At 64.1% G+C, this 54,014-nt stretch carries 40 protein-coding genes (1 of these 40 running past the window's edge); 26 read left to right on the plus strand and 14 right to left on the minus strand.

Annotated elements, in window-relative coordinates; all coding sequences use genetic code 11:
• Both aguA and ACIPZC_RS06635 read right to left on the minus strand, forming a co-directional pair.
• Positions 1-689, minus strand: partial view of an agmatine deiminase gene (aguA, locus tag ACIPZC_RS06630; RefSeq protein ID WP_400625710.1) — the 5' portion only. Its footprint begins 421 nt before the window's first position; the window shows 689 of its 1,110 coding nt (coding positions 1-689); the start codon lies at positions 687-689; its stop codon lies off the left edge, out of view.
• 93 nt (positions 690-782) lie between these two features.
• Positions 783-1,670, minus strand: a complete 888-nt coding sequence (locus ACIPZC_RS06635) for a LysR substrate-binding domain-containing protein (protein ID WP_241803323.1) — start codon at positions 1,668-1,670, stop codon at positions 783-785.
• A gap of 134 nt (positions 1,671-1,804) precedes the next feature.
• On the opposite strand from ACIPZC_RS06635, the gene ACIPZC_RS06640 reads away from it, so the two are divergent.
• The 6 genes from ACIPZC_RS06640 (at position 1,805) to ACIPZC_RS06665 (ending at position 7,812) form a co-directional block, all read left to right on the plus strand.
• Positions 1,805-3,094 (plus strand): NAD(P)/FAD-dependent oxidoreductase, encoded by a 1,290-nt coding sequence (locus ACIPZC_RS06640; RefSeq protein ID WP_400625712.1) that lies wholly within the window; start codon positions 1,805-1,807, stop codon positions 3,092-3,094.
• On the plus strand, positions 3,087-3,638 hold the full coding sequence (locus ACIPZC_RS06645; RefSeq protein ID WP_400625714.1) for a helix-turn-helix domain-containing protein: 552 nt from the start codon (positions 3,087-3,089) through the stop codon (positions 3,636-3,638). Before ACIPZC_RS06640 ends, ACIPZC_RS06645 begins: the two co-directional genes overlap by 8 nt.
• A gap of 9 nt (positions 3,639-3,647) precedes the next feature.
• Entirely contained in the window at positions 3,648-5,009 is a 1,362-nt protein-coding gene (locus tag ACIPZC_RS06650) for a glutamine synthetase family protein (protein WP_400625716.1), read from the plus strand.
• Positions 5,010-5,180: 171 nt separating this feature from the next.
• Complete coding sequence (locus tag ACIPZC_RS06655) at positions 5,181-6,011, plus strand: alpha/beta fold hydrolase (protein WP_241803319.1); 831 nt, start codon at positions 5,181-5,183, stop codon at positions 6,009-6,011.
• Positions 6,012-6,207: 196 nt separating this feature from the next.
• The gene (locus ACIPZC_RS06660) at positions 6,208-6,987 is read left to right on the plus strand and encodes a TSUP family transporter (RefSeq protein ID WP_400625718.1); all 780 of its coding nucleotides are present in this window, start codon (positions 6,208-6,210) and stop codon (positions 6,985-6,987) included.
• 342 nt (positions 6,988-7,329) lie between these two features.
• A complete protein-coding gene (locus tag ACIPZC_RS06665) occupies positions 7,330-7,812 on the plus strand; it encodes a hypothetical protein (protein ID WP_400625720.1) in 483 nt (160 codons plus the stop codon).
• Positions 7,813-7,885: 73 nt separating this feature from the next.
• Here ACIPZC_RS06665 and nudC read toward each other — a convergent pair whose 3' ends face one another.
• Together nudC and ACIPZC_RS06675 are read right to left on the minus strand one after the other, a co-directional pair.
• Positions 7,886-8,716 (minus strand): NAD(+) diphosphatase, encoded by an 831-nt coding sequence (gene nudC, locus ACIPZC_RS06670; protein WP_400625722.1) that lies wholly within the window; start codon positions 8,714-8,716, stop codon positions 7,886-7,888.
• Positions 8,717-8,749: 33 nt separating this feature from the next.
• Positions 8,750-9,562, minus strand: coding sequence for a crotonase/enoyl-CoA hydratase family protein (locus ACIPZC_RS06675; RefSeq protein WP_400625724.1), 813 nt, complete (start codon positions 9,560-9,562; stop codon positions 8,750-8,752).
• Positions 9,563-9,769: 207 nt separating this feature from the next.
• Here ACIPZC_RS06675 and ACIPZC_RS06680 point away from each other — a divergent pair, with 207 nt between their 5' ends.
• Both ACIPZC_RS06680 and ACIPZC_RS06685 read left to right on the plus strand, forming a co-directional pair.
• A complete protein-coding gene (locus tag ACIPZC_RS06680; RefSeq protein WP_400625726.1) occupies positions 9,770-10,336 on the plus strand; it encodes a lipocalin family protein in 567 nt (188 codons plus the stop codon).
• A 62-nt stretch (positions 10,337-10,398) separates the two neighbouring features.
• Entirely contained in the window at positions 10,399-11,364 is a 966-nt protein-coding gene (locus ACIPZC_RS06685) for an MBL fold metallo-hydrolase (RefSeq protein ID WP_400625728.1), read from the plus strand.
• Positions 11,365-11,577: 213 nt separating this feature from the next.
• Here the strand turns inward: ACIPZC_RS06685 and ACIPZC_RS06690 are convergent, their stop codons facing one another.
• Both ACIPZC_RS06690 and ACIPZC_RS06695 read right to left on the minus strand, forming a co-directional pair.
• On the minus strand, positions 11,578-12,861 hold the full coding sequence (locus tag ACIPZC_RS06690) for a Zn-dependent hydrolase (RefSeq protein WP_400625730.1): 1,284 nt from the start codon (positions 12,859-12,861) through the stop codon (positions 11,578-11,580).
• 13 nt (positions 12,862-12,874) lie between these two features.
• Positions 12,875-14,377, minus strand: coding sequence for an NCS1 family nucleobase:cation symporter-1 (locus tag ACIPZC_RS06695; protein WP_241803312.1), 1,503 nt, complete (start codon positions 14,375-14,377; stop codon positions 12,875-12,877).
• Positions 14,378-14,993: 616 nt separating this feature from the next.
• Between ACIPZC_RS06695 and hydA the strand changes: the two genes are divergently transcribed.
• The 3 genes from hydA (at position 14,994) to preA (ending at position 19,225) form a co-directional block, all read left to right on the plus strand.
• Complete coding sequence (hydA, locus tag ACIPZC_RS06700) at positions 14,994-16,433, plus strand: dihydropyrimidinase (RefSeq protein ID WP_400625732.1); 1,440 nt, start codon at positions 14,994-14,996, stop codon at positions 16,431-16,433.
• 149 nt (positions 16,434-16,582) lie between these two features.
• Complete coding sequence (locus ACIPZC_RS06705) at positions 16,583-17,950, plus strand: NAD(P)-dependent oxidoreductase (RefSeq protein WP_400625734.1); 1,368 nt, start codon at positions 16,583-16,585, stop codon at positions 17,948-17,950.
• Entirely contained in the window at positions 17,951-19,225 is a 1,275-nt protein-coding gene (preA, locus tag ACIPZC_RS06710; protein WP_400625736.1) for an NAD-dependent dihydropyrimidine dehydrogenase subunit PreA, read from the plus strand.
• Positions 19,226-19,336: 111 nt separating this feature from the next.
• Here preA and ACIPZC_RS06715 read toward each other — a convergent pair whose 3' ends face one another.
• The 4 genes from ACIPZC_RS06715 to gnd all read right to left on the minus strand — a co-directional run bounded on the left by ACIPZC_RS06715 (position 19,337) and on the right by gnd (position 24,423).
• Positions 19,337-19,957 carry a TetR/AcrR family transcriptional regulator gene (locus ACIPZC_RS06715; RefSeq protein ID WP_241803308.1) on the minus strand — a complete coding sequence of 207 codons (621 nt, stop codon included), beginning with the start codon at positions 19,955-19,957 and terminating at the stop codon, positions 19,337-19,339.
• Between the two features lie 135 nt (positions 19,958-20,092).
• Positions 20,093-21,889, minus strand: a complete 1,797-nt coding sequence (locus tag ACIPZC_RS06720; RefSeq protein ID WP_400625738.1) for a glycoside hydrolase family 15 protein — start codon at positions 21,887-21,889, stop codon at positions 20,093-20,095.
• A gap of 45 nt (positions 21,890-21,934) precedes the next feature.
• Positions 21,935-23,443: a glucose-6-phosphate dehydrogenase gene (gene zwf / locus ACIPZC_RS06725; RefSeq protein WP_400625740.1), complete on the minus strand. Its 1,509-nt coding sequence runs from the start codon at positions 23,441-23,443 to the stop codon at positions 21,935-21,937.
• Positions 23,440-24,423, minus strand: coding sequence for a phosphogluconate dehydrogenase (NAD(+)-dependent, decarboxylating) (gene gnd, locus ACIPZC_RS06730; protein WP_400625742.1), 984 nt, complete (start codon positions 24,421-24,423; stop codon positions 23,440-23,442). Before gnd ends, zwf begins: the two co-directional genes overlap by 4 nt.
• A 204-nt stretch (positions 24,424-24,627) precedes the next feature.
• On the opposite strand from gnd, the gene ACIPZC_RS06735 reads away from it, so the two are divergent.
• The 9 genes from ACIPZC_RS06735 (at position 24,628) to ACIPZC_RS06775 (ending at position 38,286) form a co-directional block, all read left to right on the plus strand.
• Positions 24,628-24,798, plus strand: a complete 171-nt coding sequence (locus ACIPZC_RS06735) for a DUF6026 family protein (protein WP_241803304.1) — start codon at positions 24,628-24,630, stop codon at positions 24,796-24,798.
• A 178-nt stretch (positions 24,799-24,976) separates the two neighbouring features.
• Complete coding sequence (locus tag ACIPZC_RS06740) at positions 24,977-25,447, plus strand: DUF4440 domain-containing protein (RefSeq protein ID WP_400625744.1); 471 nt, start codon at positions 24,977-24,979, stop codon at positions 25,445-25,447.
• Between the two features lie 598 nt (positions 25,448-26,045).
• Complete coding sequence (gene glgA, locus ACIPZC_RS06745) at positions 26,046-27,605, plus strand: glycogen synthase GlgA (RefSeq protein ID WP_400625746.1); 1,560 nt, start codon at positions 26,046-26,048, stop codon at positions 27,603-27,605.
• A gap of 14 nt (positions 27,606-27,619) precedes the next feature.
• A complete protein-coding gene (gene treZ, locus ACIPZC_RS06750; protein WP_400625748.1) occupies positions 27,620-29,362 on the plus strand; it encodes a malto-oligosyltrehalose trehalohydrolase in 1,743 nt (580 codons plus the stop codon).
• Positions 29,359-31,428, plus strand: coding sequence for a 4-alpha-glucanotransferase (gene malQ / locus ACIPZC_RS06755; protein WP_400625750.1), 2,070 nt, complete (start codon positions 29,359-29,361; stop codon positions 31,426-31,428). The genes treZ and malQ overlap by 4 nt, the downstream gene beginning before the upstream one ends.
• Positions 31,425-34,199, plus strand: coding sequence for a malto-oligosyltrehalose synthase (locus tag ACIPZC_RS06760; protein ID WP_400625752.1), 2,775 nt, complete (start codon positions 31,425-31,427; stop codon positions 34,197-34,199). The genes malQ and ACIPZC_RS06760 overlap by 4 nt, the downstream gene beginning before the upstream one ends.
• A gap of 14 nt (positions 34,200-34,213) precedes the next feature.
• A complete protein-coding gene (locus tag ACIPZC_RS06765) occupies positions 34,214-34,498 on the plus strand; it encodes a DUF2934 domain-containing protein (RefSeq protein WP_241803298.1) in 285 nt (94 codons plus the stop codon).
• A gap of 143 nt (positions 34,499-34,641) precedes the next feature.
• A complete protein-coding gene (gene glgX / locus ACIPZC_RS06770) occupies positions 34,642-36,795 on the plus strand; it encodes a glycogen debranching protein GlgX (RefSeq protein ID WP_400625754.1) in 2,154 nt (717 codons plus the stop codon).
• 414 nt (positions 36,796-37,209) lie between these two features.
• Entirely contained in the window at positions 37,210-38,286 is a 1,077-nt protein-coding gene (locus ACIPZC_RS06775; RefSeq protein WP_400625756.1) for an autotransporter domain-containing protein, read from the plus strand.
• A 55-nt stretch (positions 38,287-38,341) separates the two neighbouring features.
• On the opposite strand, the gene glgB is transcribed toward ACIPZC_RS06775, so the two are convergent.
• The 3 genes from glgB to ACIPZC_RS06790 are packed head-to-tail and all read right to left on the minus strand — an operon-like array spanning position 38,342 to position 45,932.
• Positions 38,342-40,552, minus strand: coding sequence for a 1,4-alpha-glucan branching protein GlgB (gene glgB / locus ACIPZC_RS06780; RefSeq protein ID WP_400625758.1), 2,211 nt, complete (start codon positions 40,550-40,552; stop codon positions 38,342-38,344).
• Positions 40,553-43,870, minus strand: a complete 3,318-nt coding sequence (gene treS / locus ACIPZC_RS06785; protein ID WP_400625760.1) for a maltose alpha-D-glucosyltransferase — start codon at positions 43,868-43,870, stop codon at positions 40,553-40,555.
• Between the two features lie 43 nt (positions 43,871-43,913).
• Positions 43,914-45,932: an alpha-1,4-glucan--maltose-1-phosphate maltosyltransferase gene (locus tag ACIPZC_RS06790; protein WP_400625762.1), complete on the minus strand. Its 2,019-nt coding sequence runs from the start codon at positions 45,930-45,932 to the stop codon at positions 43,914-43,916.
• 71 nt (positions 45,933-46,003) lie between these two features.
• Between ACIPZC_RS06790 and ACIPZC_RS06795 the strand changes: the two genes are divergently transcribed.
• Positions 46,004-46,234, plus strand: a complete 231-nt coding sequence (locus ACIPZC_RS06795; protein ID WP_400625797.1) for a hypothetical protein — start codon at positions 46,004-46,006, stop codon at positions 46,232-46,234.
• A 78-nt stretch (positions 46,235-46,312) separates the two neighbouring features.
• On the opposite strand, the gene ACIPZC_RS06800 is transcribed toward ACIPZC_RS06795, so the two are convergent.
• The gene (locus tag ACIPZC_RS06800) at positions 46,313-47,995 is read right to left on the minus strand and encodes an AMP-binding protein (RefSeq protein WP_400625764.1); all 1,683 of its coding nucleotides are present in this window, start codon (positions 47,993-47,995) and stop codon (positions 46,313-46,315) included.
• 215 nt (positions 47,996-48,210) lie between these two features.
• Between ACIPZC_RS06800 and ACIPZC_RS06805 the strand changes: the two genes are divergently transcribed.
• The 5 genes from ACIPZC_RS06805 to ACIPZC_RS06825 form a co-directional block, all read left to right on the plus strand.
• The gene (locus tag ACIPZC_RS06805) at positions 48,211-49,374 is read left to right on the plus strand and encodes an isovaleryl-CoA dehydrogenase (RefSeq protein WP_267822576.1); all 1,164 of its coding nucleotides are present in this window, start codon (positions 48,211-48,213) and stop codon (positions 49,372-49,374) included.
• 19 nt (positions 49,375-49,393) lie between these two features.
• Positions 49,394-51,001: a carboxyl transferase domain-containing protein gene (locus ACIPZC_RS06810; RefSeq protein WP_400625766.1), complete on the plus strand. Its 1,608-nt coding sequence runs from the start codon at positions 49,394-49,396 to the stop codon at positions 50,999-51,001.
• Between the two features lie 3 nt (positions 51,002-51,004).
• Entirely contained in the window at positions 51,005-51,820 is an 816-nt protein-coding gene (locus ACIPZC_RS06815; protein ID WP_400625768.1) for a gamma-carboxygeranoyl-CoA hydratase, read from the plus strand.
• Positions 51,817-53,769, plus strand: a complete 1,953-nt coding sequence (locus ACIPZC_RS06820) for an acetyl/propionyl/methylcrotonyl-CoA carboxylase subunit alpha (RefSeq protein ID WP_400625770.1) — start codon at positions 51,817-51,819, stop codon at positions 53,767-53,769. Before ACIPZC_RS06815 ends, ACIPZC_RS06820 begins: the two co-directional genes overlap by 4 nt.
• 102 nt (positions 53,770-53,871) lie before the next feature.
• Positions 53,872-54,014, plus strand: a 143-nt coding sequence (locus tag ACIPZC_RS06825; protein ID WP_400625795.1) for a transposase, incomplete at its 3' end; no start/stop codon positions are given.

Raw genomic sequence — 54,014 nt, forward strand, 5'->3', positions numbered from 1 at the left:
ACTTCACCCGGCCGCACGAAACACGCCAGGTCGTCGACATGGCCATCGGTTTCGTCGAACTTGCAACCGCGCGGCAACCAGATCACCTGGTCGGCGCCCAGGTAGTCCTCAAGCCGGCGCGTGACCTCCTCCTTGCCCAGGTGGGCATTGCGGTTACGGTTGAGCAGGCACTGCTCAGTGGTCAGCAGGCTGCCCTGGCCGTCGCTCTGAATTCCGCCAAGTTCGGCAATCAACGGCGCGCGATAGCGGTCCAAACCTTCGATTTCGAGCATTTTCTGGGCGATCTGGTCGTCCTTGTCCCACGGGTAATAAAGACCGCCGTCCAAGCCACCGTACGCATTGAATTCAAAGTCCACGCCGCGCACTTGGCCGCTGTTGTCGTTGACCACGAAGCACGCGCCACTGTCTCGGAACCAGGTGTCGTTGCAAGTCATCTCCACCACCCGCACCTGCGCCGGCAGCAGGCGCCGCGCATTGGCGTACTGGGCAGCGGACGCGCAAACCGTGACCGGTTCACTGGACGCAATGGCGCTGACGATTTCGACCCAGACCTTCTGTGCCGGCTTGGCGCCATTGCGCCACACATCTGGCCGCTCGGGCCAACCGAGCCAGCAGCCTGCCTTGGGCTCGAATTCGCCAGGCAAGCGGAAACCATCGGCCTTGGGCGTGGTGGTGAGCGAACGTGCCATGGGTCAACCTCGTGTCGGTGAGTGATGACTGCACGCTACGCTGGCTGGCCTGACGCTTCCAACGATGAAAACTCAGCGATAGCTGAATTCAATTCAGCTATCACCCAACTGTTCGATGAACCATTCGATGAAGTGCGCCACTGCAGCCCGTTCCAGGCGCAAGCGCTCGCACACCAGTGCGTATTGCCCTTGCGCGGTGACGCTGGCACTGAAAGGCCGCACCAACCTGCCGCTCTGCAGGTCGGCCTGGCAGGTCAGGTTGTCCCCCATGGCCACGCCCTGCCCCAGCAGCGCCGCCTCCAGTGCCAGCGCCGCATGCGGGAAGTAGAGCTGGCGCGTGGGCAGGGCATCGTCGGCATGGGTAGCCAGCCAGGTGGTCCAGGTCCGGCCGTCCTGGTCGTCGTGCAACAGGCAATGGCGCACCAAGTCGCGTGGGCGTTTGAGGCCGCCCTGGTTGAACAGGCCAGGGCTGCACACCGGAAAGAACTGCAACAGCGGCAAGGGCCTGACGAAGTGGGTACTGGCGTCGAGTGTGCTGGTGCCATAGGTGATGGCCAGGTCGACATCCAAGGCCGGGGCCCCTGCGGCGATCGGCTGCTCGAGCAGGTGCAGGGTGATGTGCGGGTAACGGCCGCTGAAGTCGGCGAGCCGCGCCACCAGCCATTTCTGTGCAAGCTCGGCAGTCACCGCCACCCGTAGCACCGCCTGCGATGCCGGGTCGCGCAGCTCGTCACAGGCCTTGCCGATCAGCTCGAAGGCCTGCTGCAGGTGATGCAACAGCCGCTCGGCCTCGGCGCTGGGCCGCACCTGGCGGCCAACGCGTTCGAACAAAGTGACCCCAAGCTGTTCCTCGAGCTGGCGGATCTGGTGGCTGACCGCACTGTCAGTCACACACAGTTCGGCGGCGGCGCGGCCGAAGTGGCCGTGGCGGGCAGCGCACTCGAAGGTACGCAGGGCAGTCAGGGAAGGCAGGCGGCGCATAGGTAGTCCTGGCAGGTGCGTGGGCTTCTGTAGGGCCACCCGATCATAGCGCCAACGTGACTCGACTGGCGCGATGAAAATCAACTGCTAAATTTTCATGAAAATAATCATAAAAAATTTCACGAGGCCAAGGCATGTTCAAGCAATCCGCCCAGCACGTCGCCAGTTACTACGCACGCACCTACCCCGCCAGCATCCCCTTGCGCCCTACCTTACAAGGCCGGCACGACACCGATGTGATCCTCATCGGTGCCGGCTTCAGCGGCCTGCACACGGCCCTGCGCCTGGCTTTGGCCGGCAAGCGTGTGACGCTGCTGGAAGCCAGCAGGGTGGCCTGGGCCGCCTCCGGGCGCAACGGTGGCCAGGCGCTGCTGGGCTGGTCATGCGACATGCCGCCGATCGAGAAAGCCTTGGGTGTGGAACGCAGCCAACGCCTGTGGGCCAGCATGTGCTGGGCTGCCGACGAACTGCGTGAACTGCCGCAGCGTCACGGCTTCGATATCGATTACCGGGCCGGCAGCCTCTGGACATCGGTGCTGCCACGCCGGGTGAAACGGCTGGAACAGGCCCTGCTCGATGCCGAACAGAAATGGGGCTACGACGCCCTGCGCCTGATCGGTCGTGACGAGTTGCCCGAGTGGATCGATAGCCCGCGCTACCAGGCTGCGCTGTATGACGCCCGGGGCGCGCACCTCAACCCGCTGAAACTGGCCCAAGGCCTGGCCAGCGCGATCGAGGCTGCCGGCGGGCAGATTTTCGAGCAAAGCCAGGTACTCGACTACCAGCGCAACGCCAATGGCTATATCGCCCGCACTGGCCACGGCCACGTGCACGGCGATGTGCTGGTGCTGGCCTGCAACGCCTACATCGACCGCCTTGACCGCAACCTGTCGCGCCGGCTTCTACCGGTCGGCTCCTATCAAGTGGCCACCGCGCCACTGGAGGCGGATTTCGCCCGGTCGCTGTTGCCACGCAACAGTTGCGTGATCGACAACCAGTTCGTACCCGACTACTTCCGGCTCACGCCTGACCACCGTTTGCTGTTCGGCGGCGGCTGCACCTACCTGGGCGGTATTCCCAAGGACGTGGCCAGCGCCACCCGCCCCTACCTTGAGCGTGTGTTCCCACAACTGGCGGGCGTTGCCATCGACTATGCCTGGGGCGGGCATATCGACTGCAGCATCCAGCGCACCCCGGACATCGGCCGTGACGGCCAGCGCTACTGGCTGCAGGGCTTTTCCGGCCATGGCGTGCTGCCGACCCTGGCCGCGGCGCGCGCGGTCAGCGACGCGATCCTGGGCGACGACGACCTGCTGGCGTTGTACCAAGGCATCGACAATGGCCGCTTCCCGGGCGGCGACCTGTTGGCTGCCCCGCTGGAGGCTGCAGCCAAGGCCTGGTACCGGATGCGCGACCATGTCTGAAGACGCCCAGGGCCTGGCCCTGCTGATTCGTGGCCTGCGCAAGCACCGCGGGCTGACCCTTGGCGAGCTGGCGATCAAGGTCAAGCGCTCGCTGGGCTTTCTGTCCCAGGTCGAGCGCGGCCTGTCGCAGCCGACCGTGGCCGACCTCACGGCGATCAGCGAAGCGCTGCACGTACCCACCACCTATTTCTACCAGGCCAGCCAGCCGCGCGAACTCGACTGGGTCACCCGCCCCGGCGAACGGCGCACGATCTACTACGCCGAGGGCATCAGCGACGTGCTGGTCTCGCCAACCCTCAACGGCCGCTTTGCCATGCTTGAAAGCCACCTGGCGCCCGGTGCCAGCAGTGGTGAGGGGCACCTGGACGACAGCGCCGAGCAAGGCGGGTTCGTTCTCGAAGGCGCGCTGACCCTGTGGCTGGATGGCCACCCGGACGCCGTCACACTCGGCCCCAACGACAGCTTTCAGCTCCCCCCGCACAGCCACTTCCGCTACGCCAACCTGACCGACCAGGCGACCCGCGTCCTCTGGGTATTCCGATGAGAGCACAGCATGACAACGACAACGACAACGACAGGCTTTGCCGATCTGCTCAGTGAAGTACGTGCCTTCCGCACCCGTTACCCCGAGGTGCGCCATGTCGACCTGCTGAGCCTGGACATCCCCGGGCATTTCTACGGCAAGCGCTACCCCATCGACATGCTCGAAAAGGTTGCCGCTGGCAGCCCGTTGAAACTGCCGCAGAACTGCGTGCTGTTGGGCGTGCAAGGCGGGCTGTTCCCCATTGGCGACTATTGCTTCAGCGACGGCGACCCGGACGCCCCGCGGCGCCTGGTGCCCGGCACACTCAAACCGGTGAGCTGGGAGCGCGAACCGCTGGGCCAGCTGCTGATCAGCTCCGACGGCACCGCCGCGCCAATCGAGTTCGAGCCCAGGGAGGTGCTCGCCCGGGTACTGCAGCGCCTGGAGCGGCGCGGCATTCGCCCGGTCGTGGCATTCGAGCTGGAATTTTACCTGTTCGACCGGGCACTCAAGCAGGGGCTACCGCAGTTCCCGCGGGACCCGTTCAGCGATGACGCGGACGACCAGCCCAACATGCACATCGAACGGCTGTCGCGGTTCAGCGACGTGCTGCGCGACATGGTCGCAACCGCCAACGCGCAAGGGATCGACGCCAACGTCATCACCGCCGAACTCGGCCCCGGCCAGTTCGAAATCAACTTCGGCCATTGCGATGACGGCCTGCGTGCCGCCGACTGGGCCGCCCTGTTCTGCCGCAGTACCCGCGGCGTGGCGCTCAAGCACGGGCTACGTGCCTCGTTCATGAGCAAGCCCTACCTGCAGGCGCCCGGCAGCGGCATGCACGTGCATGTCAGCCTGTACGACAAGGCCGGCAACAACCTGCTGGCGGCTGACCAGCAGCGCCCGCTGCGCCATGCAGTGGCCGGATGCCTGGCCTTGCTGCCGCACTGCATGCCGATATTCGCCGCCAACCACAATGCGTTTCGCCGTTATGGGGCCATGGTCAATGCCGCCAGCCGTGCCAGCTGGGGCTTTGAAGACCGTGACGCATGCATCCGCATCCCCGAGTCGGATGCGTGCAATGTGCGTATCGAGCACCGCCTGGCGGGGGCGGATGCCAACCCGTACCTGGTGCTGGCGGCCATCTTGTGCGGCATGGAGCATGGGCTGAATGCCGCGCAGGAGCCGATTGCGCCGCTCAATGACGATCGCGCCAGCGGGGTCGACTTCCCCAAGGACATGCTCGGCGCCGTCGCAGCCATGCGTGGGCACCCGGCTGTGAATGAAGGGTTGGGGGAAGCGTTCGTGATGGTGTATTGCGAGAACAAGCGCCAGGACCACCTGGCGTTCATGCAGGAGGTGAGTGCCCGGGAGTACCGGTGGTTTCTTTGAGGCAGATACTGGCCACATCGTCGGCAAGCCGGCTCACGTAAGGTGAGCCCGCTGAATTCGCGGTGCCTGGCACCGGCTGCGCCGGCGATGAGGCCGGTACTGACAAGACAGAAAACTCTCCTATTCTGAATAGCTCACTTGGCAATCCCCCTGCACTGAGGAGACTCGACCATGAGCTACGTGACCACGAAGGATGGCGTTCAGATCTTCTACAAGGACTGGGGCCCGCGCGATGCGCAGGTCATCCACTTCCACCACGGCTGGCCGCTCAGTGCGGACGACTGGGACGCGCAGCTGTTGTTCTTCCTTGGCCAAGGCTTCCGTGTCGTCGCCCACGACCGCCGCGGCCACGGCCGCTCCAGCCAGGTATGGGACGGCCATGACATGGACCACTACGCCGATGACGTGGCCGCCGTGGTCGAGCATCTGGGGATCCAGGGTGCGGTGCATGTCGGCCACTCCACCGGAGGCGGCGAAGTGGTACGGTACATGGCCCGCCACCCAGGCGACAAGGTGGCCAAAGCGGTGCTGATCGCCGCCGTGCCGCCGTTGATGGTGCAAACCCCGGACAACCCAGGAGGCTTGCCCAAATCAGTGTTCGACGGGTTCCAGGCACAGGTGGCAGGTAACCGAGCCCAGTTCTACCGCGATGTGCCGAGCGGACCGTTCTACGGTTACAACCGGCCAGGCGCCGAGCCTGCCGAAGGGGTCATTGCCAATTGGTGGCGCCAAGGCATGATCGGCAGCGCCAAAGCGCACTACGACGGGATCGTAGCGTTTTCCCAGACTGACTTCACCGAAGACCTGAAGAAGATCCAGCAGCCAGTGCTGGTGATGCATGGTGACGATGACCAGATCGTTCCCTATGAAAACTCAGGCCCACTGTCGGCCAAGCTGCTGCCCAATGGCACGTTGAAAACCTACAAGGGCTTCCCGCATGGCATGCCGACGACCCACGCCGATGTGATCAATGCGGATTTGCTGGCCTTCATCCGAAGCTGACGCCATCGTCCGCGCTGGCCTCATCGCTGGCAAGGCGGCTTTCACAGGACCATCGCCGGCCTTGGCCACTGTGCAGAACCTATGAGGGCGGGCTTGCCAAGTGAATGAGGCCGGCACTGGCAACCCACCCCGCCCGGGATTACCATGTTGCCCCCTCTAGCGCGGCATTTTGCCGCCCCCTGCCTGCCAGACACCCATGCCCTTCGAACTCACCGTAGAACCGCTCACCTTACTGATCCTCGCCCTGGTCGCCTTCGTCGCCGGTTTCATCGACGCCATCGCCGGCGGAGGTGGCCTGCTCACCACCCCGGCACTGCTCACCGCTGGCATGCCGCCGCACCTGGTGCTGGGCACCAACAAGCTGAGCTCGACGTTCGGCTCGGCTACCGCGGGTTTCACCTACTACAAACGCAAGCTCTTCCACCCGGCGCAATGGCGCCCGGCCTTGCTCGCCACCCTGGTCGGCGCGCTGATCGGCGCGGTCATTGCCCACTATATGCCGGCCGAATGGCTGAACAAGATGCTGCCGGTAGTCGTCTTCGCCTGCGGCCTCTACCTGCTGTTCGGGGGTACGCCCAAAGCGCCGCTGGATGCCGATGCGCCGATCAAGAAGAAGTGGCAATTCCCGCAGGGCTTCACCCTGGGCTTCTACGATGGTGTGGCCGGCCCCGGCACCGGTGCTTTCTGGACCGTGAGCACCCTGCTGCTCTACCCCATTGACCTGGTCCGTGCCAGCGGCGTGGCGCGCAGCATGAACTTCGTCAGCAACATCGCGGCGTTGACGGTGTTCGTCATTTCCGGGCAGGTGGATTACATCGTCGGCCTGTGCATGGGCCTGTCGGTGATGGTCGGCGCGTTCTTCGGCGCACGCACGGCGATCAGCGGCGGCAGCAAGTTCATCCGCCCGGTATTCATCACCGTGGTCCTGGCGCTGACCGCACGCCTGGCCTGGCAGCACTGGTTCGGCCAGGCCTGACGCAGGGCCTGGGTCGGCGCCTTGCTGGCCCCATTCGAGCGCAGCGACAGCGCTTGCATAGCGGGCCAGCCCCTGCAGCAACTGCGCGAACCGGTGAGCCATCATGCCCCCCTCCGAGGGCCGCAACCAGGTGCTGCTGATTTCCAGCTGAATGGTGGGCACACCCCGGGTGCAAGCAAATCGGGTAATGGTCTGATGCGTCTGGGCGCTGAAGTAGTTATCCGAAAAGTTGCCGATGCCTTCCTGCTGAAGGCTGTCGAGCAGGGCCGGCAACAATGAAGCATCACCCAGCAGAGACCTGCCATTGAGCGTGCCAATGTCGATATCGTAGGGCCTGAAGTCATGACTGCCATGAATATCCAGGACCACCATCGGCCTCTGGCGGTCAATCAGTTCAGCCAGCGTTTCCTTGAATTCATTGTCATCGTAATAGTTCGGGTCGGACGGCGAGCGGTACTGGGTGTAAAGCACCGTTGCCGAAGCGAGCCGATTGAGCATGTGTGCCAGGGCAGCCGTCCCGCCACCGTCGGAAATGCGAAACCGGCCTTCACGAAAGGACTCGGTGGCATGGGCGGCAGTCACGATGACATGCCCGCTGCCTTGGAGCGTGACGATGGGCGACTCACCCTGAGGCGCCTCGACACTTGCCTGTGCGCTGATGCGCTTTTCGATACCGATAGCCTCATGGACCATCGCCGTATCTACCAGGGCGCGCCCGATCGAACTATTACGCAACGTCTCCTGTTCATGCTCGCGGACGGTGGGTTTCATAAGGCTTCCTGCGCCAACAGTGGCATCGATCCGTCAAGTACCACTGAATGCTAAGCGGGCGCAGTGAAGTCTGAAACTGACAAAAATACCAGGTCAGGCATACCCCCTGGCACTACCCCAAGCGCCCTCAACGAGGCAGGACGGGCTCAGGCAAGCCCAATCGCCGGGCCACATACAGATCGATCAGGTACCGGGCGATGGAGCGCCCGGCCGGCAGTGGTGGCAGGTCGTGCACGTTGAACCACCTGGCGTCTTCGATCTCGTCCGGCTGCATGACGATCTCGCCACCGGCATACTCGGCGTGGAAGCCGAGCATCATCGAGTGCGGAAACGGCCAGCACTGGCTGCCGACGTACTGGATGTTGCTGACCTCGACCGCCACCTCTTCACGCACTTCCCGCACCAGGCAATCCTCGGCCGATTCGCCCGGTTCGGCAAAGCCTGCGAGGGTGCTGTAGACGCCGGTGACGAAGCGCGGCGACCGGGCCAGCAGGATCTCGTCGCCACGGGTCACCAGCACGATCATGCTCGGCGAGATGCGTGGATAGCTGCGCAGGTCGCAAGGCTGGCAGTACATCGCCCGCTCCCAGCGGATCTGCGTCATCGGTTGGCCGCAACTGCCACAGAACCGGTGTTCGCGCGCCCAGGTGCCGATCTGCGCGGCGTAGCCAAGCACCTTGTAAAGATCGAAATCGCCTTCGAGCATGAACGCCCGCAGGCCGCGCCAGCCGCAACCGGGCACCTCGGCAGCGCTGCGCAGTTCCAGCAAGAATACCGGCTCGCCGTCGAAATGGCCGATACCGTGCTCGGCCAGCACATCCAGGTCCTGCCGCTTGAGCCAGTCGCGGGGGAACAGCGCGCCATTGGCGTCCACCAGAAACCCTTCCGGGCTGCGGGCGACAGCCCAGCCACCGGTGATCTGCGGGTCGAGTACTGCGCTAGTCCAGCGTGCTGACATGTCGGGGTTCCTTTACTGCGTCCCCCGGCCCGGTCAGTCGGCGAACGTCGGTTTCTGTTTGCTCATATGGGCCGCCACAGCCACGCGCAAGTCTTCGGACTGCAGCATGGCAGCGTTCCAGGTGGCGATGTACTCCAGGCCATCGTCGATGCGATGGTCACGCATGTAGCTGAGCATCTCCTTGGTGCCCGCCACAGCGATCGGTGATTTTGCGGCAATCTCGCGGGCAATGGCAAAGACCCCGTCGAGCAACGCAGCCTGATCATCATAGACCCGGTTGACCAGGCCGATGCGCAGCGCCTCGTCGGCCGCAACATTACGCCCGGTGAAGGCCAGTTCACGCATGATGCCGTCGCCGATGATGCGTGGCAAACGTTGCAGGGTGCCGACATCTGCGGCCATGCCCATGTCGATCTCCTTGATCGAAAACTGCGCGTCCGCGCTGCAATAGCGCATGTCGCAGGCCGACACCAGGTCGATGGCACCGCCAATGCAGTAGCCCTGGATGGCCGCCAGCACCGGCTTGCGGCAGTTGTCCACGGCATTGAAGGAGGCCTGCAGGCGCAGGATGGTACGGCGCAGCAGGCGCGCATTACGGCCAACGTCCTTGCCCATCTGGCCGGCCAGCGAGGCCAGCATCATCAAGTCGATACCCGAAGAAAAATGCTTGCCCGCGCCGCTGATGACCACGGCGCGCACTGCATCGGTGTCGTCGATCCACTGGAAGATATCGACGATCTCTTCCCAGAAGGCAGCATTCATGGCGTTGATCTTTTCAGGGCGATTGATCTGCACATGGGCGATGTTGTCGGTCAGTTCGACCTTGAATGCGCTGTACTCGGTCACGGGCTGCTCTCCTGCGGGGGAAAAGGTTAACGGCACGGATGGTAACCCAGCCCGGTTGCCGTACTTGTGCCAAAACCGGGACTTGCCGAGGGGTTGCCCGGGCCACGCCGTCATAGCTTTGCCCGGCACGAAAAAAGCGTACAACTTTTGCCCCTCACACGCATCGAAACACAGGTAAGCTCTTCATCCCTTCCCAAGAGGTTTGCCATGGCGATGCGTACAGCCCTGATTGTTTCCTGCATGACACTGGCCCTGGCCGGCTGCGCCGGTTCGAGCGATGAGCATCGCGCGCCACCGACCACCCAGCAGGTCGACCTGCAGCGCTACCAAGGCACCTGGTACGAGCAAGCGCGCTTGCCGATGTTCTTCCAACGCAACTGCGTGCAGTCCGAAGCCAACTATGGCTTGCGCGAAGACGGTCGTATCGATGTGACCAACCGTTGCAAGGAAAAGGACGGCCAGTGGAACGAGGCCAAAGGCATCGCCGAAGCCCAGCAGCCGGGCAAGACCGACAAGCTGTGGGTCACCTTCGACAACTGGTTCAGCCGCCTGGCGCCAGGTTTGACCAAGGGCGAATACTGGGTGCTGTACCACGACAAGGACTACCGCGTAGCACTGGTCGGGCACCCCAACCGCGAGTACCTGTGGCTGTTGTCGCGTACCCCAGTGATCAACGACCAGACCCGTGAGCAGATGCTGGCCATTGCCAAGAAACAGGGCTACGACACCAGCGAGCTGATCTGGCGGCAGGGCGATGATGCAGTAACCCCCTGATTCATCGATGCCCCGATTCAATCGGGCTTTGGTGAGTGCCCACTCAGACTTGGAGTCAGTCATTGGACCTGCTGTTTCTGGGCACCTCGGCCGGGGTGCCCACCAAAGCGCGTAATGTCAGCGCCACTGCCGTGATCGAAGCCAGCGGCAGCCACTGGTACCTGGTCGATTGCGGCGAAGGTACACAGCATCAACTGCTGCACACGCCGTTGTCGGTCCGCGACCTGCGCGCCATCTTCATCACCCATGTGCACGGCGACCATTGCTTCGGCCTGCCAGGCCTGCTGGCCAGCGCGGGCATGAGCGGGCGCACGGCACCGCTGGACCTGGTGCTGCCGGCAGCCTTGCACGACTGGGTGCGCCTGAGCCTGGCCGCCAGCGATACCTTCCTGCCGTTCGAACTGCGTTTGCTCGCGGTCGAGCAACGGGATCAATGGCGCAGCGATACCCTGGCGGTCAGCAGCGTACAGCTCTCGCACCGGGTGCCCAGCGTGGCTTTCGTGTTCACCGAGTTGAACCCCGAACCGCGCCTTGACGTGCAGCGCCTGGATGCCGAAGGTATCCCCCGCGGCCCGCTGTGGGGCGAGCTTGCCAAGGGCCAGACGGTCGAGCACGCGGGGCGAGTGCTGCATGGCCGCGACTACCTGCGCGCCTCGCGCCCGGCACGGCGGGTGATCGTCTGCGGCGACAACGACACCCCCGACCTGTTGGCCGAAGCGGCGAAAGACGTTGACGTGCTGGTGCACGAAGCGACATTCACCCAACCGGTCATCGAGCGCACAGGGGTCAGCTTCGGCCACAGCAGCGCGGCCGCCGTGGCGCGCTTTGCCGAAACGGCCGGCGTGCGCAACCTGGTGCTCACACATTTCAGTGCCCGCTATCAGGCAGACCCGCGGCGCAGCCCGTGCATCGACCAGGTCAGGGAAGAGGCGCAGGCCCATTACAGCGGCAACCTGACTCTGGCCCAGGACCTGCAGCGTTACCACATCGGGCGCGATGGGTGCCTGGGTCGGGTCACGGACGTTTAGCCAATCACACCGGCACCACGCTTCACTAACCAACAATTCCAGCGAGTGAAAGCGTTATTTTTTCTTTAACGAAAATGGAATATTCGCTTTCGCCGACGCTGCGCCACACCAAGGTGGCCAGCAGCAGCCGAGAGGCGTTGGCCTGAAGGCCGCTGAGTGACCCTCCAGCGGCTGCCTCGCCGGTTAGCCGGCGAGGCAGCCCGTTTCAAGGCATCACGCCGCCAGCCGCCCGCTGGCGATCGCCTCCGACGCCGCCAGCATGGCGCGCAGCAATACCGCGCAGCCCGCTGCCAGGTCTTGCGGGGTGGCGTTCTCGATTTCGTTATGGCTGATGCCGTTTTCACACGGCACGAAGATCATCCCCGCCGGCCCCAACTCGGCCAGGAAGATCGCGTCATGCCCCGCCCCACTGACGATGTCCATGTGCGGCAAGCCCAGTGTCCGCGCCGAGTCACGCACGGCATCGACGCAACTGCGGTCGAAGTACAGGGCCGGAAAGTCGGCCGTGGGGGTCAATTCATGGCTCAGCCCATGCTTGGCACAGGTGGTCTCAATCACAGCGCGCACGTCAGCGATCATCGAGTCCAGCCGCTGGGCTTCGAGGTGACGAAAGTCCAGGGTCATGCGCACTTCGCCCGGGATCACGTTGCGAGAACCGGGGTAGGCCTGCAGGCAACCAACCGTGCCACAGGCATGCGGCTGATGGCCCAGCGCGGCCCGGTTGACCGCTTCTACCACCGCCGCAGCGCCGACCAGTGCATCCTTGCGCAGGTGCATCGGCGTAGGGCCGGCATGGGCTTCAACGCCACGCAAGGTCAGGTCGAACCACTTCTGCCCCAGCGCGCCAAGCACCACACCGATGGTCTTGCCCTGGTCCTCAAGAATAGGCCCCTGCTCGATATGGGCTTCGAAATACGCGCCGACCGGGTGGCCAAGCACTGCACGCTGGCCGGCGTAGCCGATGGCGGTCAACGCCTCGCCCATGCTCACGCCCTGGGCATCACGCTTGGCCAAGGTTTCCTCCAGGGTGAATTTGCCGGCAAACACCCCCGAGCCCATCATGCAGGGCGCAAAGCGCGAGCCTTCCTCGTTGGTCCAGACCACCACCTCCATCGTGGCTTCAGTCTCGATGCCCAGGTCATTGAGGGTACGGATCACCTCAAGACCCGCCATCACCCCAAAGCAGCCATCGAACTTGCCACCGGTGGGCTGAGTATCGATATGGCTGCCGGTCATCACCGGTGGCAGCTTGGGATTGCGCCCTGGCCGGCGGGCAAAGATATTGCCGACGGCATCGACACTGACGCTGCAACCGGCAGCCTCGCACCACTCGACGAACAGGTCGCGGGCCTGGCGGTCGAGGTCGGTCAGCGCCAGGCGGCAGACACCGCCCTTGGGTGTGGCACCGAGGCGGGCGAGGTCCATCAGCGATTGCCACAGGCGCTCACTGTTCACATGCTGTTCAGTCGATTGCAGGGCTTGTTGGGCTGGGGTCATGGGTTAGGTCTCCTCAGGCGTTTTTGTTGTCTGCATTGATCACAGGCTGCACTGGCCCGCGCACCGCCAGGCCGCCCAGGGCGTAGTACAGCACCCCGCCAAGCAGCGACCCGGTGAACCAGCCATAGTCGTAGAACCAACTGAAACTGCTGTTACCAATGGCCATCACGGTCAGAGCCACAGGCAATGCAAAGGCGGCGAAGCCTGCCCAGTTCCAGGCCGGGTAGATGTCATCACGGTACAGGCCGGCCAGATCCAGCTTCTGCCGACGGATCAGGAAGTAGTCCACCACCATGATCCCGGCAATCGGCCCCAGCAGGCTGGAGTACCCCAGCAGCCAGTTGGAATAGACGCTCTCCAGGCTGATGTCGGAAACGATCCAGCCAAGTTTTTTCAGCAACTCGTGGCTCATCAGTGCCAGGCCGATGAAGCCTGTCAGCCACACGGCGCGGCTGCGCCCGATCAGGCGCGGGGCAATGTTCTGGAAGTCGTTGGTCGGTGAGACGATGTTGGCCGCGGTGTTGGTCGACAGCGTCGCGATCACGATCAGCGCCATGGCCAGTGCCACCCAGCCCGGGCTCTGGATCTTGCCGATCAGGCTGACCGGGTCGGAGACCGTTTCACCTACCAGCGAGGCCGAGGCGGCGGTCATCACCACGCCCAGGGAGGCGAACAGGAACATGGTCAACGGCAGGCCAAAGATCTGCCCGAGAATCTGGTCTTTCTGGCTCTTGGCGTAGCGGCTGAAATCCGGAATGTTCAGCGACAACGTGGCCCAGAAGCCGACCATCGCGGTAAGCCCGGCACAGAAATAACTCACCACGCTCGCCCCTTCCGGACGCTTGGGCGGCTGGGCCAGCAGCTCGGCCATCGACATGTGCGGCAACGCCCAGAACAGCAGGCCAAAGCCGACTGCCACCAACAATGGCGCGGACAGGGTTTCGAGCCATTTGATCGATTCTGCACCGCGCAACACCACCCACAGGTTGAGGGCCCAGAACACCATGAAGCCGATCACTTCACCGGTGCCACCCAACGCTTTCCAGTCATCGAAGATCGAGCCCAGGAACAGGTGAATGGCCAAGCCGCCGAACATCGTCTGGATGCCGAACCAGCCACAGGCAACCACCGCGCGTATCAGGCAGGGTACGTTGGAGCCGAAGATACCGAACGATGAACGCAGCAACACAGGAAAGGGAATGCCGTACTGGGTGCCGGGGAAGGCGTTGAGGGTGAGCGGGATCAGCACGATGAGGTTGGCCAGCAGGATCGCCAGCAACGCCTCGCCCACGCTGAGGCCAAAGTAGGCCGTGAGCACGCCGCCCAGGGTGTAAGTGGGCACGCAGATGGACATGCCCACCCACAGTGCGGTGATGTGCCATTTGTTCCAGGTGCGCTGATGCACCTTTGTGGGCGCGATGTCGTGGTTGTAGCGCGGGCTGTCGAGCACGTCACTGCCTGCGGACAGCTCGAACAGGCCATCCTGCTCGATCACTTGCGATCTGCTCTGTTGCATGGGGCCTTCTCCAGATTTTTCTAATTGTCTGCTCATCGGGCTAACGCGATGGCCGGAGGACATACACCACCAGTACTGCTCCTGCGGTCCGGCCTGGCGGTTGTGGCCGTACTCAAAATACGTGCCGGGCCGGCTTTCGCCTGCCCGGCCGGCCGCCGCCGAGCGCAGGTAATCAACTGATCTGCAAGGCATTGATCTACGTCAGGCGACGGCGCGGTCATGTCATCGCCTTTCACGTTCAGCGCCTGGGACCGGCCCTGGCCCCTGCAACAGGTTTCAAACTGGTGCAGCCTGGTTTTTCAGTGGCGCGCCCTGCGCCTCCCAGCCAGGTTTCAAGCAGCTGATTTTGCATGGAAAATCTTGACCAATTTGGCTTGTTGTCAAGTGCGTCAAAATGGTGAAAGGCCTCACCATTTTGGTGATCTTTTTGATTAATCCTTTAAAATCAGTCACTTATGTAAGTAAAAAACCCATTAAATATTTTCTTGAACAATCCACAATCAGCATCTAAATTCCATTCTTGTCAGGTCTGACAGGATTGAAATTCATCCTCCAGCCACTGGCGCATAACAATCGAAGAACCGGCAAAGACCGGTCAGCCTGCGAGGAAGACGGCATGTCCCTGTTGATCCGTGGCGCCACCGTGGTCACCCACGAAGAGAGTTACCCCACTGATGTCCTGTGTGTCGATGGCCAGATCTGCGCCATTGGCAAAGACCTACAAGCGCCTACCGACTGCGAGATCCTCGACGGCAGCGGCCGGTACCTGATGCCCGGCGGCATCGACCCGCACACCCACATGCAGTTGCCCTTCATGGGCACAGTGGCCAGCGAGGACTTCTTCAGCGGGACTGCCGCAGGGCTGGCCGGCGGCACCACCTCGATCATCGACTTCGTCATCCCCAACCCGCAGCAATCGCTGCTGGAGGCCTTCCACACCTGGCGCGGCTGGGCGCAAAAGAGCGCGTCCGATTACGGCTTTCACGTTGCCATCACCTGGTGGAGCGAGCAGGTCGCCGAAGAAATGGGCGAGCTGGTCACCCAACATGGCGTGAACAGCTTCAAGCACTTCATGGCCTACAAGAATGCGATCATGGCCGCCGACGACACCCTGGTCGCCAGCTTCGAGCGTTGCCTGCAACTGGGCGCGGTACCCACCGTGCACGCCGAGAACGGCGAGCTGGTCTACCACCTGCAGCAAAAGCTCCTTGCCCAAGGGCTGACCGGCCCCGAGGCGCACCCGCTGTCGCGCCCTTCGCAAGTCGAAGGCGAGGCTGCCAGCCGCGCCATCCGCATCGCCGAAACCATTGGTACGCCGTTGTACGTGGTACACATCTCCAGCCGTGAAGCGCTGGACGAAATCACCTATGCCCGGGCCAAGGGCCAGCCGGTCTACGGTGAAGTACTGCCCGGGCACCTGCTGATCGACGACAGCGTCTACCGTGACCCGGACTGGGCCACCGCCGCTGGGTATGTGATGAGCCCGCCCTTCCGCCCGCGCGAGCATCAGGACGCCCTGTGGCGCGGCCTGCAGTCAGGCAACCTGCACACCACCGCCACCGACCATTGCTGCTTCTGCGCCGAGCAGAAAGCCATGGGGCGCAACGACTTCAGCCGCATCCCCAACGGCACGGCCGGCATCGAAGACCGTATGGCGGTGTTGTGGGACGCGGGCGTCAACAGTGGGCGGCTGTCGATGCATGAATTCGTCGCGCTGACCTCCACCAACACCGCGAAGATCTTCAACCTGTTCCCGCGCAAGGGCGCCATCCGCGTCGGCGCCGATGCCGACCTGGTGCTGTGGGACCCACAGGGCACGCGCACCCTCTCCGCGCAGACCCACCACCAGCGTGTCGACTTCAACATCTTCGAAGGCCGCACCGTGCGCGGTATCCCCAGCCACACCATCAGCCAGGGCCGCGTGGTCTGGGCCGATGGCGACCTGCGCGCCGAACCTGGCGCGGGTCGTTACGTGGAGCGCCCGGCGTACCCCTCGGTCTACGAGGTGCTGGGCCGCCGCGCCGAGCAGCAGCGCCCGATACCTGTGCAGCGCTGAAACTGTCGGGGCTGCTGCGCAGCCCCTGGCCGGCAAGCCAGCCCCCCCACGCTCCCAGGTACCTCACTGTACCTGTGGGAGCCGGCTGGCCGGCGATTGGGGCGCATGGCGCCCCACCCCAAGCCCTATAAAAAAGAGAGGCTACAACCGTGATCGACGCCCTGAACCACTTGCCGCGCCCCCGCGCCGGTGCCGACCAACTGGCCGAGCAATTCAGCGACCTCGCGCCGCCCCTCACCACCCGCCAGGCCGCAGTGGAAAGCGCCCGCTGCCTGTATTGCTACGACGCGCCCTGTGTCAACGCATGCCCGAGCGAAATCGACATTCCCTCGTTCATCCACCGCATCAGCGACGAGAACCTGCAAGGTGCCGCCGAGCGCATCCTGTCGGCCAACATCCTGGGCGGCAGCTGCGCCCGCGTGTGCCCCACCGAGATTCTTTGCCAGCAGGCCTGCGTGCGCAACAATGCCCAGGAATGTGCACCGGTACTGATCGGCCAACTGCAGCGTTATGCCTTGGACAACGCCGGCTTCACCGAGCACCCGTTCAAACGTTCGCCAGCCACCGGCAAGCGCATCGCCGTGGTCGGCGCAGGCCCCGCCGGGCTGTCGTGTGCACATCGCCTGGCCATGCATGGCCATGAGGTGGTGGTGTTCGAGGCCAGCGACAAGGCGGGCGGCCTGAACGAGTACGGCATCGCCCGCTACAAGCTGGTGGACGATTATGCCCAGCGCGAAGTGGAATTCCTGCTCGGCATCGGCGGCATCGAAATGCGCCACGGCCAACGCCTGGGCGGCAACCTGAGCCTGACAGAGCTGCGTGAGCAATACGATGCGGTATTCCTTGGGCTTGGTCTCGCCGCCGTACGCCAGCTCGGCCTGCCTGGTGAAGAGGCGCCCGGCATGCTCGCGGCCACCGATTACATCCGTGAGCTGCGCCAGGCGGATGATCTTTCGCAACTGCCGTTGGCAGAGCGTTGCCTGGTGATCGGCGCAGGCAACACCGCCATCGACATGGCCGTGCAAATGAGCCGCCTGGGTGCTCGCGACGTCAACCTGGTCTACCGGCGCGGTTACGCCGACATGGGCGCCACCGGCCACGAGCAGGACATCGCCAAGGCCAATCAGGTGCGCCTGCACACCTGGGCCCGCCCCGACGCCGTACTGCTGGACGACGACAACCGCGTGCGGGGCATGCGCTTCGCCCGCACCGAACTGGCCGAGGGCCGCCTGCGTGACACCGGTGAAACCTTCGAGCTGGCCGCCGACGCCATCTTCAAAGCCATCGGCCAAGGTTTCGACGAACACAGCCTCAACGACCCGCTGGCCGCGCAGCTGGCCCGCGACGGCGAGCGCATCCGCGTCGACGAGGGTATGCGCACCAGCCTGCCGGGCGTCTACGCCGGTGGCGACTGCACCGCTCTGGGCCAGGACCTCACCGTCCAGGCCGTGCAACACGGCAAGCTGGCCGCCGAAGCCATCCATGCCCAACTCATGCTCAATGTGGAGGCTGCATAAATGGCCGACTTGTCTATCGCATTCGCCGGCATCAAGGCGCCCAACCCCTTCTGGCTGGCCTCCGCGCCGCCGACCGACAAAGCCTACAACGTGGTTCGCGCCTTCGAGGCCGGCTGGGGTGGCGTGGTCTGGAAGACCCTGGGCGAGGACCCGGCAGCGGTCAACGTGTCGTCGCGCTACTCGGCGCATTACGGTGCCAACCGGCTGGTGCAGGGCATCAACAACATCGAGCTGATCACCGACCGCTCCCTGGAAATCAACCTGCGCGAAATCACCCAGGTCAAGAAGGACTGGCCCGACCGGGCGCTGATCGTCTCGCTGATGGTGCCGTGCGTCGAAGAATCCTGGAAGTTCATCCTGCCGCTGGTGGAAGCCACCGGTGCCGACGGTATCGAACTGAACTTCGGCTGCCCGCATGGCATGCCCGAACGCGGCATGGGCGCGGCGGTCGGCCAGGTGCCGGAGTATGTGGAAATGGTCACCCGCTGGTGCAAGACGCACTGCACATTGCCGGTGATCGTCAAGCTCACGCCCAACATCACCGATATCCGCCAGTCGGCGCGTGCAGCGCATCGCGGTGGCGCCGATGCGGTGTCGCTGATCAACACCATCAACTCCATCACCAGCGTCGACCTGGACCGCATGGTCGCCCACCCGATCGTTGGGGACCAGAGCACCCACGGTGGCTACTGCGGCTCGGCGGTCAAACCCATCGCCCTGAACATGGTCGCCGAGATCGCCCGCGACCCGCAAACCCGCGGGCTACCGATCTGTGGCATCGGCGGTATCGGCAACTGGCGGGATGCGGCCGAGTTCATCGCCCTGGGCAGTGGCGCGGTGCAGGTGTGCACGGCGGCGATGCTGCACGGTTTTCGTATCGTCGAAGACATGAAGGACGGTTTGGCACGCTGGATGGACCAGCACGGGCACCAGAGCCTGGAAGCCTTCCGCGGCCAGGCCGTGGCGCACACCACCGACTGGAAGTACCTGGACATCAACTACAAATCGGTGGCGCACATCGACCAGGATGCCTGCATCGGCTGCGGGCGCTGCCATATCGCTTGCGAGGACACTTCGCACCAGGCCATCGCCAGTACGCTCAAAGCTGACGGGACCCACGCCTACAGCGTGATCGAAGACGAATGCGTGGGCTGCAACCTGTGCCAGATCACCTGCCCGGTGGAACACTGCATCGACATGGTCGCGCAGGACACCGGCAAGCCGTACCTGAACTGGACCCAGGACCCGCGCAACCCCTACCGTGAAGCGAGCTGACCCGTGTGAATTGCTGGGGCCGCCTTGCTAGCCTTCGCGACGCAAGGCCGCCTCTGCAATGAACCGCGATGCACCGTAGGCGCGGCCGTAACTCAACAGCCGCCGCCGCCATCAAGGCTCCAGCCCGATACCCCGCAAAATCACACGCGTCACCGTCTGGATCGCACTCTCGAACGCCAGGTCCGACAACGGTTCACCGCCATTGAGCACCGCCACCTGGTAACCGAAGTCGGCGTAGTGTTGGGTCGAAGCCCAGATCATGTACAGCAGTGCCGAAGGCTCCACCGGCAGGATGCGCCCCTCCTCGACCCAGCGGCGAATCTTGTCGACCTTCAGCTTGGCCCAGGGCACAAGGCTGTCATCCAGGCTCACCCCAAGCAGCGGCGCGCCATGCAGCATCTCTTCGGCCCAGATCTTCGAGCCCAGCGGCCGTGAGCGAGAATGGCCCATCTTGGCGCGAATGTAACTGGTCAACACCACCCGTGGGTCGTCGAAGTTTTCGAAACACAGTGCGTCCTGCTTCCACACATCCAGCAGGTCCTGCAGCACTGCGCGGAACAGTTCGTCCTTGGTGCTGAAGTAGTAATGCAGGTTGGAGCGCGGCAGCTCGGCCTGTTCGGCGATATCACCCATGGACGTTGCGCCGTAGCCTTTCTCGGCGAACACCTTTTCTGCGGCCACGAGGATTTTATCGATGTTGCGACGGCGAATTTCGATCTTGTGGTTGGCCATCAGACTCGCGATGCCCTCAATGCCAGCTCATGGCGACGAACGCTCATGCGTATTCCTTGTCGTTTACTCTTGGCCCTAGTCTACTCCGGTCATTTCGCCGAAGACGAGCAACTTGCCCAGACCAGTACACTGCCTTCAACCGCACCGGGCCCGATCCCTTGCCGGGCACTGCGCCCGGTGCAGGTTGAGCGCAGTGTTGATGATGCCGATGTGGCTGAATGCCTGGGGGAAATTGCCCAGCATGCGCGCGCCTGCCGGGTCGTACTGCTCAGCCAGCAGGCCCACATCATTGCACAGCCCGGTCAGCTTCTCGTACAGCGCCTGCGCCTCGCTCTGGCGCCCCAACAGCACATACACATCGGCCAACCAGAACGAACAGACCAGGAATGTCCCTTCCCCCGGCGTCAGGCCGTCACTGCAGCGGTCACTGTCATAGCGCATCAGCAAACCGTTTTTCAGCAGGCGCTGCTCGATCTGTTCGAGCGTGCGCAGAAAGCGCTCATCCTGCGCCGGCAGGAACCCGGTCAGGGCGATCTGCAGCAGGCTGGCATCCATCTCGCTGGAGCCATAGGCCTGGACGAAATGCTGGCCTTTGGCATCGAGCCCCTGCTCACACACCTCACGGCGGATGTCATCGGCCACCTGCCGGTAATACTGCCCGCGCTCACTGCCCTCCTCGGTGGTCTCAGCCATCCCCGCGGCGCGGTCGAATGCGACCCAGGCCATGACCTTGGAATGCACGAAGTGCTGCCTGCCACCACGCACCTCCCAGATGCCTTCGTCCGGTTCACGCCAGATGCGCTCCAGGTAAGGCATGATCAGGCGAGAAATCGCCGCACTGCGTGGGTGCCGGGGCAAACCACCCTTGATCGCCTGGGCCATGGCGTCGGCGACCTCGCCGTAGATATCCAGCTGCCGCTGCTGAGCGGCTGCGTTGCCCACCCGCACCGGCTGTGAGTGCTCATACCCGGCCAGCCACGGCAAGGTGTATTCCTGCAGGTCTCGCTCGCCCGCCAGGCCGTACATGATCTGCATCTGCTCGGGGTTGCCGGCCACCGAACGCAGCAACCACTCACGCCAAGCCTGCGCTTCGTCGAAGTAGCCCAGGTTCATGAACGCCAGCAGGGTCATGGTGGCATCGCGCAGCCAGCAGAAGCGATAGTCCCAGTTGCGTTCACGGCCAATGCTTTCGGGCAGCGACGTGGTGACGGCTGCGACGATGCCGCCAGTAGGCGAATAGGTCATGGCCTTGAGGGTAAGCAGTGAACGGCGCACGCTCGCGCTGTAAGCGCCAACCTCGGGGCAGCGGGCGGCAAAGGCCTGCCACTGGCTGACTGTATGTTCCAGGGCGTGCTCGAGGTCGCAGTCAGGTTGCACCGGCAGGTGCGAAGGTTGATGGCGCAGGCTGAACACCTGGCGCTGGCCGGCGCTCACCCGAAAGCGCGCGACCGTGTGGTGGTCACGGGCATGCGAGGGCACCGTGCTGCACAGGATCAGCCGGTCGGGGCCGGCGACGGCGCTCAGGGTCAACGGGTCGAGCTTTTCCACCCAGGGTACGCTGCGTCCGTAGTCGAAGCGCAGCACCAGGTCCATCTCAAAGTTGATCTCGCCGGCGATGCCCTCGACGATGCGTACCACCGAGTTGACGTCCTCCAGCGGCATGAATTCGAGCACGCGGGCGCGGCCATTGGCCGTGACCCAGGTGGTTTCCAGCACCAGGGTGTCTTCCTGGTATGCCCGGCTGGTACGTTCGACCGGATCGCTGGGCGCCAGGCGCCAGCGACCGTTCTCTTCGTTGCCCAGCAGCGCGGCGAACACCGCGGGGGCATCGAAGCGCGGCAGGCACAGCCAGTCGATGGAGCCGTCACGGCTGACCAGGGCGGCGCTGCGGCAGTTGCCGAGCAGCGCATAGTCTTCGATGTGGGCGGGCATTGAATCTCCTCTATGAGCTGTCTGGCCCGCCAGGCGGGCCGCGTGTCACCCCAACCGGTGCCACTCGCGCTTGTCACGGGCCAGCAACTCGTTGCCAGCCTCTGGTCCATCCTCACCCGCCGGGTACTCATGCACCTCGCCGTCCTGCGCCCAGGCATCGAGAAATGGCTGCACCGCGCGCCAGCCGTTCTCGATGTTGTCGGCACGCTGGAACAAGGTCTGGTCACCGGTCAGGCAGTCGTAGATCAAGGTCTCGTACCCCGTGGCCGGGGTCATCTTGAAGAAGTCCTTGTAGGCGAACCCCAGCTCGACGTTCTCCATGACCAGTTCCGGCCCTGGGCGCTTGGCCTGCAGGTCGAACCACATGCCTTCGTTGGGCTGGATCTGGATCTTCAGGTAGTTGGGCTTGGGCCGCTCCAGCTCCGACTCTCGAAACTGCGCATAGGGCGCCGGCTTGAAGCAGATGGCGATTTCGGTGTCGCGCACGCTCATCCGTTTGCCGGTACGCAGGTAGAACGGCACGCCAGCCCACCGCCAGTTGTCGATCATCACCTTCAGGGCCACGTAGGTCTCGGTCTGGCTGTCGGCCGCCACCCGGTCTTCCTGGCGATACCCGGCCAGGCGCTTGCGGCCCTGCTTGCCGGCGGTGTACTGGCCGCGCACGGAGTTCTTCAGCGCCATCTTCGCCGACCAGGGACGGATAGCGCCGATCACCTTGGCTTTTTCGCCGCGCACGGCATCGGCACCGAAGGCTGCAGGCGGCTCCATGGCAACCATCGCCAGCAACTGGAACAGGTGGTTGGGGACCATGTCGCGCAAAGCACCGGTCTGGTCATAGAACGCACCGCGCGTCTCGACCCCCACCGTTTCAGCGGCGGTGATCTGCACATGGTCGATGTAGTGGTTGTTCCAGAACGACTCGAACAGGCCATTGGAAAAACGGCTGACCAGGATGTTCTGCACCGTCTCCTTGCCCAGATAATGGTCGATGCGGTAGATCTGCCGCTCGCTCATCACCTTGAGCAGGCATGCGTTGAGCGCCTCGGCACTGGCCAGGTCGGTGCCGAAGGGCTTCTCCACCACGACCCGGCGATAGCCCCCGGCAGACTCGTCAAGCAAGCCGGCCTCACCCAGGCGCTGGGCAACCTCGGGGAAAAAGCGTGGCGAGGTGGCCAGGTAGAAGATGGCGTTGCCATGGCTGGTCTTGTCGATGCGCTTGGCCAGCGCGGTATAGGTGGCAGGGTCCAGAAAATCGCCGGTCTGGTAGTCCAGGCGCTTGGCCAGGCGGGCCCAAAGCTTTTCGTCCAGGCCCTTGCCCGCGCCCTCGCCGCCTTTGTCGGCGCGCTCACGCATGAACGCGTGCAGCCGCTCGGCAAATTCATCGGCGGTGGCTGGGTTGTGGTCCACACCCACGATGCGCAGGTTGCGGTCGAGCAGGCCGTCCCGGCCCAGGTTATAAAGCGCCGGCATCAGCAGGCGCTTGACCAGGTCACCGTTGGCACCGAACAGGAACAGGGTACAAGGGCCAGCTGCAGGAATGGTCTGTCGGGTCATTGGCCTTTCTTCTCGACGTGGCCACCGAAGCCCAGGCGCATGGCCGAGAGGACCTTGTCGCCGTAGGTGCCTTGCTGCTGGCGTGAGCGGAACCGGGCGAACAATGCGCTGGACAGGACCGGCACCGGCACGGCCTGCTCCACGGCTGCATCGATCGTCCAGCGGCCCTCGCCACTGTCCGATACCGAGCCGCTGAACTGCGTCAGCTGCGGGTCGGCCACCAGGGCGTCGGCGGTGAGGTCCAGCAGCCAGGAGGTGACCACGCTGCCACGGCGCCATACCTCGGCGATTTCGGCGACGTTCAAGTCGAAGCGCTGTTCTGGCGGCAGTTCATCGCCGCCTTTGCTGCGCAGCAGGTCAAAGCCTTCAGCGTAGGCCTGCATCAACCCGTATTCGATGCCGTTGTGCACCATTTTCACATAGTGGCCAGCGCCGGGCGGGCCTGCATGGATGTAGCCATGTTCGGCGCGGCCGTGCTCCCCTTCGCGCCCCTGGGTGCGCGGAATGTCGCCAACGCCCGGTGCCAGCGCCTTGAACAGAGGCTCCAGGCGCTCGAACACGTCCTTCTCACCGCCGATCATCATGCAGTAGCCACGGTCCAGGCCCCAGACACCGCCGGAGGTGCCGACGTCCAGGTAATGCAGCCCACGCTTGGCCAGCTCGGCGGCGCGGCGCATGTCGTCCTTGTAGAAGGTGTTGCCGCCGTCGATGATCGCATCGCCCGGCTCCAGCAGCTCGGCCAGTTGTGCAATGGTCTGCTCGGTCGGTTCGCCCGCCGGCAGCATCACCCATACCGCGCGTGGCGCCTTCAGCTTCTGCACCAGCGCGCCAAGGTCGTGGGCACCTTGGGCGCCCTCGCCTTCCAGCCCGGTTACCGCCTCACGGTTACGGTCGTGCACGACCGTGCGGTGTCCGGCGCGCATCAGCCGCCTTGCAATATTGCCGCCCATGCGGCCCAGCCCGACGATTCCCAGTTGCATGAGCCGATGCTCCCCTTGAAAAAATGAATGACAACACAGTCCAGCGTTTCAGATTAGTCCAGCACACCGCCCGAGGGTTCAGCGACGAACGGCGAGACAACGTTAAACAAAAAAGTTCCAATGAGCAGTGAAAGAATTCAGAATGCCCGCCGCGTGAAGCGACTACGCTTTTATTGTCACCAGCCAAAACCGCGAGGTGTTTACATGGGTACCTTGATGCCTGCCACTCCAACCCAGACCCTCTATGTATCTGTGCGCCGTGATGAACTGCGTAAATTGAAGGACGAACGCGACCAGCTTCGCCAGCAGGTCGCCCGCTTGCACATGCAATTGGAGCAGGCCCGCTCCGGCGACGACAAGGCCATCGGCCTCTGATCGGCTATCCCTCCAGTGGGGGCCAAAGCGCTCCCACCGCCTCACCCCGCACGCCCGAAGTACGGAAACTTCCTAACACCGGCCCTGACCGCACCTGACATCCAGCCGGGTGCTGCAGCACGCATGATGCGCCTCGAGCGCCCCATTCCGGGGCCTGCTATGCACGAGGACTGATTGTATGCGCGGTTTTCCCATCTGGCTGCCGCTCGCTACGCTGGGCTTCATCGGCGCGCCGGCATTCGCCAATGCCCAAGGCGAATGTCATGTTGGTCATGTTGCCCGGCATGACGAGATACTAGGGCTGTTCGAGCAATGGAACGCGCGCCTGCAAAGTGGCGATCCGGGCCAGGTTGCAGCGCTTTACATGGACGGGGCCCTGCTTTTACCGACACTCTCGGCCAGCCCACGGCTGACTCGGCAGGCCCACATGAACTACTTCCGTGGCTTCCTTGCCGACCGCCCCGTCGGCACCTTGGATGAAACCCATGTGTTCGCCGGTTGCGGCGAAGCAACCCTGGCCGGCCTCTACACCTTCCGCTTCGCCAGCACGGGCAAGGCGGTACCGGCACGCTTCACCTTCAATTACCGGCGCATCGACGGCGAGTGGCTGATTACTCATCACCACTCCTCTGTGCTACCCACTCAATGAGCCAAGTCACCCGCCGGGACTCACCCACGGCTTGATCCATTCAAAATGGCCTCCTCGCGAGTAAATCCGCTGCACGCAGACATCGTGGCAGTGCCACGCACGGATACACTCGCTAAGGGGCCATTTTTCGCACCATAATGGTGCACTTAGAGCATTGCGCTACAAAATGGCGCCCCTCGAAAACACCCCCGCCCAACCTTGGCACGCCGTCGTTCGACGGCAGTATCACTCGCCAACGTTTGCGTCTATCTCGCGTCATAACGAAAGTGACCAGTGGGTCACCCTTTTTACTTCCGGTCTCCTACACTCAGCTTTCGGCCCGCGATTTGCTCAAGGAAGAGGCGACATCAAAAAAGTCGAACTTTTACAAAAGGCGGCGGGTCAGGAACTTTAAGCAGGCCAAGGCAATGGGACCCCCTTCGCTGCAGCCGCTCACTCCTTCCAGACCAGACGCCTTCGGCCGGAATGCCGATCGCGACGTGCGCGCGCACGACCATGGGGCAAGGATGCAGTACCTGGATACAAAGCAGAGATAACCAGCACGAAATAAAGCAAACGGGTGCCAGCACCCGGCCACACCATAGGGACGGAGAGAAGTATGATCAGTGCCGCTGTCGAACCTCACGTAGAGTCATTCAAACCGGAAAACCGCGAACCGATCACCCCGGATTTCGCCACGACAGTCAAGGCACCCGGCGCTCAGCGCCAGCACAACCCTAACAAACGCAAGATCCTGTTCGTCACCTCCGAAATTGCCGACCTGATCAAGACCGGCGGTTTGGGCGACGTTTCGGCGGCACTGCCGCGAGCATTGGCCCATCTGCACGATGTTCGTGTGCTGATCCCTGGCTACACCCAGGTGGTCGAAAGCGACAACCCCATTCATATCGTCGGCGAACTGGGCGGCCATGCTGCTCTGCCGCCGTGCAAGATCGGCCGTATGGACATGGCTGACGGCCTGGTCATCTACGTGCTGATCTGCCCCGAGCTGTACCAGCGCGACGGCACACCCTATGGTGCCAACAATGGTCGCGACTGGCCCGACAACCACATCCGCTTCGCCCGCCTTGGCCTTGCCGCGGCCGAGATCGCCGCCGGTGAAGGCAAGATCCACTGGACGCCCGAAGTGGTGCACGCCCATGACTGGCCTGCAGGGCTGGCCCCGGCCTACATGCACTGGCGCGGCCTGAGCACCCCGACCCTGTTCACCATCCACAACCTGGCTTACCAGGGCGTGTACAGCCGCGCCTGCAGCCCGGAGCTGGCGATCCCCGACCATGCCATGCAGCAGGAAGGCATGGAGTTCTACGGCAAGCTGTCCTTCCTCAAGGCCGGCCTGGCTTACTCCAGCCACATCACCACTGTCAGTGCCACCTACGCCCGCGAGATCACCACCCCAGAATTCGGCTGCGGCTTGGACGGATTCCTTGCCAGCAAGGCTCAACAAGGCCTTCTCGGCGGCATCCCCAATGGCATCGACGAAAGCTGGGACTCGGCCACCGACAAGCACCTGCAGCACAACTTCAGTATCAACGACTGGGATGGCAAGGCGCGCAATGCCGAGGAAGTCCGCCGCCTGTTCGAACTCGACCCAAGCGAAGGGCCGCTGTTCGCCGTGGTCTCGCGGCTGGTGTTCCAGAAAGGCCTGGACCTGACCCTGGGCGTGGCCGACTACATCGTCGAACAGGGCGGGCAGATTGCAATCATCGGCCGTGGCGAGCCGGAAGAAGAGCAAGCCATGCGTGAACTGGCCCTGCGTCACCCCGGCCGCATCGGTGTGCGCATCGGCTTCAACGAAACCGATGCGCGGCGCATGTTCGCCGGCAGCGACTTCCTGTTGATGCCGTCACGCTACGAGCCCTGCGGCTTGAGCCAGATGTATGCGCAGCGTTTCGGCTCATTGCCCGTGGCGCGCAACACCGGAGGGCTGGCCGACACCATCGAAAATGGCGTGACTGGTTTCCTGTTCGATGAGTCGACCGTGGAGAGTTACCGCGAAGCGCTAAGCCGCGCCTTCTATGTGTTCGACAAAAAGAACCTGCTCAACGCCATGCGCTGCCTGTCGATGACTCAACCGTTCAACTGGTGCCAGGCGGTCGAACCCTACGCCCGCCTCTACGAGGACCTGGTGAAACAGGCACAGCTGAGCCACTACTGAGCGGGGAGTCGAAGATGCACAGGCATGGCGCACAAATGCTGGACGCCACGTCGGCGCGCTTCGCCCTATGGGCGCCGGATGCGCGCAGCGTGAGCTTGGAACTGGAGCAGCAGCCGCCGATCGAGCTGCTGCCCGACGCAAACGGCTGGTTTACGGGGGTTGCCCCGTGCCAGGCCGGTGACCGTTACCACTACCGCATCGACGGCGAGCTGCAGGTGGCCGATCCGGCCTCGCGCTACCAGCCCGAGGGCGTACAGGGCCCAAGCCAGGTGGTGGATACCCAGGCCTATGCCTGGCAGCATCCCTGGCAAGGCCGCCCTTGGCACGAAGCGGTCATTCAGGAACTGCATGTGGGGGTGCTCGAAGGTTTCTCGGGTGTCAGCCGTTACCTGCCTCGCCTGGCCGAGCTGGGCATCACTGCCGTTGAGCTGATGCCCCTCGGGCAGTTCCCTGGCGAGCGCAACTGGGGCTACGACGGCGTGCTGCCATACGCGCCGCAGCACAGCTATGGCAGCCCTGAGCAATTGTGCGCGCTGGTCGATGACGCCCACGGCCAGGGCCTGATGGTGGTGGTGGATGTGGTCTATAACCACTTCGGCCCGGACGGCAACTACCTGCACCAGTACGCTAGCCCGTTCTTCCGTGAAGACCGGCAGACGCCCTGGGGCGCAGCCATCGACTTCCGCCGGCCAGAGGTGCGTGAGTTCTTCATCCAGAACGCCCTGATGTGGCTGTGCGACTACCGCTGTGACGGCCTGCGCCTGGATGCCGTGCATGCCATCGACCAGCCCGACTTCCTCATCGAACTGGCGCAACGGGTACGCGCGGCGGTGGAGCCTGGCCGGCAGGTGTGGCTGATGCTGGAGAATGAGCACAACCAGGCGTTCTTGCTGGAACAGGGCTTCGACGCCCAATGGAACGACGATGGCCACAATGCCCTGCATGTGTTGCTCACGGGCGAAACCGAAGGGTACTACGCCGACTACCAGCAACAACCGATCGAAAAGCTGGCCCGCTGCCTGTCCGAAGGCTTCGTGTTCCAGGGCCAGGCCAACCGCCATGGCCAACCCCGCGGCGAACCCAGTGGCCACCTTGAGCCCAGTTCGTTCGTCATGTTCCTACAAAACCACGACCAGATCGGCAACCGCGCCCTGGGCGAACGCCTGACCCGCCTGTGCCCGGCCCCTGCCCTGCGCGCCGCGACGGGCCTGCTGCTGCTGGCGCCGATGATCCCGCTGCTGTTCATGGGTGACGAAGATGGCAGTTGCCGGCCATTTCTGTTCTTCACCGACTTCCATGACGAACTGGCTGATGCCGTGCGCGAAGGGCGGCGTGGCGAATTCGCCCACTTCACCGCCTTTGCCGACCCCGCGCAACGCGAGCGCATCCCGGACCCCAATGCCGAGCAGACATTCCAAGCCTCAAGGCCGCAGCGTGAGGAAGTCATCGCCGGCTGGCACGGCCTTTATCAGCAACTGCTGGAACTGCGCCGGCGCCATGTCATACCGCACCTGCCTGGCAGCCGTGCGCTGGGCGCCGAGGTACTGGGTGAGAAGGCACTTACCGCACGCTGGCGCCTGGGCAATGGCGACACCCTGCGCATCGACCTGAACCTGGCCTCCACGCCACAACCGGTCGACCTGCCTCCTGCCGAGCACCGCCTGTTCGACAGTAGCGACACCACGCACCCCGACACCGCACTGTCTGCGTACAGCTGCGTGGTCAGCCTGCTTGCACCTGGCCAGGAGCGCCCATGAGTGACACTGCATTACACCGCCTGGCCGCCCGCGTAGGGCTAGCCCGCGACTGGATCGACGCCAACGACAGGCCGCAACAGGTTAGCGACGACGTGCTGCGCAAGGTCCTCGAGGCGCTTGGCCACCCCGCCAGTGACGAAAGCGCCATCCAGGATAGCCTGCACGCCGTGGACGTCGCCCAAGACAGCGAACACTTACCGCCGCTGTTGACCGCCGACCTGGGCCGGCCACTGGAATTGGCACGTTACTTCAGCGCAGGCAGCGCCGCCCGCTGCACCCTGGAAGACCACAGCCAGCTCGCGCTTACCCTCGACAGCCAGGCACAACTGCCTGGCGAACTGCCCTTGGGCTATCACCAAGTGGACATCGATGGCCGCACGTTCACAGTGGCTGTGGCACCGCTGCGTTGTCACAGCCTGGAGGACGCTGTCGACCAACCGCCACCGCGCTGCTGGGGCATTGCAGCGCAGCTCTACAGCCTGCGCCGCCCAGGTGATGGCGGCTACGGCGACTGCCTGGCCTTGGAGCAACTGGCGCGCAGCGCCGCGGAACGGGGTGCCGACGCCCTCGCCATCAGCCCGATCCACGCCCTGTCAGCGCACGACCAGCAGCACTACAGCCCCTACTCCCCCTCCAGCCGCCTGCTGCTCAACCCCCTGTATGCCAGCCCTGCTGCCGTGCTCGGTGAACGTGCCGTGCGCATGGCAGTGGAGGCCTGCGGCCTGGAGCAAACCCTGGAAGACCTCGAGCAGAGCCCGCTGGTCGACTGGCCACGCGCTGCCGGCGCCCGACTGCGCCTGCTCGACGCCCTGTACCAGAATTTCAGCCAGGCCGAGCACCCTCTGCGCAAGGACTTCGAGAGCTTCCGCGAGGCCGCTGGCCAGGCGCTGGAGCACCACTGCCGCTTCGAAGTGCTGCAGGCACGAGCCGTGGACGACGGCCTGGGCGCCGATTGGCGCAACTGGCCGAGCGCCTGGCACGACCCCTATCACCCGGAAGTGGAGGCCTTCGCCAGCGCCTATCCAGCCAAGGTCGAGTTCCATGCCTTCTGCCAGTGGCTGACCGAGCGCAGCCTGCAGCGTGCCCAGGAGGCCGCCCGAAGCAACGGTATGGCGGTCGGCCTGATCGCCGACCTGGCGGTGGGCGCCGACGGTGCCGGCAGCCAGGCCTGGAGCCGCCAGGACGAGCTGCTGGCCGACCTGAATGTGGGTGCTCCTCCGGACATCCTCAACCGCAGCGGCCAGGACTGGGGCATCTGCGCCTTCTCGCCCGAAGGCCTCAAACGCAATGGCTACCGCGCCTTCATCGAAATGCTGCGGGCCAACCTGGCCCACGCCGGCGGCTTGCGCATCGACCATGTGATGGGGCTGCGCCGCCTGTGGCTGATCCCCCGTGGCTGCAAGCCCAACGAAGGGGCCTACCTGCATTATCCGCTGGAAGACCTGCTGCGTCTGCTGGCCCTTGAGTCGGTGCGGCACCAGGCAATCGTCCTGGGTGAAGACCTGGGCACGGTACCTGAAGGCCTGCGCGAACAGCTGGCGGACAAGGCCGTGCTGGGCATGCGCGTGCTGCCTTTCGAGCAGGCCCAGCCGGGCCACTTCACGCCGATCCTCGACTGGCCAGACAAAGCCCTGGCCACCACCGGCACCCATGACCTGGCGCCGCTGGCCGGCTGGCTGCAAAACCGTGACATCGACTGGAGCCAGCGCCTGCAACTGATCGATGACGCCACCGAGCTGCACTGGCGTCAGGCGCGACAGAAAGAGCGTGACGGCCTGCGCCGCACGCTTGAAGCCAATTATGGCCCACTAAAGGATAACGACCACTTGATCGATGCTGCCATCCGTTACGTTGGTCACACCCGCGCACCGCTGGTGCTGATCCCGCTCGAAGACCTGCTCGGCAGTGAAGAGCAACCCAACTTCCCCGGCACGACCGAAGGCCACCCCAACTGGCGCCGACGATTCGCGCTGCCGGTGCGCGAACTGCTCGACGACGAAGATGCCGCACGCCGCCTGGAGCTGTTGGCCCAGGCCCGCGAGCAAGCCTGGGAGCGTGATCAATGAAGCCGTTGTCCGCCACCCTGCGCCTGCAGTTTCACAGCGATTTCACCCTCGACCACGCACTGCCGCTGGTGCCCTACTTTGCCCAATTGGGCATCACCCACCTGTACGCCTCGCCCATCCTCAAGGCCCGCGCCGGTTCACGCCACGGCTACGATGTGGTCGACCCGACCCAAGTCAACCCAGAGCTCGGCGGCGAGGCTGCGCTGCAGCGGCTGGTGGCCGCCTTGCGCCAGCACGGCATGGGGCTGATCCTGGATACCGTGTCCAATCACATGGCCGTCGGCGGCGCGGACAACCCGTGGTGGCAGAGCCTGCTGGCGTGGGGCCGGCGTAGCCCCTACGCCGAGTTCTTCGATATCCAGTGGCACTCCAGCGACCCACTGCTGGCCGGCCAGCTGTTGTTGCCCTTTTTGGGCTGCGACTATGGCGCCGCGCTGAAAAATGGCGAAATTCCACTGGAATTCGACGCGCACACTGGCGTGCTGCAGGTGGCCCATTACGAGCACCGCTTCCCGATCTGCCCGGTCGACTATGGCTGGATTCTTTCGCTGAGCCCCGAGCCTGCCCTGCAGCGGCTGGCCGAACACTTCACCGCACTGAGCGATGCCGCCGACCCGCTGGCAGCCGCGTTGCCGGTGCAGGCCGAACTGGCCCGCCTGGTGCGCGAGGGCGCTGACCTGCAGTCTGCACTGCTGGCCTTCGACAGCCGCACCGAGAGCGGCCTGCAGCGCCTGCACCTGCTCCTTGAACGGCAAACCTACCGGCTGGCCAGCTGGCGCACTGCCGCCGACGACATCAACTGGCGACGGTTCTTCGACATCAACGAGCTGGGCGGTTTGCGCGTAGAGCGCTCGGTGGTGTTCGAGGCGACCCATGCCAAGCTGTTCGAGCTGATCGAGCGCGGCCTGGTCGACGGCCTGCGTATCGATCATATCGACGGCCTGGCCGACCCTCGCGGCTACTGCCGCAAGCTACGCCGGCGGGTCGATGGTCTGCTGGCCAAGCGCCCCCTCGATGCAGCGCTCGAGCATTTCCCGACCTACGTCGAGAAAATCCTTGGCAGCGAAGAACACCTGCACCGGGATTGGCTCACCGACGGCACCACCGGCTACGAGTTCATGAACCAGGTCTCGCTGCTGCAGCACGACCCCGCAGGCGAAGCCCCGTTGACCGAACTGTGGGCCACTGTCAGCGAGCGCCCGGACTTCGAGGAGGAAGTACGCCAGGCTCGGCATCTGGTGCTCAATGCCAGCCTGGCCGGCGACTGTGAGTCGGTGGCCCAGGCGCTGCTGCAAGTTGCGCGCAATGACCTGATGACCCGCGACCTGACCCTTGGGGCGATACGCCGCGCCTTGCAAGCTCTGGTCGCCCACTACCCGGTGTACCGCACGTACTTCAACGCCTGCGGCCGCCCGGCCGAAGACGAGAAATTCTTCCAGCAGGCCCTGGCCAATGCCCGCCAGGACCTCAGCGAAGCGGACTGGCCATTGCTCGAGCAGCTTGAGCAGTGGCTCGGCGGCCAGGGGTGGCGCAGGCTGCCTCCTGGCCGGCAGCGCAAACACCTGCGCCATGCCTGCGTGCGCTTTCAGCAGCTCACCGCGCCCAGCGCCGCCAAGGCCGTGGAAGACACCACCTTCTACCGCTCGGCGCGTCTGCTGTCGCGCAACGATGTAGGCTTCGAGGCCGAGCGTTTCAGTGCCGGCCCCGAACACTTTCACAACGAGGCCCAGCGCCGCCTGCGCGACTTCCCCGACAACCTGCTGGCCACCGCCACCCATGACCACAAACGCGGCGAAGACACCCGCGCGCGGCTGGCGGTGCTCAGTGAGCGCGGCCCTTGGTTCGCCAGCCGCGTGGAGCATTGGCGCGAGCTGGCTGCACCGCTGCGTGAACAGCTGGAAGACGGCATTGCGCCAAGCCCGGGCGACGAGCTACTGCTGCTGCAGACGCTGCTGGGCAGTTGGCCCCTGGACCTTGACCTGCACGACGATAACGCCCTGCAGCACTATGCCGGGCGCATCCGCCAATGGCAGCAGAAGGCGCTGCGCGAAGCCAAGCTGCGCAGCAGCTGGAACGCCCCTAACGAGGCGTACGAGGCCGCCTGCGCGGCCTACGTCGATGGCCTGCTGCTCGGCCGCGAGAACCAGCAATTGCGCCAGTCCCTGGCCGACGCCGCACACTTGATCGCCACCCCCGGCGCTCTGAATGGCCTGGTCCAGGCGCTGCTGCGCAGCACCGTACCCGGCGTGCCGGACCTTTATCAGGGCAATGAGTACTGGGATTTCAGCCTGGTAGACCCCGACAACCGCCGCCCGGTGGACTACGCTAAAAGGCGCTGCACGCTTGAGGACGCCCTGCCGGTGACCGAGCTGCTGGCGCACTGGCGCGACGGCCGCATCAAGCAGGCGCTGCTGGCACGGCTGCTGGATTGTCGGCAGGCCCACGCCGAACTGTTCCGTCGTGGTGCCTACCTGCCGCTGACCGTGCAGGGGCGCCATGCCGACAAGGTGCTGGCCTTCGCCCGGCTGGGTGAGGACCACCGCGCCATCGTCATTGCCCCGCGCTTGGCCAGCGGCCTGTTGGGCGGCGCTTCAACACCGTTGATCCCAGCACAGAACTGGGACGACACCCGGGTGATATTGCCGTTTGCCTTGTCGCCTGCCAACTCGATGGGACTTTTCCCTAGCGCGGTGGTCAGCCCTTCAAAGGAGCTGATGTTGAGCGCCGTACTATCGGAATTTCCGGTCAATGTGTTGATACAACAATCTTGAGCATCAGGAGCGTCATGATGAGTGTCGATGAAAAACGTATTCGCGAATTTGCCTACCAGATCTGGGAGTCTGAGGGTAAGCCTGTAGGCGAGGAACAACGCCACTGGGACATGGCCCGCAAGCTGGCCGAAGCCGAGGCGTTGGCGCCCAAGGCTGCGCCGCGCAAGAAGGCTGCCGCCAAGCCCAAGGTTGCAGCGCAGCCCAAAGCGCCCGCGGAACCCAAGGCAGCGGCGCTGCCCGGGGTGAAACCGGCCGCTGCGAAAAAGCCCAAGACAGCGAAGAAGCCGGCTGCTGGCTGAGCCAGCCCCGGCCCTATCGCCGGCAAGCCGGCTCCCACAGCGTTCTCCAACACCCTGGGATTGCTGTGAGCGCCGGCTTGCCGGCGAAAGGGCCGCACCTCAAGCACCATCCGCCCCCTCCCTACGGCTATCCGAGAACTGCCATGAGCCCCCGCATTCCCAAGAAAACCCGCTCCATAGCACCGTCCCGCCTGCGCGAAGGCATGCCGTTCCCGCTCGGCGCCACCTGGGATGGGCTGGGCGTCAACTTCGCCCTGTTCTCAGCCAACGCCACCAAGGTCGAGCTGTGCCTGTTCGATTCCACGGGGGAGCAGGAGCTCGAGCGCATCGAGCTGCCGGAGTACACCGATGAGATCTACCACGGCTATCTGCCTGACGCCCACCCCGGCCTGGTGTACGGCTACAGAGTCTATGGCCCCTACGAGCCAGAGAACGGCCACCGTTTCAATCCTAACAAACTGCTGATCGACCCGTACGCCAAGCAACTGGTCGGCAGCCTGAAATGGTCCGAGGCACTGTTTGGCTACACCATCGGCCACCCCGACGGTGACCTGTCGTTCGACGAGCGCGACAGCGCGCCCTTCGTACCCAAATGCAAAGTCATCGACCCGGCCTTCACCTGGGGCCGCGATCAGCGCGTACAAATTCCGTGGGAACGCACCATCATCTACGAAGCACATGCCCGCGGTATCAGCATGCGCCACCCCGGCGTGCCGGAGAAGCTGCGCGGCACGTTCGCCGGCCTTGCCAATGACGAGTTGCTCAAGCACATCAAGGACCTAGGCGTTTCAAGCATCGAGCTGCTGCCGATCCACGCCTTCGTCAATGACCAGCATCTGCTGGACAAAGGCCTGAACAATTACTGGGGCTACAACAGCATCGCCTTCTTCGCACCGCACCCGCGCTACCTGGCCAGTGGCAAGATCGCCGAGTTCAAGGAAATGGTCGCGCACCTGCACGACGCCGGCCTCGAAGTGATCCTCGATGTGGTCTACAACCACACCGCCGAGGGCAACGAGCGCGGCCCGACGCTGTCCATGCGCGGCATCGACAACGCCTCGTACTACCGGCTGATGCCCGATGACAAACGTTACTACATCAACGATTCGGGCACCGGCAACACCCTGGACCTCAGCCACCCCTGCGTGCTGCAACTGGTGACCGACTCGCTGCGCTACTGGGCTGGCGAAATGCACGTGGACGGTTTCCGCTTTGACCTGGCCACCATCCTGGGCCGCTACCACGACGGCTACAGCGAACGCCACGGCTTCCTCGTGGCCTGCCGCCAGGACCCGATGCTCAGCCAGGTCAAGCTGATCGCCGAGCCATGGGACTGTGGCCCAGGGGGCTATCAGGTGGGCAACTTCGCACCGGGCTGGGCGGAGTGGAACGACCGCTTCCGTGACACCGTGCGCGCCTTCTGGAAAGGCGACGAAGGCCAGTTGGCCGACTTCGCTTCGCGCATGACCGCCTCTGGCGACATGTTCAACAATCGCGGCCGGCGCCCTTATGCCTCGGTCAACTTCGTCACCGCCCACGACGGTTTCACCCTGCGCGACCTGGTGTCGTACAACGGCAAACACAACGAAGACAACGACGAGAACAACCAGGACGGCACCGACAACAACCTGTCGTGGAACTGTGGCGCGGAAGGCCCCACCGACGACCCTGAAATCAATGCCCTGCGCATGCGCCAGATGCGCAACTTCTTCGCCACCCTCCTGCTGGCCCAGGGCACCCCGATGATCGTCGCTGGCGACGAGTTCAGCCGCACCCAGCACGGCAACAACAATGCCTACTGCCAGGACAGCGAGATCGGTTGGGTCAACTGGGACCTGGACGATGAAGGCAAAAGCCTGCTGGCTTTCGTCAAACGCCTGACTCGCCTGCGCCTGGCCTACCCGGTGCTGCGCCGCTCACGTTTTCTGGTCGGCGACTACAACGAGGCGATCGGGGTCAAGGACGTGACCTGGCTGGCGCCTGACGGCAACGAGATGACCGTGGAGCAGTGGGAAGACCCCCATGGCCGCTGCCTGGGCATGCTGATCGACGGCCGTGCCCAGGTCAGTGGCATCGCCCGCCCGGGTTCGGAGGCCACGGTACTGCTGATCGTCAACAGTCACCACGATGTGGTGCCTTTCTTGCTGCCGACGGTACCGGACGGTGACTACTGGAGCTGCCTGGTGGACACCGACCGGCCGGACTTGCGCAAGGGCCAGCATTTGCCGTTCGAGAGCACGTTCCAGGTCCAGGGGCGCTCGATGCTGCTGATGGTGCTGCAGCGCGAGGAGGACTGACCCGGCGTTGGCTAACCGGCCCTGAACCGAACGGATCTCAGGGCCGGCTGTGCCACCTTGGACGCACTGCCCAGACCGGGCGTAACAGCGGCGTTTGCAATGATTCGGCATAGCCAGGGTGGATGAAATAGCGAACGCCGCTATGCCAGTGATGTTTTCGCTAGAAATCATGACGTTAACGCCACGCACCCGCCCTTCCCGCCCTTTTAACACTTTCTTGACGCAACCCCTTACCTCTCCTTAGCTAAAGATTATCTAGTCGTAAAAAAATTGCGCCGGGCCGTGAGCTCGCGCCTTCGTGCGTGCTTGAGAAAGCTGGCGTACTGGTTTGGGTCGCCCTGTGTTTTGCCGTACAGCTCGTGACAACAGGCCAGGTTCTTGGGCTGTACAACAAAAAAACATAGGAGATCCGCCATGAAATACACCTCGAACCCGTTGCGCTTCGACCGTATTTTCTACGCGGTTTCCACGTCGATGCTTCTGGCAACCCCGGTGGAAACCTTCGCCTTCGAAGTGCTGGACGATCCCGGTTCACCTCTGTTTCTGCAGCAGCCAGCAATGGCGCAACTGTCGCTGGACCCGGTCAGCGCCAGCGGCCTGAGCCTGGGCACGCTGACGGCCTTCAGCAACAAGATGGCTGAACGCCATGGCCCGCTGGCGCCCGACCTGATTGCCAGCCAATGGGCGCAGTTCTTCCCGGGCACTGCCCGCCCGGGCGCCCAGGCCCCGGAACAGCTGGAAGCACCCAGCCAGCAACTGACCATTGGCCCGGACCTGTTCGTGCGTGAAACCAGCGGCGGCAACGTGCACCGCGCGGGGATATTCGTGGGGCACAACAACCTGCAGAGCAGCATGAAGGGCAGCCGGGTACTGCTCGGTGACAAGCAGCGCAACGCCGTCAACCTCAGCGGCGAAAGCCTGGGGGTGTACTGGAGCATGACCCATGACCGGGGCTGGCACGTGGACGCTGTCGCCATGGGCTCACGCATCGATGTGCTGGGCCGGGGCGAGACTGGGCAGCGGGTGAACGACAGCGGCCATGCGATGACCTTTTCCGTGGAGGGTGGTTACCCGATCCGCCTCAGTGGCAGTTGGGTGATCGAGCCACAGGCACAGTTGATCAACCAGCAGTTCTTCCCGGGCAATCAGGTGCAGGAAGAGACGCTGCAGGCGTTCGATAGCCAGCCTACCTGGAGCGGCCGCGTCGGTGCCAAGTTGTCCGGGCGCTACGAAGTGCGGGGCATGCCCGTCGAGCCCTATGTGCGCACCAACGTCTGGTATGACTTCAGCGATGCCGACGAGGTCAAGCTGGACCAGGTCGACAAAATATCCGGCTCGCGCAATTCGACCACGGTGGAACTGGGGTTGGGCCTGGTGGCGCGGGTGACACCTTCCATGGCGTTTTTCGTCAGTGCCGATTACAGCAGCAATGTGGATGACAATGATCTGAACGGTTTGATCGGCAGCCTCGGGGTCAGGATGCGCTGGTGATCAGTGTGGCCTTTTCGCGGGGCAAGCCCGCGAAAAGGCCGACTCAAGCCAGCTATCAGACAGGCTTGAGCACCAGTACACCCAGCGGCGGCAGGTTCAGGGCCAGCGACAGCGGTTGCCCGTGGCTGGCGATCTCGTCACTCTCCACCGCACCCAGGTTGCCCACATTAGACCCGGCATACAGCTCGGCATCGCTGTTGAGCAGCTCTTGCCAACGCTCACCGCACGGCACGCCAATCCGGTAGCCCTCGCGCGGTACCGGGGTGAAGTTGGCCACCACCAGCAATGGCTCGCCATTGCTGCTCCAGCGCAGCCAGGCATACACGCAGTTTTGTGCATCATCACCGATGAGCCACTGGAACCCCTGCGGCTGGCAATCCTGCTCGTGCAATGCCGGCAACTCACGGTACAGCCGGTTCAGGTCACCCACCAGGCGTTGCACGCCCTGGTGCTCTGGGTATTGCAGCAGGTACCAGTCCAACTGGTGGTCATGGTTCCATTCGCGCCATTGGCCGAACTCACAGCCCATGAACAACAGCTTCTTGCCCGGGTGAGTCCACATGAAGGCCAGGTAGGCGCGCAGGTTGGCGAACTTCTGCCAACGATCGCCGGGCATCTTGTCGATCAGCGAATGCTTGCCGTGCACCACTTCGTCGTGGGAGATCGGCAGGATGAAATGCTCGGAATAGGCGTAGATCAGGCCGAAGCTCATCTCATTGTGGTGATAGCTGCGGTGCACCGGGTCGTTCTGGATGTAGTGCAAGGTGTCATGCATCCAGCCCATATTCCACTTATAGGCGAAGCCCAAGCCACCTTGCTGGGTGGGTTGGCTGACACCCGGCCAGGCGGTGGATTCTTCGGCGATGATCAGTGCGCCCGGGGCCTCATGGGCGGCTACACCGTTGAGGTGGCGGATGAAATCGATGGCCTCCAGGTTCTCGCGCCCACCATGGCGGTTGGGCACCCACTCGCCGGCCTTGCGCGAATAGTCGCGGTACAGCATCGAGGCCACCGCATCGACCCGCAGGCCATCGATGTGGAAGTGCTTGAGCCAGTGCAGTGCCGAAGCCAGCATGAAACCGCGCACTTCATTGCGGCCCAGGTTGTAGATCAAGGTGTTCCAGTCCTGGTGGAAGCCCTCCAGAGGGTTGTCGTACTCATAAAGGGCCGTGCCGTCGAAGCGCGCCAGGCCATGCTCGTCCGTGGGGAAATGCGCCGGCACCCAATCGAGGATCACACCGATGCCACCTTGGTGGCAGGCGTCGATGAATGCCGCAAAATCTTCTGGCGTGCCGTAGCGCGAAGTCGGGGCGAACATCGACAAGGGCTGGTAGCCCCAGGAGCCACCGAACGGGTGCTCCATGATGGGCAGCAGCTCGATGTGGGTGAAGTTGAGCTTCTGCACGTAGGGCACAAGGCGCTCGGCCAGTTCGCGCCAATTGTAGAAGCGCGACACCTCACCCAGGTCGTCGAGCTCGCACTGCCAGGAGCCTGGGTGCAATTCGTAGATCGACAGCGGGGCACTGTAGGCATGGCGCTGGGCGCGGTGCTCCATCCACTCGTGGTCTTGCCAGTCATGGCTGAGTTCGCCGGCCACCTTCGAGGCAGTGCTGGGCGGCAGCTCAGTGGCGCGGGCAAGCGGGTCGGCCTTCAGCGGCAGCACGCCCTCCTTGCCCAGCACCTCGAATTTGTAGGTTTCGCCGACGCCCAGGCGCGGCACGAACAGCTCCCACACCCCGGCACCGTGCCGTAGGCGCATCGGGTGGCGACGGCCGTCCCAATTGTTGAAGTCGCCCACCACCGACACGCGCCGGGCGTTGGGCGCCCAGACCGAAAAGCACACGCCAGCGACGCCGTCGACCTGCGTCGGCTGTGCGCCAAAGCGCCCCGACAGGTCGCGGTGGTTGCCCTCGGCAAACAGGTGCAGGTCCATGTCTCCCAGCTGCGGGCCAAAGCTGTACGGGTCTTCGGTCACCTGCTCGCCACCGGCCCAGCCGATCTGCAGCAGGTAGGGCTGTGCATCATCCAGGTGCGCGGTGAACAGCCCGGGCAGGCTGCCCTGCTGCATTTCGCCCAGCACCCGCCCGTCATCACGGCTCAACACCCGGGCGCTCAGCGCAGTTGGCAGATAGGCGCGGACCCACAGCCCGCCCGCGCCATCGCCATGGGGGCCAAGTACTGCAAAAGGATCGGCGTGCTCGGCGCGGGCAAGGGCATCGAGCTCCCGCTGCCGAAGGCCACCGTTATCACGCGTGGTTGCATTCATCTATGACTCTCCCCAGGTACTGATCAATCCATGCAAGCCATGCAAAGGCACGGCCAGCCAACTTGGCCGGTTCTCGGCTTCATAAGTAATCTCGTAGGCGGCCTTTTCCAGGCAGAACAGTTCCAGTGCGGCGCGCTCGCCCTCGGCGTGCTGCCAGGCGTGAGGCATGGCGGCGGTGGCCAGGCCGTAGGCTTCGACGAAGGCGTGGCGCGACTGGTGCAGGTACTGCCGGGCGACCCGCTGACGAGCCTGCCGTGCGGCCTCGGACACGTCTACCGCCGAGGCGCTGCGCAGGATCATCGCAGCAGCATAGTCGAAGGATCGCAAAACGCCGCTGACATCCTTGTAAGGGCTGTGTTTGGCCCGGCGCTCGTCCAGCGGGCGCGACGGCTCACCTTCGAAATCGATGAGGTAGGCATCCCCTTGCACCACCAGTACCTGGCCCAGGTGCAGGTCACCGTGAACACGCATCAGCAGGCCGCCTTCGGCCTGCCTTGCCAAGGTAGCGATGTGCTGGGCAAGGCCTTCACGGCGCTGTTGCAGGTCGTCGACCAACGCCTGGCTATCGCCGTCCAGGCTGTCGCGGTGCTGAGCCAGCAAGTCCAGGGCATGGCACAGCTCGCGGCTGATCTGTTGGGCCCAGCGCTCGCTGTCTTCGCCATCGCTGCTGCGCGGCCGGAAGGCGGGGTCATCGCTCGTGGCGGCCAGCAGCAGGTGCATCTCGCCCAGGCGCTGGCCAAGCAAGGCAGCAAAACCGTTGAGCTCAGCCAGTGCGTCGGTATGCGCGTCGCCCTCTTTACTGGACGGTTCCATCTCGTCGCGGATGGCCCGCTCCAGGGTGTTCTGGGTCCAGGCCCAGGCGTCGCCCTGGTTGCTCAGGTAACCCTGGGCGATCATCAGCAGGTGCGGTGCCTGGCGCTCGTCCACGCGGCTGACCCAGGCCAGCAGCGGCGAGATGTTGGTGAACCCGGCGGCGGTGAGGTAAGCGCTCATTTCCAGCTCCGGGTGAACCCCCGGATTGACCCGGCGGATCAGCTTGAGCACCACACGGTCGCCCACCACCACAGAGCTGTTGGACTGCTCGGCGCTCAGGTAGCGCACCGCGCTGTCTTCATCGAGGCCCAGGCCGGCCAACGCTTCGGTACAGTGGAAACGCAGCTCGCCCTGGCCATTGCCACAGGGCAGGCGCAGGCCGTCCTGGCAGGCGCGCAGCACCGCACGGATGAAGGGCTCGAGCACGAAGGCATCGGTGATCAGGCCCACCTGACGGCCACGGCGTACCCGCGACAGCGCCAGTTGCTGGGGCAAGGCGCTGTTGATCTGGTCTTCAGGCAGCAGCCCGAACGGCAACTGGTAACGGTTACGCTGGCCATCGCCCAACACTTCGATTTCGCTCAGCAGCACCGGCGTGGTGGCGGTGCCCAAACGCACGCCGTAACACAGGCGCACCTGATCGACAGGCCCTTCCTTGCCGGCAAACCAACGCCGTTTGGGCAGGTATTGCGGCAGGATCGCGTCTTGCAATGTGTCGCTCGAAGGCGCTTCGAGCAGCTCTTCCATACGTTTGCGCAGCACTAGCGTAGTCAATTCTGGCAACCCCTCGGTAGCTTGCACATGCCAGCTGGGCATGCGGTCGTGCGATGCCAGCAAGAACCAGTAGAAAGCATAAGGAGGCAACGTCAGCAGGAACGGCAGCTGGCCGATCGGCGGGAAGGCGCTGCCGCCGAGCATCTCTACAGGCACCTTGTCGGCGTACTGGGACAATTCAAGTTCTGCGGCCTGGGCCGCACGCGACACATTGGCAACACACAGAATGACTTCGCTGTTGCCCTCGGCATCGGTGTACTCGCGGATGTACGCCAGAATGCGGCGGTTGCTCGGGGTGAGCGTGCGCAAGGTGCCGCGGCCGAAGGCTTTCTGCTGGTTGCGCACCGCCAGCAGGCGGCGGTTCCAGTTGAGCAGCGAATGCGGGTCGTGGGACTGTGCCTCGACGTTGACCGTCTGGTAGCCGTACAGCGGGTCCATGATCGGCGGCAGTACCAGGCGCTGCGGGTCGGCCTTGGAGAAACCGCCATTGCGGTCCGGCGACCACTGCATGGGGGTACGCACACCGTCGCGGTCGCCCAGGTAGATGTTGTCACCCATGCCCAGTTCGTCGCCGTAGTACAGGGTCGGTGTGCCGGGCATCGACAGCAGCAGGCTGGTGAGCAGTTCGATGCGCCGGCGGTCACGTTGCAGCAACGGCGCCAGGCGACGGCGGATACCCAGGTTGATGCGCGCGCGGCGGTCTTGCGCGTAGTAGTTCCACAGGTAGTCGCGCTCACGATCGGTGACCATCTCCAGGGTCAGCTCATCGTGGTTGCGCAGGAAGATCGCCCATTGGCAATCGGCCGGGATCTCTGGCGTCTGGCGCAGGATGTCGGTGATTGGGAAGCGGTCTTCCATGGCCAGGGCCATGTACATGCGCGGCATCAGTGGGAAGTGAAACGCCATGTGGCACTCGTCGCCGTCACCTTCGCCAAAGTACGGGCGCGTGTCCTCGGGCCACTGGTTGGCCTCGGCAAGCAGCATGCGGTCGGGGTAATTGGCATCGATTTCGGCACGAATCGACTTGAGCACCTTGTGGGTCTCGGGCAGGTTCTCGTTGTTGGTGCCATCGCGCTCGATAAGGTAGGGAATCGCGTCCAGGCGCAACCCGTCGACACCCAGGTCGAGCCAGAAGCGCATCACCCCGATCACCGCCTTGAGCACTTGCGGGTTGTCGAAATTCAGGTCCGGCTGGTGCGAGTAGAAGCGGTGCCAGAAGTACTGGCCGGCCACAGGGTCCCACGTCCAGTTGGACTTCTCGGTGTCGAGGAAGATGATCCGCGTACCGTCGTATTTCTGGTCGTCGTCCGACCACACGTAGAAGTCGCGGGCCTTGCTGCCACGCTTGGCATGGCGTGCGCGCTGGAACCACGGGTGCTGGTCGCTGGTGTGATTGATGACCAGCTCGGTAATCACCCGTAGCCCGCGCTTGTGCGCCTCGGCGATGAACCGCCTGGCATCGGCCATGCTGCCGTAGTCGGGATGCACAGCTTTGTATTCAGCGATGTCGTACCCGTCGTCGCGCCGTGGCGAGGGGTAGAACGGCAACAACCAGAGCGTATTGACGCCCAGCTCGGCGATGTAGTCGAGCTTGCTGATCAGGCCGGCGAAGTCACCGATGCCGTCGTTGTTGGCATCGAAGAACGACTTGATATGCAACTGGTAGATCACGGCGTCCTTGTACCACAACGGGTCGTCGAGGAAGGCTGCCGGGCGGGAACGCTTGGCCATGTGCGACTCCTTTCAATTGCAGGTTCAGCGCCGACCAAGCGGCTTAGCGGGCCTTCTCGATGCGCCAGATACCGAACGGCTGATGCCAGGGCTCGATACGCATCCATTGGGTCTTGCCATGCCAGGTCCAGCGGTGGCCGTTCATCAGGTCTTCGCCCAGGGTGTCGGCGTCATCGTCCAGCCCCAGTTCCCACAGCGGCAATTCGAAGCTGGCCTCCTGAGCGTTGTGCGGGTCGAGGCTGACCGCTATCAGGATGTAGTTGTCGCGCTCCGGCGTGCGCTTGGCGAAGTACAGGATGTTGTCGTTCCAACAGTTGAAGAACGCCACACCCAGGTGCGTCTGCAGGGCACGGTTCTGCCGGCGGATGCGATTGAGTTGAGCAATTTCGGCAATGATGTTGCCGGGCTGGGTGAAGTCGCGGGGGCGGATCTCGTACTTCTCCGAGTCCAGGTATTCTTCCTTGCCCGGCAGAGGGGTGCCTTCGCACAGCTCGAAGCCCGAGTACATGCCCCACAGCCCCGAGCCCATGGTCGCCAGGGCGGCGCGGATCAAAAAGCCGGCACGCCCGCTGGTGTGCAGGAAGAACGGGTTGATGTCCGGCGTGTTGACGAAGAAGTTGGGCCGGTAGCACAGGCTCCAGGGCGGCTGATTGAGCTGCTCGAAATACTCGCGCAGCTCCTGCTTGGTGTTGCGCCAGGTGAAATAGGTGTAACTCTGGGCATACCCGACCTTGCCCAGGCGCGCCATCATCGCAGGCTTGGTGAACGCCTCGGCGAGGAAGATCACGTCCGGATACTGGCTGCGCACATTGGCGATCAACCATTGCCAGAATGGCAGCGGTTTGGTGTGCGGGTTGTCGACGCGGAAGGTTCTCACCCCCTCCTCCACCCAGCCCACCACCACATCACGCAGGGCAAGCCACAGCGATGGCACGGCGTCAGCGGCGTAGAAGTCCACGTTGACGATGTCCTGGTACTTCTTCGGTGGGTTCTCGGCATAACGGATGGTGCCGTCGGGGCGCCAGCTGAACCAGCCGGGATGTTCCTTGAGCCACGGGTGGTCCTGGGAGCACTGGATGGCGAAGTCCAGGGCGATCTCCAGCCCGTGCTCGGCGGCGGCGGCCACCAGGCGGCGGAAGTCCTCTCGGGTGCCCAGCTGCGGGTGAATGGCATCGTGCCCGCCTTCGGGGCTGCCGATGGCGTAGGGGCTGCCCGGGTCGTTGGGCTCAGCCTTCAAGGCGTTATTGCGGCCCTTGCGGTGCTGCTTGCCGATCGGATGGATGGGCGGGAAATACAGCACGTCAAAGCCCATGTCGCGAATCATCGGCAAACGCGCGTGCACATCGTTGAAGGTGCCGTGGCGCTCGGGGCTGTCGGTGATCGAGCGGGGGAACAACTCGTACCAGCTGGCGAACTGCGCAGCCGGGCGGTCGACATCCACCGGGAACTCACGGCTGCCGGTGAGGTAGCTGCGGTGCTCGGCCTCGCTCATCAGGCGCGACGCCTGCTCCCCCAGCAGCAGCGCCACCTGGTCCGCCTGTGCCAGCGTGGGCAGCTGCGCCTGCAACGCCTCGATCTCCTCGCGCAACTCGCCTTCGCTGCGCTCTGCGCCTTTGCCAAGCAGCAAGCGACCTTCTTCCAGCTCCAGCTTGACCTCGACGCCCGCGTGGAACTTCTTCTCAAGGTCGTGGCAATAGGTGGCGAACGGGTCGACCCAGGCCTCGATGCTGAAAAGGTGGGGGCCCAGGTCAGTGGGTGTGAACTCGGCCAACCAGAGGTCGTTGCCTGGCGAATGCATCGGCACGCAGTGCCATCGCCGGCTATTGGCCTGCCGCCAGTTGAGCATCACGGCCAGGCGATCGTGGCCGTCGCTGTACACCTTGCTGCTGACCGCCACCGGCTGGCCGCTGATGGCCTTGGTGGCAAACGCGCCACCGTCGAGTGCGGGCTGGGTATCCTCGATCACGATGCGCGGCGCCAGCAGCGCCTGGGACAGGCTGATGGCCTGGTCGGGGTGATCGTTCGCCATCGGTACGCTTGCGAAGGGCTCGTTGCGCGACATCGGTCCTGGCTCCCTGTTGGCATTGGCGGTAAGGGTTCAGAGCCATCGTCCACGCAGGGGGTTCAAAAAAATTGAGCAAAACGGCGCAGCCACACATCAAAGCCTGCACCACCCTCTCATTCACCCTGCGAGGTCAGGCCATGAACATTCCCATTCCACCAGAGACACCCGACCCCAATATCGACGACCCGAGCCTGCCGCCGCCCGTGCCGGAAGAGGCCCCGGACGAGACGCCGGTCAAGCCGACCGAACCGCCGACTGTCGGCGACCCGCCGAGCCAGGAGCCACCGGTGAAGGCTTAAAGGATAGACGAGGGAAAGCGATGCACGTGCAATGGTGCTGCCCGCCCTATCACGGGCGCGGCCAGCACTATTGCTCCATCACTGCGCCTTTTCGGCTGAAAGCGTGGCCGCGCTGATTTCGCGCATCCTGAACTTCTGTACCTTGCCGGTCACCGTCATTGGAAACGCGTCGACGAAGCAAAAGTGCCGCGGCACCTTGTAGTGGGCGATGCGTGCCTTGCACCAGCCCTGCAGTTGTTCAGCCGTTGCGCTATGGCCGGGATGCAACTTGATCCAGGCCACCACTTCTTCGCCATACCTATCGCACGGGATGCCGATCACCTGGGCGTCAGCCACTGCGGGGTGGGTATAGAGGAACTCCTCAAGCTCGCGCGGATAAATATTTTCGCCACCGCGAATGATCATGTCCTTGTTGCGCCCGACGATGCGCACATGGCCGTCTTGATCCATGACTGCCAGGTCGCCCGAGTGCATCCACCCTGCAGGATCTATGGCATCGGCCGTGGCCTGCGGGTTGCCCCAGTAACCCAGCATCACGCTGTAACCCCGTGTGCACAATTCGCCGATTTCCCCCCTGGGCACGGTGCAGCCATCGGCATCCACCAGTTTGGTTTCCAGGTGAGGCTGGGTGCGGCCAACCGTGGTCACGCGCAATTCCAGATCATCGTCGGGGCCGGTCTGCAGAGACACCGGGCTGGTTTCGGTCATGCCATAGGCAATTTGCACCTGGGCCATGTGCAGCTGTTCGATGACCCGGCGCATGACCTCGATCGGGCAGGTGGCCCCAGCCATGATGCCGCTGCGCAGGGTCGAAAGGTCCAGCTGCTGGCGCGACGGGTGGTCGAGCATGGCGATGAACATGGTCGGCACGCCATAGAGGATGCTGGCGCGCTCCTCGGCCACCGCACGCAAGGTGAGTTCGGCATCGAAGGCGTCGCTGGGGTAGATCATCGTGCTGCCATGGGTGATGCAACCGAGGTTGGCCATGACCATGCCGAAGCAGTGGTACAGCGGCACCGGGATCACCATACGGTCGGCAGGGGTCAAGCCCAGGCTTTCCCCGACCATGAAGCCGTTGTTCAGGATGTTGTAATGGCTGAGCGTGGCCCCTTTGGGAGCACCGGTGGTGCCGGAGGTGTACTGGATGTTCACCGCCTGGTCGAACTGCAGCCCGCGCTGGCGCGCCTGATAAGCCTCAGGGGCCGTCTGCGCTGCCCGCCCTGGCAGCGCAGGCCATGGCAGAAAGCCCGGTGGCGGGTTGCCGGCCAGGCTTATCACCCCGCGCAGCTCGGGCAGGCGCTCGCTGGCCAGGTCACCGGGCGCCACCAGCGCCAGTTCCGGCAGCAGCTGCCGAACCATGGCGTGATAGTCAGAGGTCTTGAAGGCATCGGCGCACACCAGCCAGCGGCAGCCAGACTGACGCAGCACATACTCCAGCTCGCCCACCCGGTAGGCCGGGTTGATGTTGACCAGAATCGCGCCGACCTTGGCGCTGGCCAGTTGCAAGATGCACCACTGGGCGCAGTTGGGAGACCAGATGCCGATCCGGTCGCCCCGGTCCAGCCCCAGGGCCATCAACGCCCGGGCATGGACATCGACCTGCTCGGCCAACTGCTGCCAGGTGAAACGCAGGCCTTGGTGGCGCACCACCAAGGCTTCGCCATCGGCGTAACGGGCCACGGTCGCATCGAAGGCCTGGCCAATGGTCTGGGTCAGCAAGGCTGGGTTCTGACGACCTTGGGTGTAGCTGGTTTGACTCATGGGTGTCCCTTCTTGTGGTTGTTCTGGGCACGGCTCAAGCAGCGACAATTACTGTGGCGCAGATTTACGTTTACGTAAAGGTGACGAACGGATTGACAGTCCCGAGGGGCAGGTTTACGTTAACGTAAAGGTGAAAACGACACAGCGCTGATTGCCAATGGCTGACGCTTGGTGAGCTACGGTGTTTCCTAATTTCAAGAACAAGAAGGTGCCCCATGCATTACCCCTCCCTGAACTTCGCCCTGGGCGAAACCATCGACATGCTCCGTGACCAGGTGCGTACCTTCGTTGCCGCCGAGCTGGCGCCACGCGCCGCACAGATCGACCAAGACAACCTGTTCCCCGCCGACATGTGGCGCAAGTTTGGCGACATGGGCCTGCTTGGCATCACAGTGCCGGAAGAATACGGCGGCGCCGGCCTGGGCTACCTGGCCCACGTGGTTTCGATGGAAGAAATCAGCCGTGGCTCGGCTTCTGTAGCGCTGTCCTACGGCGCCCACTCCAACCTCTGTGTCAACCAGATCAACCGCAACGGCAGCCACGCGCAGAAGCAGAAGTACCTGCCCAAACTGATCAGCGGTGAACACATCGGCGCGCTGGCCATGAGCGAGCCGAATGCCGGTTCCGACGTGGTGTCGATGAAACTGCGCGCCGAGAAGCGCGGCGACCGCTACGTGCTCAACGGCAGCAAGACCTGGATCACCAACGGCCCGGATGCCAACACCTACGTGATCTACGCCAAGACCGACCTGGACAAGGGCGCGCACGGCATCACGGCTTTCATCGTCGAGCGCGACTGGCAAGGCTTCAGTCGCAGCAACAAGTTCGACAAGCTGGGCATGCGTGGCTCCAACACCTGCGAGCTGTTCTTCGATGACGTCGAGGTACCGGAAGAAAACATCCTCGGCCAGCTCAACGGCGGCGTGCGCGTGCTGATGAGCGGCCTGGACTACGAGCGCGTGGTGCTCTCCGGCGGCCCCACCGGCATCATGCAAAGCTGCATGGACCTGGTGGTGCCCTACATTCACGACCGCAAGCAGTTCGGCCAGAGCATCGGCGAGTTCCAGTTGATCCAGGGCAAGATCGCCGACATGTACACCCAGCTCAACGCCAGCCGCGCCTACCTGTACGCCGTGGCCCAGGCCTGCGACCGTGGCGAGACCACCCGCAAGGACGCCGCCGGGGTCATCCTCTACACCGCGGAGCGGGCCACGCAGATGGCCCTGGAAGCGATCCAGATTCTCGGTGGCAACGGCTACATCAATGAATTCCCGGCGGGCCGCTTGCTGCGTGATGCCAAGCTGTACGAGATCGGCGCCGGCACCAGTGAAATCCGCCGGATGCTGATCGGCCGCGAACTGTTCAACGAAACCCGCTGAACACGAGGGACGGGCACACATGGCTACCTTGCACACCCAGATCAACCCGCGTTCGGCGCAATTCGCCGACAACAGCGCGGCCATGCTCGAACAGGTCCAGGCCCTGCGCGGCCTGCTCACCCACATTGCACAAGGCGGCGGGCCCAAGGCCCAGGAGCGGCATACCTCCCGTGGCAAGCTGCTGCCGCGTGAGCGCATCGACCGCCTGCTGGACCCCGGCTCGCCCTTCCTTGAAATCGGCCAGTTGGCCGCCCACGAGGTGTACGGTGAAGATGTGCCTGCAGCCGGCGTGATCGCGGGCATCGGCCGCGTCGAGGGCGTGGAATGCATGATCGTGGCCAACGATGCCACGGTTAAAGGCGGCTCGTATTACCCGCTGACGGTGAAGAAACACCTGCGCGCGCAGACCATCGCCTTGCAGAACCGCCTGCCCTGCATCTACCTGGTGGATTCCGGCGGCGCCAACCTGCCGCGTCAGGATGAGGTGTTTCCAGACCGTGAACATTTTGGGCGGATCTTCTTCAACCAGGCCAACATGAGCGCCCAGGGCATCCCGCAGATCGCCGTGGTCATGGGGTCGTGCACGGCAGGTGGGGCCTATGTGCCGGCCATGGCCGACGAGGCGATCATGGTCCGCCAGCAGGCGACCATCTTCCTGGCAGGCCCGCCCCTGGTGAAAGCCGCTACGGGCGAGGTGGTCAGCGCCGAAGACCTCGGCGGTGCCGATGTGCACTGCCGCACCAGCGGCGTGGCCGACCACTATGCCGACAATGATGAACATGCCCTGGCGTTGGCCCGGCGCAGCGTGGCCAACCTCAACTGGCACAAGCTCGGCAAACTGCAACGCCAGGCGCCGGCTGCGCCGCTGTATGCCGCCCAGGAGCTGTACGGCGTGGTGCCGGCCTACGCCAAGCAACCGTTCGATGTGCGCGAGGTGATCGCGCGCCTGGTCGACGGGTCGGTTTTCGATGAGTTCAAAGCGCTGTTCGGCACCACGCTGGTGTGCGGCTTCGCCCACCTGCACGGGTACCCGGTGGCGATCCTGGCCAACAACGGCATCCTGTTCGCCGAAGCCGCGCAAAAGGGCGCGCACTTCATCGAACTGGCCTGCCAACGCGGCATCCCACTGCTCTTTTTGCAGAACATCACCGGCTTCATGGTCGGCAAGAAGTACGAAGAAGGCGGCATCGCCAAGCACGGCGCCAAGCTGGTCACCGCGGTGGCCTGCGCCCAGGTGCCGAAGTTCACGGTGATCATCGGTGGCAGCTTCGGCGCTGGCAACTACGGCATGTGTGGCCGCGCCTACGATCCGCGCTTTTTGTGGATGTGGCCCAATGCGCGGATTGGCGTGATGGGGGCCGAACAAGCCGCCGGGGTGCTGGCCCAGGTCAAGCGCGAGCAAAGCGAACGCAGCGGCCAGGCCTTCAGCGCCGAGGATGAGGCCAGGCTCAAGCAGCCGATTCTCGACCAGTACGAACACCAGGGTCACCCCTACTACTCCAGCGCCCGGCTTTGGGACGATGGCGTCATCGACCCGGCGCAGACCCGCGACGTGCTTGGCCTGGCGTTGTCCGCCGCGCTGAACGCACCGATCGAACAGAGCCGCTTCGGCATTTTCCGGATGTGACCCATGAGCGATTTCAGCACCCTCGAAGTGATCCGCGACCCGCGCGGCTTCGCCACCCTGTGGCTAAACCGGGCGGACAAGAACAACGCATTCAATGCACAGATGATTCGCGAACTGATCGTCGCCCTTGGCCAACTGGCCGACGACGCCAGCCTGCGCTTCATGCTGCTGCGCGGCCGTGGCCGGCATTTCAGCGCCGGCGCAGACCTGGCGTGGATGCAGCAATCGGCACAGCTGGACTTCAACACCAACCTGGATGACGCCCGTGAACTGGGCGAACTGATGTACGCCCTGCATCGCCTGAAGGTTCCCACCCTTGCCGTGGTGCAGGGCGCGGCTTTTGGCGGCGCCTTGGGGTTGATCAGTTGCTGCGACATGGCCATCGGCGCCGAGGATGCCCAGCTGTGCTTGTCGGAAGTGCGTATCGGCCTGGCCCCGGCGGTGATCAGCCCGTTCGTGGTCAAGGCCATCGGTGAGCGCAGCGCCCGCCGTTATGCCCTGACCGCCGAACGTTTCAGCGGCGTACGGGCCCGGGAGTTGGGTCTGCTGGCAGAGGTGTACCCGGCCGATGAGCTGGAAGTGCAGGTCCAGGCCTGGGTGGACAACCTCCTGCAAAACAGCCCGCAAGCACTGCGCGCCACCAAGGACTTGCTGCGCGAAGTCGACGACGGTGAGCTCAGCCCTGCCCTGCGCCGCTACTGCGAAAACGCCATTGCCCGGATCCGGGTCAGCGCCGAAGGCCAGGAGGGCCTGCGCGCCTTCCTGGAAAAACGTCGCCCCGCCTGGCAAACCGAGCCCGACAAGGAGCTGCGCCCATGAGCCGCACGCCATTGACCACCCTGCTGGTCGCCAACCGTGGCGAAATCGCCTGCCGGGTGATGCGTACCGCCAAAGCCATGGGCCTGACCACCGTGGCGGTGCACAGTGCCACCGACCGCGACGCCCGCCACAGCCGCGAAGCGGATATCCGTGTCGAGCTGGGGGGCAGCAAGGCCGCTGACAGCTACCTGGTGATCGACAAACTGCTCGCTGCGGCCAAAGCCAGCGGCGCTCAGGCCATTCACCCGGGGTATGGTTTTCTGTCCGAAAACGCAGGGTTTGCTCGTGCCATCGAGGACGCCGGGCTGATCTTCCTTGGCCCACCGGCCAGCGCCATCGATGCCATGGGCAGCAAATCAGCGGCCAAGGCACTCATGGAAGCGGCCGGCGTACCGCTGGTGCCGGGTTACCACGGCGACGCCCAGGACCTGGAAACCTTCCGCGCCGCTGCCGAGCGCATCGGCTACCCGGTGTTGCTCAAGGCCAGCGCCGGGGGGGGCGGCAAGGGCATGAAAGTGGTCGAGGAAGAAAGCCAGCTGGCCGACGCCCTCGCCTCGGCCCAGCGTGAAGCGCAGTCGTCGTTCGGCGACGCGCGCATGCTGGTGGAAAAGTACGTGCTCAAGCCCCGCCACGTGGAGATCCAGGTGTTCGCCGATCAGCACGGCAACTGCCTGTACCTGAATGAGCGCGACTGCTCGATCCAGCGCCGCCATCAGAAGGTGGTCGAGGAAGCACCGGCGCCGGGGCTTTCCCCTCAGTTGCGGCAAGCCATGGGCGAAGCGGCGGTGCGCGCCGCCCAGGCCATCGGTTATGTCGGTGCCGGCACCGTTGAGTTTCTGCTCGATGCCCGTGGCGAGTTCTTCTTCATGGAGATGAATACCCGCCTGCAGGTCGAGCACCCGGTGACCGAAGCCATCACCGGCCTGGACCTGGTGGCCTGGCAGATCCGCGTCGCCTGTGGCGAGCCACTGCCGATTACCCAGGCCCAGGTGCCGCTGATCGGCCATGCCATCGAAGTGCGCCTCTACGCCGAAGACCCGGCCAACGACTTCCTGCCGGCCACCGGCACCCTGACGCTGTACCGCGAGTCGGCACCTGGCGAAGGTCGCCGGGTGGACAGCGGGGTAAGCGAGGGGGACGAGGTCTCATCTTTCTATGACCCTATGCTGGGCAAGCTGATCGCCTGGGGCGAAAACCGCGAACAGGCCCGCCTGCGCTTGCTGGCGATGCTGGACGAGTTCGCCATCGGTGGGTTGAAGACCAACATTGCCTTCCTGCGTCGTATCCTCGCCCACCCCGCATTCGCGGCGGCCGAGCTGGATACAGGGTTTATTCCACGCCATCAGGACGTACTGCTGCCGGCGCCGCAGCCGTTGCCCGCAGGCTTCTGGCAAGCCGCAGGTGAAGCCTGGCTGCGGGGCCAGGCGCCCCGCGAGCGTGACGACGACAGCGGCTCGCCGTGGGCTGAGCGCTCAGGGTTGCGCCTTGGCCTGCCGGCGCATAGCAGCTTGCACCTGCGCAGTGGCGGTGAGCGCCAGGCGATTGTGCTCGAGCACGGTGCCGTCTCGGCCTGGCGGCTGGACGGCGAACAGCTCGGGCATGATGAAGGCGGCGTGCGCCGGCGATATCTGGCAGTGCGCCGAGGTGGCACGCTGTACCTGCGCTGGGAGGGTGAAATGCATGCCATCGAGGCCTTCGACCCGATCGCCGAGGCCGAAGCCAGCCACAGCCATCACGGCGGCCTGGGTGCGCCCATGAATGGCAGCATCGTGCGGGTGCTGGTGGAGCCTGGCCAGGCGGTGGAAGCAGGCACTGCGCTGGTGGTGCTGGAGGCGATGAAAATGGAGCACAGCATTCGCGCTCCGCATGGCGGGACGGTGAAGGCGTTGTTCTGCCAGGAAGGGGATATGGTCAGCGAAGGGACAGTGCTGGTCGAACTGGTGGAGTGATGCAAGCAAGGGCCGCTTCGCGGCCCAATCGCCGGCAAGCCGGCTCCCACCGCGTGGACTGCCCCCAAGAAGTTGGACACCAATCCAACCCTTGGGGGATCTATGGGTAAGTACACCGAGCAATTCAAGCTCACAGCGATTACAGCTTATCTGGATGGCAGCAACGGTTTCCGAAAGGTGGCTAAACACTTCGGTATCGATTTCAGTCTGCTTCGACGCTGGGTGGCCAGTTATCAGGCCAATAA

The organism is Pseudomonas sp. NPDC089743 (assembly GCF_044748785.1).
GTDB classification, from domain to species: domain Bacteria; phylum Pseudomonadota; class Gammaproteobacteria; order Pseudomonadales; family Pseudomonadaceae; genus Aquipseudomonas; species Aquipseudomonas putida_X.

Excerpts from the sequence above, each read along its gene's own strand:
- gnd (WP_400625742.1), bottom strand. The coding sequence starts at position 24,423 with ATGCAACTGGGAATCGTCGGGCTGGGCCGCATGGGCGGCAATATTGCA.
- ACIPZC_RS06680 (WP_400625726.1), top strand. The coding sequence starts at position 9,770 with ATGGCGATGCGTACAGCCCTGATTGTTTCCTGCATGACACTGGCCCTG.
- glgB (WP_400625758.1), bottom strand. The coding sequence starts at position 40,552 with ATGAATGCAACCACGCGTGATAACGGTGGCCTTCGGCAGCGGGAGCTC.
- ACIPZC_RS06735 (WP_241803304.1), top strand. The coding sequence starts at position 24,628 with ATGGGTACCTTGATGCCTGCCACTCCAACCCAGACCCTCTATGTATCT.
- ACIPZC_RS06775 (WP_400625756.1), top strand. The coding sequence starts at position 37,210 with ATGAAATACACCTCGAACCCGTTGCGCTTCGACCGTATTTTCTACGCG.
- ACIPZC_RS06635 (WP_241803323.1), bottom strand. The coding sequence starts at position 1,670 with ATGCGCCGCCTGCCTTCCCTGACTGCCCTGCGTACCTTCGAGTGCGCT.
- ACIPZC_RS06665 (WP_400625720.1), top strand. The coding sequence starts at position 7,330 with ATGACTGCCATGAATATCCAGGACCACCATCGGCCTCTGGCGGTCAAT.
- hydA (WP_400625732.1), top strand. The coding sequence starts at position 14,994 with ATGTCCCTGTTGATCCGTGGCGCCACCGTGGTCACCCACGAAGAGAGT.
- ACIPZC_RS06640 (WP_400625712.1), top strand. The coding sequence starts at position 1,805 with ATGTTCAAGCAATCCGCCCAGCACGTCGCCAGTTACTACGCACGCACC.
- ACIPZC_RS06815 (WP_400625768.1), top strand. The coding sequence starts at position 51,005 with ATGAGCGATTTCAGCACCCTCGAAGTGATCCGCGACCCGCGCGGCTTC.
- ACIPZC_RS06765 (WP_241803298.1), top strand. The coding sequence starts at position 34,214 with ATGATGAGTGTCGATGAAAAACGTATTCGCGAATTTGCCTACCAGATC.
- treS (WP_400625760.1), bottom strand. The coding sequence starts at position 43,870 with ATGGCCAAGCGTTCCCGCCCGGCAGCCTTCCTCGACGACCCGTTGTGG.
- preA (WP_400625736.1), top strand. The coding sequence starts at position 17,951 with ATGGCCGACTTGTCTATCGCATTCGCCGGCATCAAGGCGCCCAACCCC.
- ACIPZC_RS06645 (WP_400625714.1), top strand. The coding sequence starts at position 3,087 with ATGTCTGAAGACGCCCAGGGCCTGGCCCTGCTGATTCGTGGCCTGCGC.
- ACIPZC_RS06790 (WP_400625762.1), bottom strand. The coding sequence starts at position 45,932 with ATGTCGCGCAACGAGCCCTTCGCAAGCGTACCGATGGCGAACGATCAC.
- ACIPZC_RS06760 (WP_400625752.1), top strand. The coding sequence starts at position 31,425 with ATGAAGCCGTTGTCCGCCACCCTGCGCCTGCAGTTTCACAGCGATTTC.
- ACIPZC_RS06805 (WP_267822576.1), top strand. The coding sequence starts at position 48,211 with ATGCATTACCCCTCCCTGAACTTCGCCCTGGGCGAAACCATCGACATG.
- ACIPZC_RS06720 (WP_400625738.1), bottom strand. The coding sequence starts at position 21,889 with ATGCCCGCCCACATCGAAGACTATGCGCTGCTCGGCAACTGCCGCAGC.
- ACIPZC_RS06800 (WP_400625764.1), bottom strand. The coding sequence starts at position 47,995 with ATGAGTCAAACCAGCTACACCCAAGGTCGTCAGAACCCAGCCTTGCTG.
- nudC (WP_400625722.1), bottom strand. The coding sequence starts at position 8,716 with ATGTCAGCACGCTGGACTAGCGCAGTACTCGACCCGCAGATCACCGGT.
- malQ (WP_400625750.1), top strand. The coding sequence starts at position 29,359 with ATGAGTGACACTGCATTACACCGCCTGGCCGCCCGCGTAGGGCTAGCC.
- glgA (WP_400625746.1), top strand. The coding sequence starts at position 26,046 with ATGATCAGTGCCGCTGTCGAACCTCACGTAGAGTCATTCAAACCGGAA.
- ACIPZC_RS06660 (WP_400625718.1), top strand. The coding sequence starts at position 6,208 with ATGCCCTTCGAACTCACCGTAGAACCGCTCACCTTACTGATCCTCGCC.
- ACIPZC_RS06655 (WP_241803319.1), top strand. The coding sequence starts at position 5,181 with ATGAGCTACGTGACCACGAAGGATGGCGTTCAGATCTTCTACAAGGAC.
- ACIPZC_RS06715 (WP_241803308.1), bottom strand. The coding sequence starts at position 19,957 with ATGGCCAACCACAAGATCGAAATTCGCCGTCGCAACATCGATAAAATC.
- zwf (WP_400625740.1), bottom strand. The coding sequence starts at position 23,443 with ATGACCCGACAGACCATTCCTGCAGCTGGCCCTTGTACCCTGTTCCTG.
- ACIPZC_RS06740 (WP_400625744.1), top strand. The coding sequence starts at position 24,977 with ATGCGCGGTTTTCCCATCTGGCTGCCGCTCGCTACGCTGGGCTTCATC.
- ACIPZC_RS06695 (WP_241803312.1), bottom strand. The coding sequence starts at position 14,377 with ATGCAACAGAGCAGATCGCAAGTGATCGAGCAGGATGGCCTGTTCGAG.
- glgX (WP_400625754.1), top strand. The coding sequence starts at position 34,642 with ATGAGCCCCCGCATTCCCAAGAAAACCCGCTCCATAGCACCGTCCCGC.
- ACIPZC_RS06650 (WP_400625716.1), top strand. The coding sequence starts at position 3,648 with ATGACAACGACAACGACAACGACAGGCTTTGCCGATCTGCTCAGTGAA.
- ACIPZC_RS06820 (WP_400625770.1), top strand. The coding sequence starts at position 51,817 with ATGAGCCGCACGCCATTGACCACCCTGCTGGTCGCCAACCGTGGCGAA.
- ACIPZC_RS06690 (WP_400625730.1), bottom strand. The coding sequence starts at position 12,861 with ATGACCCCAGCCCAACAAGCCCTGCAATCGACTGAACAGCATGTGAAC.
- treZ (WP_400625748.1), top strand. The coding sequence starts at position 27,620 with ATGCACAGGCATGGCGCACAAATGCTGGACGCCACGTCGGCGCGCTTC.
- ACIPZC_RS06810 (WP_400625766.1), top strand. The coding sequence starts at position 49,394 with ATGGCTACCTTGCACACCCAGATCAACCCGCGTTCGGCGCAATTCGCC.